We start from the raw sequence: 57,671 nt of genomic DNA, 5'->3' as shown, positions 1-57,671 counted from the left end.
CAGTGAGGGTCAAACGCTAAATGGTCGCGTTCAGTTTGATAAACCTGTCGATAGCGCAACCGTGATTGTTTACGACGATAAAGGCAAAGAAGTCGACAAGATCAAATTGGGCGCCCAAGGCAAAGGCATGGCCGAGTTTGAAATTGACGGTGATGACCTAGGTAAAGGGACGTATTCGTTCAAAGTGGTTGCTGAAAACGGTGGTAAGGCGTGGGAGCAAAACATCATGATTGCTGCCGAAGTGGAATCGGTCAACATCCCAGCCAATGGCGGCGCGGTGTTATTAAGTCTTGCGGGCGTGGGCAAAATGTCGATGTTCGATATGCGTGAAATTACGGCGTAAATAATAAAAATTAAGTAGATAGGAATCTTTTATGTCAATCAGTGTTGGCCTAAGTGGCTTGCGAGCAACATCCGAACAGATGAACTCAATCAGTCACAATATTGCGAATGTGGGTACTGTGGGTTTTAAATCATCACGTACCGAATTCCAAGACGTTTATGCACCCCAGTTTGGTGGCGGTGAAATGAACGGTGTTGAAGTCGCGCAAGTGCGCCAAAGTTTTACGTCAGGTGGTACCACAAGTACGGGTCGTAATAGTGACTTGGCGATCAACGGTGAAGGCTTCTTCATGGTGCAAAACAATGGCCAACAAATGTTTACCCGTAACGGCGTATTCAACCTAGATACCGAGGGTTACATGGTGTCGGGTGATGGTCACCGTCTACAGGGCTATGGTGTGACAGAGTCAGGCCAAATCCAAACGGGTACCGTAACTGATTTACGGGTTGATACTGGCGATATGGCGGCGAAAACCACCACTAAAGTTCACCAAGGTCTTAACCTTGATGCTAATGCTGCCATCGTGACAAATTCTGCTGATGATAAATTCGATCCAGAAGACCCATCAACTTTCACGTCGAGTGTAACCTCTACCGTTTATGACTCATTGGGTAGTGAGCACCAAGTGACTCAATACTACGTAAAAACGGCGAGTAATGAGTGGAAAGTGCATTACGCGTTAGATGGCGATGTGCTGAAAGGGCAAACCAACACCATGGGCTTTGACAGCGACGGTAAACTTAGCACCGTCAATGGCGCGGCGGCGATGGATAATTCAACCACACCACCAACGATGAAAATCGATACTTTGTCAGTTGATCTGGCGTTTAGTAACGGTGCTGCAAAGCAAAGCGTAGGTATGACGCTGGCTGACACAACCCAGTACGGCAGTGAATTCTCAATCAACAAAAATGCGCCAGATGGTCATGCGCCGGGTCAAATTGCAGGTTGGTATTTTGAAGGCGACGGTACTGTGTATGCACGTTATTCAAACGGTCAAACCAAGGCGCAAGGCCAAGTGTTGATGGCTCGCTTCCCTAACCAAGAAGGCTTGCAACAAGCAGGTGGTACTCGTTGGACCCAAAGTTTTGCATCTGGTGCCCCTCTACTTGGTACGCCAGGTACAGGTCAAATGGGTGCACTTCGTACCGGTATGTACGAGAACTCCAACGTTAACCTGACTAATGAAATGGTCTCTTTGATGTCAGCGCAGAGTAACTACCAAGCGAATGCGAAGACCATCAAAGTATCGCAAGAGATGACTCAAATCCTGTTCCAGAACTTATAAGTAGAGGCTGGGCATGGATAAATTATTGTTCACTGCAATGTCGGGTGCGAGCCGCGTCATGATGGCGCAGCAGGTGCACGCGAACAACCTTGCTAACGTGAATACCACGGGTTTTCGTACCGATATCGAACAGGCTGATAGCGTAAAAGTGAAAGGCCAAGGTTACGACACGCGTGCCTTAGTGGCGGCGCGTGCGGGTGGTTCTGATTTTTCTGCTGGTGCGATGCAGCATACGGATAACCCGTTAGATGTATCTATTCGTGGCGAAGGTTTCTTTGCCGTTGAAGCGGGCGAAAATGATGAAGCGTATACCCGAGCAGGTAACTTCACCTTAAACCCTAATGGTCAGTTAATGCTGGGTAACCGTCCCGTGATGGGAACGGGTGGCGCGATTACCATTCCTGAGTATGAACAGTTAAGCATTGGCTCTGATGGCACTATTTCAGTTGTGCCGCAGGGTGGCGGCTTGATCCAAGAGGTAGGCCAGCTCAAGTTGGTTAAACCTGAAAACAATCAATTACGCAAAAGCGAAGATGGTTTGTTTCGTGTGGTTGGCGGTGGTGGTCAAGCGGATGCTGACGACACGGTCACGGTGGCATCGGGTTACCTTGAAAGCAGTAACGTTAATGCCATCGATGCATTAGTGAATAACATTTCCCTTGCTCGTAATTTCGAACTTCAAGTCAAAATGATGAAAACCGCTGAACAGTTGGCAACAGCGGGTAACCGCTTAGTACGTGGTAGCTAAGGAAACCTCGCTGAGTTTGAGCTTTCGTTTCAGTTCTCGGTTTTTATCTTTCCAGCGCCTTGCCCGATAAGGCGCTGCATTTATTCAGGAGTAGTCACAATGCATCCAGCACTTTGGGTGAGTAAAACAGGTCTTGCTGCGCAAGATACGCAAATGCAGGTTATTTCTAATAACCTCGCCAACGTCAATACCGTCGGTTTTAAACAAGACCGTGCAGTTTTTGAAGATTTGTTTTACCAAATGAAAAAGCAACCAGGCTCAATGGTTGATCAGCAAAATGAAGCGCCAGGTGGTTTACAGTTGGGTAATGGTGTTCGCACGGTCGGCACTCAAAAACTGATGAAAACGGGGAGCTACCAAAATACCCAAGAAGCGACCGATATGGCGATCATGGGGGCGGGTTTTTTCCAAGTTGAATTAAGCGATGGCACCACGGCGTATACCCGTAACGGTCAATTCCACCGCAACTCGGAAGGGGCGCTGGTGAATGCTGCGGGCTTACCTATGATCCCGAACATTGAGATCCCTGAAAATGCGACAGGCATGAGTGTCGGTACCGACGGTATGGTGTCTATCAAAGTGCAAGGCGAGCCTGAGCCACAAGAAATTGGCCAAATTACCTTAGCTAACTTCACTAACCCATCTGGCCTTGAAGCCATGGGCGGTAACTTATTCCGTGAAAGTGGCGCATCAGGTGCACCGATTGAAGGTGTAGGTGGTGAAGATGGCATTGGTGCGATTAGCCAATTCACGCTAGAAGGCTCTAACGTGAGTGTGGTGGAAGAAATGGTGAACATGATCACCACCCAACGTGCTTACGAAATGAATGCCAAGGTGGTCTCTAGTGCAGATCAAATGTTGAAGTTTGTTAGCCAATCAATGTAAGGGTAAGGCGATGATGCGCATTATTTTTCTTTTGGCTGCATTGGTGATGACGGGGTGCGCCCCAGTCTCTAGTGTGGTTGATCGTCAGCCACCCGAAGAGGTGCCTTATACCAATTATCCAACGTTTACGCCCGACAAAGATGGCAGTTTATTCAATGCCAGCTATGGCATGGCGTTGTTCCAAGATCGCCGTGCATTTCGCACTGGCGATATTCTAACTGTGGTGTTGGATGAGCAAACGCGCTCAAGTAAAAAAGCAGGCACGTCATTTGGTAAGGAAAGTAATACAGGCATTAGTGTCCCTAAGATCGCTGGCACCGTTTATCCTGAAGGTGAGTTTTCACTGAAAGGTGACCGTGATTTTAAAGGCGCATCATCAAGTTCGCAGCAAAACTCATTAAGCGGCAGCATCACAGTTTTGGTATCCGAAGTGATGCCAAACGGCGTATTGCGGGTGCGTGGTGAAAAGTGGCTCAAGCTTAACCAAGGTGATGAATATATTCGTTTATCAGGGTTGGCTCGTGTCGATGACATCGACGGCTCTAACCGTATTTCTTCGCAGCGTTTAGGCGATGCGCGCATTACCTATTCAGGTCGAGGCACATTGGCCGATGCGAATGAAGCTGGCTGGCTTTCTCGATTCTTTAACAGCTCATGGTTCCCGATCTAATGACTTTAAAACATATTCTTTTTGCCGCAGGTTTAGTGTTGTGCCCCTTGTTGGCATCTGCGCGTCCACTGCTAAGCTTGGTCGATATCCAAGGGATCAGGGAAAACCAGTTAGTGGGCTATGGCTTGGTCGTTGGTTTAAGTGGTACGGGTGATAAAAACCAAACCAAATTCACCTCACAATCGGTTAAAAACATGCTGAGCCAATTTGGGGTGCAGCTGCCTGCCAACGTTGACCCTAAATTGAAAAACGTGGCCGCGGTTGCGGTGAATGCCTCTATTCCAGCATTGGCTGGTAAAGGTCAATCGCTGGATATCACCGTGTCGTCAATCGGTGATGCTAAAAGTTTGCGTGGCGGTACGTTATTGCTCACGCCGCTAAAAGGTGTCGATGGCCAAATCTATGCGATGGCACAAGGCAACTTAGTGGTGGGCGGTGTTAACGCGCAAGGCAATAGCGGTACAGGGATCACCATCAACATTCCAACGGCTGGATTAATTCCAAATGGCGGGATCATTGAGCGTGAAATTCCGTCGTCGTTCTTAACCTCGACCGATGTCATTTTGAACTTAAAAGTGCCGGGCTTTAATACCGCCCGTAACATCGAAAAAGAAATTAACCGCGTATTTGGCCCTGAAGTGGCAATGGCGGAAAGCCATGCTCGGATCCGTGTGCGTGCGCCACATAAAGCGAGCCAACGGGTGACTTTTTTAGCCATGCTAGAAAACCTCGACGTTGCTCAGCAGAAGAAATTGGATCGCGTGGTCTTTAATGCTCGCACAGGCACGATTGTGGTGGGTAAAGATGTGCGAGTGCATACCGCAGCTGTCAGTCACGGCAACTTAACGGTTAGCGTGGTGGAAAACTACAATGTCAGTCAGCCTAATGCATTCAGTAATGGTAATACGACTGTCACGCCATCATCGGATGTATCGATTGATCAAGAGCGCGGCAAAGTCTTTATTTGGCCTGAAGGTAACCAAGGGACATCGCTACAAAGTATTGTTGATGCAGTAAACAGTTTAGGTGCCTCTCCCAATGATCTGATGTCGATTCTTATCGCGCTGGATGAATCGGGAGCACTGGATGGTGAGTTGGTAATTCTGTAATGAAAGCGATTGATAACGAGCAACACTCAGCCTTGTATAACGACATGAGTGAACTAAATAAAATCACAACAAACCCCGATAAAACGCAAGCGCTACAGCAGGCTGCCAATCAGTTTGAAGCGGTGTTTTTGCAAACGGTATTACGCCACATGCGTAAAGCGTCGGAGTCGATGAATGATGGTGAAGATTCGCTGTTTAATAGCAAACAGCAGAAGTTTTACCGTGAAATGTACGACAGCCAAATTGCGGTCGAAATGAGCCAGCAACAGAGCATGGGCATTTCTGACATGCTGATCAAACAATTGGGCCAGCACGAAGCATTTAAGCCACAGCCACAGGCGGTCGCTGTTAATCAACAGACACCGATTGAATCGTTAGCGGGGAGCTTTAGCCCAGCGAATGACGGCACATTGCAATCCGGTAATCAGGTTAAGTTGCCACACTGGTGGGGAAATACTACTCCGCTGTCGCAGCATTTGAAAATCCAGATGGATGACGAAGAGTTATGAGTTTGATTAATATCGGCTTGTCCGGCATGAATGCTGCGAACGCAGGCCTTTCAGTGACAGCCCACAACGTTTCTAACGTGATGACCCCAGGTTATAGCCGCCAACGTGTAGGCTTTGGTGCGGTAACTGGCGCGAATAATAGTGGCGCAGGCGTTGGCGTGAGTAATGTTGAACGCATGGCGGATAATTACCTTAATCAGCAGATATACCGTCAGCGTGGCTCATGGGGCTACAACGCAATTAGCTCGCAGTACATGCAAAAAACGGAAACGGTATTAAACAATAAAAGTACTTCAATCAGTACTGGTTTAGACCGTTTCTACGCGAGCTTAAACGAAGCATCTTCCAAGCCTCAAGATATTGCTTATCGCCAGACGATTGTCAGTGAAAGCAAATCGATGGTGCAGCGCTTTAATAATTTAAGCACTCAACTTGATAGCCAAGAAAAGCAGGTTAAAGGTCAGTTAGATGCATCGCTTACCGATGCCAATACCTTGATGGCGAGCATTGCCAGCCTGAACAGCAGTATTCGCGATGTCGGTGGTAACAGCGAAGCGGCAAGCAGCCTGCTTGATGCGCGTGACGAAGCGATCCGCCAGTTATCATCAATGATGGATGTTAATCCAACCTACCATGATGATGGCACTGTGACTGTCACTATGGCCAAAGGGCAAACGCTGGTTAGCGGTACCACCGCGAGCCAATTGAGCCAAGATCACAATGGCGAGCTAGTGCTTAAACGTGGCGATACCAATTTGGCGCTCGATGACAACTTGGGCGGCACTATCGGCGGCTTAGTGGATTACCGTGACAACGAACTGGCAGGCTTACGCCGTGAGTTGGATGTCATGGCGTATAGCTTTGCCACTGAGTTTAACGAAAAGCATCAGCAAGGTTTTGACTTAAACGGCGAAGCGGGTAAAGCCGTTTTCGGCGGCGTGGATAGCGTAGAAGGCGCGGCGGCTAAATTAACCTTATTGGTGGATGATCCTAAGCAACTCGCGTTTTCCTCTGCGGCCGATGAACCGGGTAACAGTGACAACCTAAAGGGCTTAATTGAACTTAAAAATGCCCCAGTGGATGTTGATAAGAGCAAGCTGTCACCTGAAGCGCTGAAAAACTATGAACTGACGATTGATAAGCTGAATGGCAAGTCGATTTACAGCAACTACACGGGTTTAACCGGTGACTGGGCGATCAAAACAGCGCAGCTTGAAGCGGATACTAAAGCCTCTGAGGCCTTAGTGAAACAGGCACAAGGCGAACGTGATAGTAAAAGTGGCGTCAACCTCGATGAGGAAGCGGCCAGCATTATGACCTATACCCAAATGTACCAAGCGAATGCGCAAGTGATTTCAACCGCTCAACAGCTGTTTGATGTCACCTTGTCGATGTTCCGCTAATTAATAATACCCAAGCAGGATTGAATTATGCGGATAAGCACATCGCAAATGAACAACATCATGTTGAGCAGCATGCAGAGCTCGACAACAGGTGTAAACAAGACCTTTATTCAGCTTAACTCTGGCGAGCGGATGCTGAAGCCATCGGATGATCCGCTTGGTGCCGTACAGCTGATGATGCTGGATCGTGAGCAAGCGGATATTTCGCAGTTTAAAAAGAATATCTCGAACTTAAAGACCCAGCTTGGTCAGACTGAATCGCACCTTGACGCCTCAAATACTGCGGTATTGCGTGCCCAAGAATTGGTAACAGGCGTACTGAATGCCAGCAATAGCACCATGGAAGGCCGCGAAGCCATTGCAACCGAGTTGGATGGCATTTTGGGGCAGCTAACGGATATCGCGAACAGTAAGAACCCTAACGGTGATTATATTTTTGCTGGCACCAAAACCGATACTCAACCGATCGTGAAAGATCCTGCTACAGGTAAATATGTTTACCAAGGTAACAGCGATCAGCGTGAAGTACAGGTTGCCGAATCGATGTCGATTCCAGCGAACCAGACTGCTGATGTGATGTTCTCTAATGGCAGTGACAATATTTTCAATACCCTAGATAGCGTGATCAATGATCTGCGTAACCCTGCTGTTGATGGTAGTAACCTTACTAGCAGTGTGACGCAAGCGCAAACCGACATTAAAAGTACCTTGTCATCGCTCAATGGGGCGTTAACCGATGTCGGTGGTCAGCAAAATTCATTGACCATGATTTCAGGTTCGCATGATGATAATAAGCTCATCAATGATAAACTGATCGGCGATGTGAAAGATTTAGACTACAGCCAAGCGATTTTAGAGCTCAATACTCAAATGGCTGCGCTGCAAGCGACCCAAATGACGTACAGCAAAGTACAAAATTTATCGCTGTTTAAATTGATGTAATGCCTCTGTGGGTGAGTCTGTGATTTGCCTACATAGGTTTGATGTTTATTGCCCTGAATAACAGAAGAACGCTGTGATTCAGGGCGATGTAATGAGTTAAAGAGGCCGCCTTGGTTAACCAAATTTCTTCGAGTCCCAATACCCTTCGTAGTGGTGACAGTACCCAACCTGAACGCATTGCTCAGCAACAACCCGTCGCTGCGGTCAGTCGTGTATCCGAGAAAAAATCTCGCCAAGAGCAGCAGCAATCGAGCTTAACGGGTAAGCCCCGCAGTTTATTGACTCAAACTACCTTAGCGCATAACCAAGCTGCTCAAGCGCAAACTGCCCAAAAAGCCTTGCGTGATGCCAGCGAACTGTTAAATCAGCTGCGCCAAGTGGCGCGTCGTTCCTTGAGTAGCCAAGAAGGCAAGCGTGACCAGCTTCAGCAATCGCTGCACCAGTTAAAAGGTAAGTTGGCCAAGCTAACCCGTGAAGCGAAATACCAAGGTGACCCCGTCCTGCACCATGATTTGACCCCGCGATTAGACGGCGTACAACAAACGGAACAATTCGGGATCAAAGGCCTGCGCTTAAATACCTTGCGTAACCAAGATGAGATTGTGCGTTTTCAGTTTGAATCAGGTTCGCCATCTTCTGTGCGTGCCTTGATTGAATCCGATGAAAACAGCCATGAAATTGCCAATAAGTTGGATCGGGCGTTAGCGCCACGCGGTATTCAAGTCGGGGTTGATAAGTTTGGCGATATGGCTTTCACGGTTGATAAAGCCGAGTGGGTCAATATTCGCAAAGGGGTGTGGGTCTCTGGCGGCGGTCAAATCTTGCCATCGGGGAACCCGATTAAAGCACGGCTTGAGTCGCACGATAAGCAAGCAACAGAACCTGAAGCGCTAGAGTTTGCTAAACCGCAACAGTCACGAAAAGCGCTGGCCGATATCGAGCGCATGCTACAAAAAGTGCAGCAAGCACTGAGCCAAATTGATCAAGTTCAGCAGCAAGTGGGCGCCGATCTAGAACGTATCGTGCGGACCAACAGTTTGAAATCTGGCCTTGTTAATCAGCAAGGCGAAATCGAAGCCAGCTGGATGGAAGCGCCGCAAGATGTATCGCTTCAGCTCATAGAAAATGCGGTACCGACATTATTGGCGCAAGCCAATGCGACGCGTCATAACGTGGTGGCTTTGTTAGAACCTTAGTATTTGGTGATTTATCTTGGTTTTGAACTAAGATGATAAAGACACAGCAAGGCAAGCTGCAAGCCAATAGAAAGCGGGATTATCCCGCTTTTTTTGTGCCTGTGAGTTAGTAATAAGCATGTGAGTGAATACTGATTTGTGGGCAAAAATCAGTATTTCTTCGCAGTAAGGTCACACCGCGAAATAAAGTAAAAAAAATACTTAAGAAGCGTAAAAAGTGGGTCGCTCTGAAAAAGTAACAACCGAGCCCATTGCCGTATGGCGGCACTGTGGAACACTATTACATAGAGGACTGCTCTCATGGCAATGACCATCAACACTAACTTTGCATCAATGAATGCACAGCGTAACCTTACTAGCACTCAAGGTTCACTTAATTCTTCACTACAACGCCTATCTACAGGTCTTCGCATTAACAGTGCATCAGACGATGCTGCTGGCCTACAAATCGCAAACCGTATGGACTCTCAAGTTAACGGTCTTAAAGTAGCACAACGCAACGCGAACGATGGCATCTCTATGTCACAAACGGCTGAAGGTGCACTGCAAGAGTACACTAACATCCTACAACGTATGCGTGACCTGTCTGTGCAATCTAAAAACGGTACTAACTCAGATTCTGACCGTGCTGCACTGGACAAAGAATTCCAAGCGATGGGCAAAGAACTAAGCCGTATCCAAGACACAACCACTTACGGTAAAGGTGAGAGCCTGTTTGATAAGCTAAACAAAGGTGTTGACTTCCAAGTCGGTGCTGATGTTAATCCAGTTGGTGATGTAAAAGCAGCGACGAAAGATGGCGCTGAAAAGATGGTGGGTGAAGCACTGCGTTCAGCTGGTTTAGGTTCATTAGATACTGGTACTCCAGCTGATATGATGAAGCTGAAAGACATCTCTACCATGATGGGTTCAATGCATACTGAACTTGCTGGTTCGAAAGGCGCTGACAAAGAAGTAGCTATTCCTACAAGTTTGCAAGGTGCTAATGCAGCTGCAACGAAAAAGAATGTTGAAGACCTACTAAAAGATATGGGTCTGGACAGCGCTGCAGTAACTATTTCTGATGGTACTGATGGTACTAAAGTTAAAGTTAACATGGCGGATCTAGCGGATGCGGGTAGCAAAGATGAACGCGCATTTATGGCTAAATTTGAAGAGTCAAAAGCAATTGTTGATGCAACTGCGGCTCACTTCGATGCTGCTGGCCTTTCTACACTGGCTGATACAGGTAATGATGTATCAGCGTTGAACACTGCGCTACAAGCTGCTGGTAAAAATGTAACATTGTCAGACAGTAATGTAATCAGCGTTAAAGTCGACAGCGCAGCACTAGACACATCTAAACTAGGTAACGTTAACAGCGTTGCTGGTTCTGAAACGGCTATCCAAGAAATCGACAAAATGATCGAAAGCGTTGGTGCTGTACGTGCTGATCTTGGTGCGACTCAAAACCGTTTCCAATCAACTATCAACAACCTTGGCAACATCTCTGAGAACATGTCTGTGGCGAAAGGCCGCATCATGGATGCTGACATCGCGGCAGAATCTGCAAACATGACTAAGCAAAACACTATGATGCAAGCAGGTATCACAGTGCTTTCTCAAGCTAACCAAATGCCAAGCATGGTTTCTCAGCTACTACGTTAATCGTTTCCCACTCCAATGGGCGTTAACCAGCGCTGAATATATAAAGCGGAAGTTATACTTCCGCTTTATTTTTATCAGAACCCTGAAATTCACCCAAAATGAATAAAATCAACAACTTAAAGTTGGTATGAACTTTGCTTTATACGGCTATGTATAGGGCGCTTCCTACCACATTCCCCTTTTGAATGGAGATAGCACAGCATGATAATGACAGGTATTGGTTCCGGTATTGATTATGAATCAATGATTAAAGCAATCATTGCTGCCGAACGTGCACCCAAAGACAATCAGCTGAACCGTCAAGAGGGAATGAACAAAGCTGAAATGGAAGCGCTGAAAGAAATTCAGAACACCATTAACAACTTTCGCGACACAGTAGAAGATCTTGGCTCAAAACGAGAATTAGAAAAACTAAAAGCCATTTTAAGCAACGAAGATTTCTTAAGCGTGGCGGTGGATGCCAATGCAGTGGCTGGCGAATATGCGTTTGATGTGAAGCAGTTAGCGACTGCGCAGCGCGATCAACTGTTTAAAGCCAGTGCTGATGCCACATTCACCCAAGGGGTGATCAAGTTCGGTGAGCCGGGTAAAGAAATTACGGTTGATATTGCTAAGCTGCAAACCGATTTAATCGCCGCGCAAGACACCAAAACTAAAGAGTTAACCGACAGCCAGCTTGAAGCGGTGGCCAAAAAACATGGCTATGACTTAACCGTTCCAGCTGAAAAAGCCGAAGCGGAAAAGGCGCTGACCGATCCCACCCATGCTAATTACGACAAAGATCGTCACGACAGCTACCAAAGTCGTCTAGATGGTATAGCCAAAGAAAAAACACGTTTACAAACCGATGGCGTGAAGCTCGACGAAATCCAGAAAGCGATTAATAACGACCCGAAAAATGACAGCGTCAAAGCGACGTTGGTTCGCAGTGGTGACGGGGTCGGTATTGTACTTAATGCGATGGATACGGGGGTTGAAAATAAAATTGGCCCCGTATCTGTTACTGGACTCGCGGCTAAGAATAATACGGTCGATCTGACTAAGCCTGAAAATGGTCAACGTAATCTACAAGCTGCGCAAGATGCGGAAGTGATGTTTGGCTCGATGAAGCTGACATCGGCTAGCAACAAAATGGAAAATGCCATTGATGGTATGACCCTGAATTTAAAAGCGGTAGGTGCCGTTAACGTCAAGGTAGAAGCGGATCAGAGTGGTGTAAAAGACACCATTAAGAGCTTCGTTGACGAATATAACAAGATCATCGAAACCGTAAACACTTACACCAAGTCGAGCGAAGACGGTGCGGCAGCCCTATCGGGTAACGCTTCTGTTCGTAGCATGGTCAGCCGCTTACGTGGTGTGATCTCAGATGAATACGGTGCATCAACCTTTAGTACCTTGTCGCAGCTCGGGATTACCACCAGCCGTAAAGGTGTGCTGGAAATCGACAATAAAAAGCTCGATAAAGCCATCGAAGATGACTTTGAGCAAGTGGCTAACTTGTTCGTTGGTACCGATACTCAGCCAGGCATGATGGATAAGATGCTGGTGGTATTGGATGACTATCACAAAAATGGTGGTATCTACGATCAGCGTACCGATCAGCTGGAATACAACAATAAAACATTACAAGAAGATCGTGAAAAGCTTGATGAGCGCATGAAAGCCAAGACGATCACCTTACGTGATTACTACGCACGTATGGATAGCAAAATTGCCAATATGAACCAAACCCAAAGCATGTTGATTGGCATGCTTCGCTAATAACAAAAGAATTCAACCATGATGAACCCAGAAGGCCTAGGTGCCTACCAACAATCGCAAAACCACGCCCAAGCGGCATCAGCCAGCCCGCACCGTTTGATTCAAATGCTGCTTGAAGGTTTGCTGGATAATTTAAGCCGTGCTCGTGGCTTTATGGAGCGCGGCCAAGTGGCTGATAAAGGCATGATGATCACCAAATGCCTCGATATTCTAAACGGTTTGAGCTCAGTGCTTGATGAGCAAAAAGGGGGCGATGTCACCCAAGAGTTATTCCGTTTATATGATTACTGTGGCCGCCGTTTGTTTGAAGCGAATTTACAAAATGATGTGGTTGCTATTGATGAAGTGAGTCGCCTCATTCGTGACATCCTTGATGGTTGGGTAGTGCTAAAACCTGACCGCGTTCAGGTTGCCAATGAAGATTGAGCGACAGCTAGACAGCATTCTTCAGCATTTTAAACAAGCATTAGCAGCAGGCGATTGGGATAAGTTAGCGACTTTGGATACCAAGTTACAACAGGCGCTTCCCAAGCTGAAACAGTCGCCCTTAACCGCTGAAGTAAAAGTGAAACTGGCTCAGATAAACCAATTTTATAGCCTGATGATTGCACGCGGAGAGTCGGAAAAAGCCGAGATCCGCGAGCAAATACAACAGCAGCAAACCAATACTGAAGGGATGCAGGCCTACCTGCAAAACCGTTGAGAATCATTTAATGCAAGCAGTAGCAAATCAATCGATACGTCAAAGCTCAGCGTCAAGCTCATCGAATGCCAACCCCGTAGTTAAAGCTAACTCGGCGTTGGGTGAACCTATGGGTTTTCAGCAATTTGAGCAGAAACTCAACCAGGGTGAGCGAAACAAAAATGCGATGAAAGAGGTTGATGAAAAAGCGCGAGCAGAAAGTGAACAAGATAACGAAGTAAAAGCAGAAGATGCGGCCCAACCTGCGGCGGGTTTTGTGGTTTCTGATGCGTATTTGGCGCAGTTAAAACAAATGCTAGGGGGAAACCCGAAAGCTGAAGGAGCAGCAGCAAAAGGAGGTGAGGGAGAGGCGACAGCGCAACTGTTAACCTCGGCAGGGCTACCGCAGCGTCAGGTTAGCGTTAACTTACCAACAGAAATGAACGCGATGCCTTTTAAAGGGGCGCAAGTTGTCGATGCGCGTACTGCTCAACAAGTGAATCAGCAGCTTCAAGGTCAATTACCTCAAGATCTAGCGACTGTTTTAGCCGCTAAGAAAGAGGCCTCAAGTAACCAAGCCGAATTGCTGCAAGCGTTAAAGCATCAGTTGGCTGATGGGCCGAAATCGGACCTTAGTAGTCTGGCGCTAGATCGCCTTATCGCGGCCACGCAAACGCATAGTCAAAATTTACATGCTTCGGTGTCACCAACAATGCAATTGCAAAGTGCGGCAGCGGAGCAGGCGACCAAAATGGTGCCACAACAGTTCCAAGCCAGTGTTGATATTACCCAAGCCGACTGGGGTAAGGATCTGGTTGATCAACTGCGATCACGAATGCAGTTCAGTAAAACGGATCACTTGCAGCAAGCCCATGTTCGTCTTGACCCGCCAGAATTGGGTAAGTTGGACATTAATTTGCGCTTAGAGGGCGACAAGGTCTCGGTGCACTTCACTGCGGCGCACCCGCAACTGCGTGAAGCCCTATTGGCCAATGCTGAACGACTACGGTTTGATTTCGACGGCGGTCAATTACAGTTGGGGGATGTATCTGTTTCTAGTGGCAATCAACAACAAGGCCAACACTCGCACTCTTCATTAGAAGGGGAGGATGAATTGGTGGCGTCCAATAATCGTACTATCCAGCATGGTGGTGCGTTAGCGGGTTCAGAGCGCGATTCTAGTCGTTTTGAATCAATGATTTAATTTGTGGTGTTAGCAGAAGAATGACAGAAGAAGTAAAACAAAAATCAAAATTACCGCTAATGATCGCAGCTGGAGTACTGACACTTGCGATCGCTGGTGGCGGTGGTTGGTGGTACCTCCAGCAACAAAAAGCCGTGGCCGTGGAAACCGCCGCCATTCAGGCCTTACCTGCGACGGCTTTGGTTAAAAAACCGGTGTTTTTGCCGCTGAACAAATTTGTGATGAGCGTGAAAGGCGATGACCGTTTGCATTATTTAATGCTGGAGTTGTCGATCATGAGCTACAGCGAAGATCAGCTAAAAGTGTTGGAAGACTACATGCCAGTGATCCGTAACGCGGTGATCACGCAAGTCAGTAGCAAAAATTACGAATCACTCTCAGAGCAAGGTGTCATTGTTGTTCTGCAAACCGAGTTGAAAGAGCACTTGGGTAAAGTGATGAACGAGATGAATTCAAGCAATGGTATCGACAGAATTCTGATCACCAAAATGGTCATCCAATAGGAGCGCCCATGCAAAGTGCGGCTATGTATGATCCTCAAGGGGTGAACGCGTATCAACAGCATCAGCAGCTTGGTCAAAAAGCGCAGGAGCAGCGTTTAATTGCCAAATATGCTGGCTTGGTACGTCGGGTTGCTCGTCATATGACACCTCAGGTCAATGCTGTTATCTCGATGGAAGATATGGAGCAAATTGGCCTGATGGCGTTATTGGATGTGATCCGCCGTTATCCTGATGAAGACCACGAAGCGCTGGAGCGGCTTGCCGTGCAGCGTATTCGTGGTGCGATCCTAGATGAACTCCGTCGAATGGATTGGCGGTCACGTCGTTATCGTCAACGTAGTTATGAACTGCGCGATGCTGAAAGAGCATTAAGCCGTCAGCTGGGGCGTACCCCTAGTGATGTGGAACTGGCGAGCGAACTTGAGGTTGAACTCAGTGAAGTTCATCGTCGTAGAGTGGATGTTCAAGCGGAAAGCCTAGGCAGTTTCGAGTCTTTACAAGAAGATGGCGAACAATTTTTTGGTTTGAGTTTTCAATGCCAAGCCCATGAAAAAGCTGCGTTAAAACAAGCCATGCGCAATGCGCTATCCCGATTGAGTGAACGTGAACAAATCATGCTGAATTTTTACTACGAGCATGAAATGAACCTAAGAGAAATCGCGTTGGTGTTTGAGTTAACAGAAGCGCGAGTCAGTCAAATTCACAAAAAAGCCTTGAAGACGTTACAAGCAACGTTAGTGGATTGGCGAGAAGAAGTATAACGGAGTTATTACATGCAACTTATCATAGGTTTTGTCATCGTCTTTGGGTCCATTGTTTATGGCTATACCCATGCATCAGGACGAATGCTGGCCCTTTGGCAGCCTGCAGAGTTTGTTATTATTCTGGGTGCAGGTTTTGGTGCAATGGTGATTTCGAATCCCACATATGTACTCAAAAACATCTTAACGCGTTTAAAAATGATGTTTGGTAAAGGCTATGGGGAGCCCTTCTTTAGAGCGACCCTAGAGCTGATGTATGAATTGCTAGAAGTTATTCGTAAAGATGGCATCAAAAAGCTCGATGATCATATTGAAAATCCGCAAAATAGCGATATTTTCAGTAAATATCCAGATGTTGCTAAGTCGAATGTCTTGGTCAGTTTTATTACCGATAACTTACGTATGATGGCGATGGGTAAAATGAGCCCGCATGATTTAGAAGCGGTGTTAGAGCTTGAGTTGCATGCCCTCGAAGAAGATTTATTGCGTCCATCGAAAGCCTTGGGCAAGGTGGGTGAGGCAATGCCTGGTTTCGGTATTGTCGCGGCGGTATTGGGTATTGTGGTTACCATGCAGAGCATTGGTGGGGCACTGGCATTGATTGGGGTTAAAGTTGCGGCAGCGTTAGTGGGTACTTTCTTTGGTATCTTAATGTGTTATGGCGTATTTGAACCGATTGCAGCAAGCATAGCTAATCAAGTAAAAAAAGAAATGATGGCACTTAATATGGTATCGGCAATTTTAGTGACGCAAGCGCAAGGCAAACCAACATTGCTAGCACTCGACGCTGGACGTAAAGTCTTACATTCTGAATATAAACCATCATTCATTACGATGGAAAAATGGGTTTCTGGAGAATGATGGCGTGAGTAAAGAACCTCATATTATCATCGTTAAAAAGAAACGCCGCGGCCACCATGATGAGCATCATGGCGGGGCGTGGAAAGTTGCCTTTGCTGATTTCGCGATCGCGATGATGGCGTTTTTCATGGTGTTATGGATCATGGAAATTGCCTCGAAAGAGGAACGTGAAGAAATTCAATATCGGTTGCAGCACAGTAGCGTGTTCGACAATATGGAGAACGTGTTTGATGTAGCAAACAGCCCGTTCCCGATTGATTTTGGCGGTGAGGCATCACCGTTCGAGAACCCGGTACAGTCGAATTTAAGCGGCAATAATAAATTAGACTCTTCATTACACCAGCAGATCCCAGAAGGCAAAGTGGGGGCTAATGCGGGGCGAGGTTCTAAGCTTAATTCGATGTTAGCGGGTAAACATTTATCTACCGCACAGTTGATGATGCTGGCGAATGAACTGAAATCAGTGACTGACGCTCTGTCTGCCTCTGAAAATGTGGTGCTGGAAATTGTCCCGCAAGGGCTACGTATTTTGATCCAAGATAGTACCAAACATTTTATGTTTGAGCGGGGAAGCTCAAATATGACACCTTTCTTTGAAGATATGTTATATAACCTAGCGCCAATATTAGGTCAGATTAAAAATCGGATGGTGATCAGTGGCCATACTGATGTAACGCGGTTCCATCGTGATACATATTCTAACTGGGAGCTGTCGGGTGAGCGGGCATTGAAGGCTCGTCAAACATTAGTCAGTTCCGGTTTACCGCAAGGCAATGTCTTGCAGGTAGCGGCGATGGCAGAGCGAATGTTGGTTAATGAAAACGATCCGAAAAGCGGTAAAAACCGTCGAATCGAGATGATGATATTAACCAAAGAGGCGGATACCCAATTGGCCTTATTGTTTGGTCAAGGTCCTGCAGTGACGGATTCGCCTGCATTGCAGCAAGCGCGTAACTTTGCAGAATCGAATCAACCAGTAAGCCGTTTAGATGTGATGCTGAATTAATAGTTAAGTAGAAGAGCATGATGCCGATAATATTCATATCAATGAGTGTTTTGCTAAGTGTTTGATTGAATTGAAAGCCGGAGGTGGCGTGGCTACCTTCGGCTTCTCTGTTTGTTATTGATAATAAAAATTGCGAGTGAAAAATATGACAGTTTCTGCGTTTACCTTTGCGGTTGATGACGGTTCTACAAATGTAAAAGTAAGCTGGATTGAAAGTACGCAGCTTAAGACGATTATTTCGCCAAACTCTTTCCGTAAAGATTGGAAAAGTGCGGCACTGCGTCGTGATAAGAAGGTGTTTAACTACACTATCGGCACCACGAAGTACACGTACGATGCAACGTCAGATAAAGCTTTAGAAACAACGCATGTCGATTATCAATACGATGATTTAAACCTGCTTGGTGTTCACCATGCGCTGTTGCAAACTGGTGTAACACCTTGCCCAGTTCGTTTAGTGGTAACTCTGCCGATCACTGAGTTTTACAACGCAGAAGATTGTCAGCGTAACGAAGCGAATATAGAGAAAAAACGTCAGAACCTGATGCGTGAAATTTCATTGAACAAAGGTGATTTGTTTGAAGTGGTTGACGTGGTTGTGATGCCAGAAAGTGTACCTGCAGTGCTATCAACCTTGATGGACTCTAACTGTAACGAATTCACCCGTTCGTTAGTTGTCGATTGCGGCGGTACGACCCTAGACATGGGCGTGGTAGTGGGTGAATTTGATGATGTATCAGCAGTATACGGCAATAAAGAAATTGGTGTATCTATGGTGACTGATGCAGCACGTAAAGCATTAGCCGCAGCAGACAGCGATGCCAGCTACTTAGTGGCGAACGAGCTGATTAAACGTCGTTACGATATGGACTTCGTACGTGAAGTGGTAAACGACGAATCTCAAATTGATGTGATCCTGACGAAGATTGAAAACAAAATCCAAGAGTTAGGTACTTCTGTCGCTTACGAAGCGAAGAAATTTGCCAAGAACCCGAACCGTGTTTACCTAGTCGGTGGCGGCGCACCGTTAATTGCACCTGCACTAAAAGAAGCGTATGCAACCCTGGGTGATCGTGTTGTGCTTGTCAATGATGCTCAATCGGCATTGGCGCGTGAACTATGCATGTACCATAGCGATTTTGATGAGCTAGAGGTAGCGCCAGAATCATTGATTGAGGTTGAGGATGAGTAGCCAATTAAAACGGGTTAATTATTCGATCTACCTTGATTTAGTCAAATCTCAGTCCGACCGCTTTGCGGTCGGGGTGATGCAAAAATGGGTTGATGAACGTAAGCAGTTAGTCGAAAACCCATCGGATGCAGCGGCGCTGCATTCTAGTTTGCACATGCACAAGACCATCTATTTAGCGGGTATGTACATGTACCTGTTAAGCCCGGCGTTGAGTCAGGGCTTGGTGGATAATTTGGGTAAAGACACGGTCGATATTCCAACCTTACGTCGCCAGCTCGAAATCTGTGGTTTCCAATTGGATACCGCAGCGTCGACTGACATTTCAGGCATGCTGGATCAAATCAAAGGCGCTGTTGATTTTTCATCGGTCAATCAAGGATTGGCTGAGTTGCAACAGAGTGTGATGCATTTAAGTCACCTTGAGCGTGACGCCCAAGCCGAGAGTGCCGAGCAAACGGCAGAAGCAGATTTATCTGAAGCCAGTTTAATGGCTGTGACTCAGGCGATGCAGGTACAATTTCAGCCGCTTCAAGCACAATTGATGGAAGTTGAAGGTCGCTTATCAGGGCAGGATTCAACCTCGACAGAAAAAGCTGAAATTATTCGAGCGATGGCCGAGCAACAAGCGATTGCACTGGAACAGCAAAATCAGCAGTTAGCCGAGATCAAAGCGCTATTAGAAGCACAACGACAAGCCTCAGAGCTTGCTGCCGCGCAGGCTGCGAGTGCAGAGAAAGCGGCGCAAGAAATGACAGAACTGAAAGCCATGCTGAAAGCACAAACGCAGATGATCAGAAATTTGTCATTGAATGCACCAGCAGCAGAGTTGAAAGCGGCCCCGCAAGATAACGAACCCGATCTTTCACAACGTATTGCTAGCGTACAAAAAATCAAAAAGAAAGGGCTATTCTAGACTTGTCGCGGTCACGCCTTCTTGCTGAACTGTGATCCCCCTGATTGAGTGATATCTATCCAGTCGTTAACATGACGTAACGGGAAGTTAACACGGTTAGGGGTGTTCATGGCGCAAGGATGGGTCGTCGTACCGGTATCACTGATGTACCTTGGGGTACTTTTTTTTATTGCTTGGTATGGTGATAAAAAACTCACATGGCTTGCGCGCTGGCGTCCTTGGATTTATAGCCTATCGATTGCGGTATATTGTACCTCGTGGACCTTCTACGGCACGGTCGGGCAAGCGAGCCAAGATGCTTGGTCATTTTTGCCTATTTATCTCGCCCCTATACTCGTCTTTATCTTTGGCTGGCGCATTCTTGCCCGCCTGATCCTCATTGCAAAACGTGAACACATTACCTCGATTGCCGATTTTATTGCTGCGCGATACGGTAAATCGCAAGGCTTAGCGGTATTGGTGACTGTGATCGCCGTGATTGGTATTTTGCCCTATATTGCGCTGCAATTGCGGGGGATCACCATGGGACTGACGCAAATCGCCCCTGATTTAGGAAGGCAATCCAATACGGGGAGTGTTTTTGATACCGCTTTGGTGGTTACCTTGTGTATGGCAGTGTTCACTGTGTTATTCGGCACCCGTCATATTGATACTACCGAGCATCATCGCGGCATGATGATGGCAGTGGCGTTTGAATCGATTATTAAGCTTGGTGCATTTTTAATTGTCGGCGGTTTTTCTATTTGGTTACTACTGGAACAGCCTGACTGGTCAACAAAAGCGCAACAACATCTTGCTCATAGTTCGTTGAATATTGGCAGCTTTCTCATCCATACTTTATTTACCATGGCGGCAATTATTTGTTTGCCTCGTCAATTTCACACTATCGTGGTTGAAAATAATCGGGCGCAAGACTTACATAAAGCGCGCTGGATATTTCCTGGTTATTTAGTGCTGATGGGTATTTTTGTGCTGCCGCTTGCGTTAGCGGGGGAGGCATTGATCCCACAAGTGTCTGCCGATACCTATGTCATTAATCTCCCCTTATTACAGGGCGCCGACAGTATTGCGCTACTGGCCTTCTTAGGTGGGACCTCTGCAGCTAGCGGCATGGTTATTGTGTCGACAATTGCGTTAGCCATCATGGCTTCTAATGATCTGGTTTTGCCTCTATTACTGCGTCGCTTGCGTATTTCTGATCGCAAGTTCTCTGCATTTTCTGGTTTATTACTCAATATTCGCCGTGCCCTTATTTTGGTGTTGTTATTGGCGGCGTGGGGCTTTTATCAAGTACTCGATAATATTCCTTCCTTGTCGGCTATTGGACTCTTATCTTTTGCGGCGATAGCCCAGTTTTCACCAGCATTACTCGGCGGTATTTATTGGCGAGAAGGTAATCGTAACGGGGTATATGCGGGGTTAATTGGTGGTATCACCGTCTGGGCGATCACCATGATGACCCAAACCGGTATGTTAGCAGGAAGTGCTGAAACCAATGTGTTGTTATGGCTATTAACACCGCCATCTATTCCGGTATTGGAAGTACTTACTTCGGTTGATTGGGGGATGTTACTTAGCTTGCTGGTTAATGTGAGTTTGTATGTTGTGGTATCTGTTTTCACCCGTTCATCACTGACGGAGCGACTGCAAGCGGCCACATTTGTTGGTGCACCTTTGCCTGAAACTGAAGATGTAAGTTTGTACCAGAGTCGGGTAACCGTCGGTGAACTTGAAATGCTAGCAGCACGGTTTGTTGGGCGTAAGCGAGCCCGAAAAGCGTTTCGCCAATTTACCGAGCAACATCGAGGCCGTTTAATTTCAGATCAGCAAGCCAGTGCCGCATTGATCCGTCATACCGAGCGTGTATTAGCAGGGGTGTTTGGTGCGTCTTCTGCAAGGTTAGTGCTTACTTCCGCCCTGAAGGGTAGAAACATGCAGCTTGAAGAAGTCGCGACCATAGTTGATGAAGCGTCTGAGCTGTTCGATTTCAGCCGTGGTTTATTACAAGGGGCGATTGAGCATATTAACCAAGGTATTGCCGTGGTGGATAAGCAACTCAGGCTGGTTGCTTGGAATCAGCGCTATTTAGAATTGTTTACCTTCCCCACGGGGTTGATTCAAGTGGGTCGGCCGATTGCGGATGTGATTCGCCATAATGCTCAACAAGGTTTGTGTGGTTCGGGTGATCCCGAAGAGCATGTTGCGAAACGGGTCGAACATTTGAAGCGTGGTACAGCGCATACTTCATCTCGTATTCGCAGTGATGGTCAAGTTATTGAAGTGCAAGGTAACCCTATGCCAGGCGGGGGATTTGTGATGAGTTTTTCCGATATCACTGCATTTCGCCAAGCAGAGCAAGCGTTAAAAGAGGCCAATGAAAACCTTGAAGCGCGAGTGCAGCAGCGCACCCAAGAGCTGGAACTATTAAATCGAAAACTGGTGACGGCAACGCAGCAAGCAGAACTGCAGTCTCACTCGAAAGGGCGCTTTTTAGCGGCAGTTAGTCATGATTTGATGCAACCACTCAATGCGGCACGACTGTTTTCATCATCGCTAAGTGAAGTGACTAAAGACCAAGAGAGCCGCCAACTTGCGCATCATATTGAAAGTGCACTGGGTGCTGCAGAAGATCTTATTGGCGATTTACTGGATGTATCACGGTTAGAGGCAGGCAAACTTCAAGTTCATGTTCACGCCTTTCCGCTCAGCAATGTCTTTAATACTCTCCAAGCCGAGTTTGGTGCCTTGGCTAAACAACAAGGGATTCATTTCACCGTGATTAGCACGCAAGTTGTGATTCAATCCGACCCTAAATTGCTACGTCGCGCGTTACAAAACTTCTTAACCAATGCGTTTCGCTATAACCCCAAAGGTAAAGTGACCCTTGGTGGACGGCGTACCAATGGACATTTTCGAATTGAAGTTTGGGACGATGGTCCTGGCATTCCAGAAGCAAAGCAAGTGAATATTTTTGACGAATTCACGCGGCTGGATCGCGGGGATGTCGAGCATGGTTTAGGGTTGGGTTTGGCCATTGCTCGTGGTATTGGTCGAGTGTTAGACCATCCATTGTCGCTACGATCTTGGGTTGGCAAGGGAACTGTATTTGCGCTGACCACCAAAAGAGGTCTGTTAATGCCTGCGGAAGTAAAACCTCAAGGCGTGGTGATACCGAAACCGGCCTTTGATGGCATCAAAGTACTGTGTGTTGATAATGAACCAGAGATACTGTTGGGGATGGAAACTTTACTGTGTCGCTGGGGCTGTGATGTTCGGTTAGCGGAAAGTTTAACGGATGCGATGCAGCATCTAACGGATGATTGGCAACCAGCCTTTGTGCTGAGTGATTACCATTTAGCAAAAGAGCAAACGGGTTTACAGGTGCTGCAACAATGCCGTTTGCTTTTGGGGCCAACCTTTAAAGGCGCCATTATTAGTGCAGATAGAACCACTGAGACCCAGCAAATGATTAGAGGCCATGGTTTTAGCTTTATTAGTAAACCGATTAAACCCCTAAAGTTGCGTGCAGTTTTATCTTAATAATAAACATTTGGCATAAGGACGCTTTTTTGTGACGAATGATTTTAGATATCAAAGAGATGGTCGCTTTATATAATTTGTTAGACAAAATCATGATTAAAATAAATAACGCGACATATTCTCAGGGTGTATAAATGAATGGGTTTAGAGTCAAGAATGTATTAATATAATTATTACTATAGCGATAATTAAAACAAAAATGTGATCTTGAGGGAATAGCAGATGCAAATCATGCTGCCTATGATTACAACTCATTATATATTATTGATGACTTCTTCAATAAAGCCCTTTATAAGTACGATATGTTGTAAGTGAGAGCCAATGTTCCGTTCCTATGCTATTTTCTCCTCTAATTACCCTTGGGCGCATAGATTTATTCTGTCGCTTACCTTTTTGTTCACTATATTATGCGTATATATGACGTTGGAAGAAGAGAATATACTGTTTTTGCCTTTGTTATTACTGCCTTTATTGATGACGGTTTTATTTGGTAAAGCCTCGGATTACAAAAGAAAGTTCCTTCATAGCAACAAGTAGCATCCTTTATGGGTATTGTTGGGCACAAAATAGCTTATTCTGTCTTTTTAAATAGGCATGATATGAGTTGTAGATGTAATAAGTATGAATATTTACAGCGCTAAACGATTCGTTGTTAAAATAATACATAATAAAAACGGAGCATATACTCCGTTTTTATTTGGCTAATCTATTGTTTGCACTAATTATTAGTGATCGTGTGCTGCACCCGCGCCTTTCGGATAGCGAATCGACTCCACCATCTCTTGTACTTCGGTTGGTACTTCTGCAGTAAATTTGTTGACCACAATCGATACCACAAAGTTCAAGCACATTCCTAATGTGCCAATACCTTCAGGACTGATACCAAAGAACCAATTGTCAGGCGTGCTTGCAGCTGGGTTGATGAATTTAAAGTAAATGATGTATGACGCTGTGAACGTGATACCTGTTAGCATGCCAGCGATCGCCCCTTCTTTGTTCATCTGCTTATAGAAGATACCCAAAATAATGGCAGGGAAGAACGAGGCCGCAGCTAAACCAAATGAGAAGGCAACCACTTGAGCGACAAACCCTGGTGGATTTATCCCTAAGTAACCCGCTCCCACAATGGCAACTGCTGCACCAATACGCGCCGCCATCAATTCTTGCTTGTCGGTCATGTCTGGCTTAAAGCCTTTTTTCAGTAAGTCGTGCGAAATAGAAGTGGAGATCACCAGCAGTAAGCCCGCTGCGGTCGATAATGCGGCTGCTAAGCCACCCGCTGCGAGTAGAGCCACCACCCAGTTAGGCAATTTTGCCAGTTCAGGGCTCGCCAGTACGATAATGTCGCGGTTAATATCCATCTCGTTGCGCTCATCGCCCGAGTAGAACATTTTGCCATCGCCATTTTTATCTTCCCATTTGACCAAGCCTGTTTTTTCCCAGTTTGTCACCCAGCTCGGTGCTTGTTCAGCTGCGACACCCTGCATGTTAGGGCCATTGATTGTTTGGATCATATTTACACGAGCAAATGCAGCAACAGATGGCGCAGTGGTGTACAGCAAAGAGATAAACAACAGTGCCCAACCAGCAGAAATACGCGCATCTTTGACACGTGGGACAGTGAAGAAACGAATAATAACGTGTGGCAAGCCTGCGGTACCGACCATAAGCGCAGCACAGATAAAGAATACATCCACCATGCTTTTCGAGCCATCGGTATAGGCGGTAAAGCCGAGCTCTGTGGTTAAGCCATCGAGTTTATCGAGTACATAAGTTTCAGAGCCTGTGAGGGTTGAACCTAGGCCGATTTGTGGAATTGGTGTACCTGTCATCATGATGGAGGTGAAGATAGCGGGTACTAAGAAGGCAAAAATTAACACGCAGAACTGGGCAACTTGGGTATAGGTAATGCCTTTCATGCCACCTAAAACGGCATAGAAAAATACGATGCCCATCCCGATGATGATGCCCATATTGATATCAACTTCGAGGAAACGGGCGAAGACGACGCCGACTCCTCGCATTTGACCTGCTACGTAGGTAAATGAAACGAAAATGGCACAGAAGACGGCAACCATACGTGCAGTTTTGGAATAGTAACGCTCGCCAATGAAATCGGGCACAGTAAACTGACCAAATTTACGCAGGTAAGGCGCTAAGCAAAGGGCAAGCAACACGTAGCCGCCCGTCCAGCCCATCAGGTATACACCACCGTCGTAACCCACAAAAGAGATAATACCCGCCATTGAAATGAAGGAGGCGGCTGACATCCAGTCTGCTGCGGTTGCCATACCATTAGCAACAGGGTGAACACCGCCTCCAGCGACATAGAATTCACTGGTTGATCCAGCGCGCGCCCATATCGCGATACCGATGTAAACCGCGAAGGTGAGACCCACTAAAATAAACGTCCAAGTTTGAATATCCATGAAATAACCCCTTAGTCTTCCTGTACGTTGAACTTACGATCCAGTGCGTTCATACGCATCACGTAGACAAAAATCAGGGCAACAAAGGTGTAGATAGCCCCTTGCTGTGAAAACCAAAACCCCAGCTTAAAGCCCCCGATTTGAATGTTGTTGAGGGCATCCACAAATAAGATCCCTGCGCCGTATGAGACTAAAAACCAGATGGCCAGTAGCGATCCCATTGTCGCGAGGTTTTCTCGCCAGTAGGCTTGTGCATGTTCCTTGGATTCAAACGCCATTGTTATCTCCTTACACGTTACGGAAGTAAAAACGCCAAATTTAACGTTAATAAAATGTTACGTAACGACAATAGCAATGAATAATGAAAGGCACAGTGCAACTTTAGTCGAGGCTGAAACGACAAAATCGCCACGAATGCGGCGATTTTGTGAGGTTTATGAATATTTGACAGTGTTGATCAAATGTTGCGTTAGCCTAAGGTCTAAGCCATGGTGTAGAAATCTTTGATCCCCATGAGCAGGTTATTAACCGCCACGGCAGCAAGTATTAAACCCATTACGCGGCTGATAATCGCAGCGCCGACATTGCCGATGTATTTTTGAATTTTATTGGCCCCCAGTAGCAATATTAGCGTAATGATTAACACGGCTAGCATGACCAGGGTTGTGATGATTTGATCTCCCATGGCATAGCGGTTGTTATCCGTTAGCATGACTACCGCCATCATAGCGCCCGGTGAGGCGATGGAAGGAATGGCTAGCGGGTATACGGCAAGATTACTTAGATCTGAGTGTGGGACCTCTTCTTGGCTAAGCTTACATTCTTGATCGACTTTGCTTTCACCAAAAATCATTGTTAGCGCAAAGAGCAGCAAGACTAAGCCACCTGCCGCTTGAAAGGCTGGCAGTGGGATTTGCATCGCCTCTAATAGGATCTGCCCGACAATGACAAAAAAGAGTAAGACACCTGTCGCGATGCCTACGGCTTTTAAGGCCACTAAGCGACGTTGGTGCGCGGTGAGGTGGTTGGTTTGAGCAAGGTAGACAGGTACGGAGCCGATAGGATCAACTACCGCCCAAATAAGAACAAATTGAGTAACTAAGGCACTAAGCAAATTAACCTCCAAAGATGTGCGAGAGGAATTGTGTGTAATTTGAGGGTTTAATCTTTATTTATTGCTAAGGATAGCAAAACAACATGTACATTTATGAATTTATTGCGCTTTTTTACGGTTTTAGTTGTTACAAAAAAATATGGTGATTTTTTGTTGCTCGTTGAGGTGGTAACAATATATATTATTAATACGCTATCCCTTTAAATATAAAGGGATAATTAAGAGCGGTATAGGTGAGGAATGCCGCTGTAGGAATGCACAAATGCTTATTGTCATAAATCCATTTGCTGCAATAGGATAACGGCCTGAGTCCTGTTTTTAACACCAAGTTTGCGAAAAATAGCCGTCATGTGGGCCTTTATTGTCGCTTCAGATACATTTAAATCATAGGCAATTTGCTTGTTGAGCAAACCATCCGAAAGCATGCAAAGTACTTTGTATTGCTGAGGCGTTAAGGTCGCAATTTTCTCGGCCAGTTCTGGATGAGTCTCATCATCGGCTTCACTCATTCCTTCTGGGTAAAAGGGGTCACCGGCTAAAACTTGACTAAGTGCCGACACTAAAGCACGCATATCACTCGATTTAGGAATGAAACCAAAGGCTCCGTGATTACGAACTTGTTTAACGACACTGTGTTCTTCGCTGGCAGAAATGACCACGATAGGTAATTCAGGGTGCTGGTTACGCAATTGAATCAGCCCTGACATGCCATTGGCGCCTGGCATTTTTAAATCAAGCAGCAGTAAATCGACTTCCGCTTCTTCTTTATCGAGTAGGGTTAACAGTGAGTCGAGCGAGTCTGCTTCCAGTAGGTTAGCGCCACTGAAGGCCATGTGTACCGATTGAAATAAGGCATTGCGAAACAGCGGGTGATCATCTGCAATGACAATCGTGTATTGGGCTTCCATATCCATCTCATTATTTGTCTTTTTATCTACGCTATCACTGCCTTATGTTGAGATCAATTTGTTAACACTCAAGATCTGCGTTAGATCAGAGCAAGTCTACATGGACTAAGGGGCGGCTATCGTTGGGCGTTATAACCACCTAGCCAATTCGCCAGTAGAGTGACTATGACGCCTCTGGTTTAGCCAGTGCATTTCGCATGAAATCAATGAAGTGACTAATGTGCAAAGGGACATAACCTAGACGCTGATAAAGCATATAAATAGGGCGTGGTGGTGAGTACCAGTCGGGCATCATCGTCGTGAGTTGCTGGGTATTGATGGCGTCGGCAACCACATAATTCGGTAAACAAGCGATGCCTAAACCATTAATGGCGGCTTGCTTAATACTGTTCAGATCCGCAATAGCCATTCGTACGGGGGAGTTAAGCCATACCGTTTGCTTATCTTGAGTTGAAGTAAGTGCCCACTCAAACTCTGGCACACTAGCAAGACGAGCATGAAGGGCTAATTCTTCAGGATTGTGAGGCATGCCTTGCTGTGCTAAATAGCAGGGGGAAGCAACCAATATTCGTTGAGACTCTCCGATGGTTGCCGCGGCAAAACTGGAGTCAGGTTGGTGGCCAACCCTAAACACCACATCGTATTGTTCAGGGTTGTAGTCGTGTTGCTGATTCGATAAGTGATTGAGTGATAGCGTGACTTCAGGATACTGGGCTAAGAACTGATTAAACAGTGGCATCAGCTGATAGGTAAGCAAACCCACAGGGGCTGAAATACGTAACGCGCCGCGTGGGGTATTTTGGCTACTGTCTTGAATTTCGCTGGTGGCCGCTTCTAAATCATCGATTAATGGCTGGCAGCGTTCGAAATAATTTTGGCCAAGCGGGGTCAGTGACACATTACGGCTGTCACGGATCACCAGTTGGCTACCTAAGGTATCTTCTAGTCGTTGTAATCGACGACTGAGGGTCGCAGGGGGGATATCCAGTGCACTGGCTGCGGCTCTGAAACTTCCATGCTGAGCAATCGCAATTAGGGTGCGTAGGTCATCTAACTTCATACCATTTTTGCATCGCTGCATCACGCTTTTACCTCTATCGCATTAGGCGTGCTGTGACTACTATAAGGGCTCAGGTTGTCCTGTCTTCAACCTGAATCTGTAGCAAAACACTGAGACATATCGAATAAGACACTGGGATTGGTGAATTATTCGAGTAGAACACGAACGATGGGAATCCGTTGGTGTTCGGGTCTTCGCCCTAGGATGGGGCGGAGACAATAATTACCTTTATTTTACCGCGTTTCTCTCCTGCTTTACTCCTTTCTTAACGCATTAAAAACGTAACACTATTTTTCATTCTCTTTGATTATTCACCCTCGATAAAATAATGCACAAAACGATAGTAAGCAAATACTAACCAAGTTGAGTATGTTGTCGCGATTCAGCAGATTGACCTGCACGGCCTATTCTTATGCTATTTGTCTTTACGGCATAAAAAAGGCCACCCGAAGGTGACCTTATTCTGTCTTAGTACTTATATTATTAAGCGATTACAGAATCATACCGCCGAATAGGAAGCCTAGTGCAACCGAGGTTGAAATGGTTACCACACCTGGAATAAAGAACGGGTGGTTAAAGACCAAGTTACCAATACGGGTAGAGCCTGTGTCATCCATCTCAACCGCCGCTAGAAGCGTTGGGTAAGTCGGCAGTACGAATAGCGCACTTACTGCTGCAAACGATGCGATAGCCGTTAGTGGTGCGACACCGATAGCCAATGCTGCTGGCATGAGGGCTGTTGTTGTTGCCCCTTGAGAGTAAAGCAGCATAGAGGCTAGGAACAATACTAGAGCCAGCATCCATGGGTAATCACTCAGTAGTGAACCTGCCACTTCTTTGATGCCATCAACGTGAGAGTTAACGAACGTTGAACCTAACCATGCCACACCCAGAACACACACACATGCTGTCATACCAGAACGGAACGTTGGTGCCGCTGCGATTTTTGATGCGTCGATTTTTGTGAATGTCACGATAGCCGCTGCTGCTGCCAGCATTACTGTCATGATCGCTTCGTTACGACCCAGTGCCGGGTTTTCGATAAGGCCGACAGAGCTTGAGATAGCGGCTGCGTAGCACACTACGAAGGCGATAGCCGCTAGGAAGATGTAAGTCGCTGTTTTTGCTGTTGGCAAAATTTCGCGTTTCTCAGTACCCTTCAGCTTAATCAGACCTTTCTCAAGGCGTTCTTGGTAGATAGGGTCGTCTTTTAGTTCACAGCCAAGGAAGTTAGCCACAAACGCACCAGCCATACATGCTAGGAACGTGGTTGGAATACAAATCGCAAGTAGGGTTAAGTAACCCACGCCTAGAGGCTCAAGAATACCTGAGAAAAACACAACCGCTGCTGAGATAGGCGATGCTGTGATAGCGATTTGTGACGCTACAACGGCAATAGAAAGTGGGCGAGAAGGACGAACACCTTGCTCTTTAGCTACTTCTGCAATAACAGGAAGGGTTGAGAAAGCCGTGTGGCCAGTACCCGCCATCAGTGTCATTAGGTATGTCACGATAGGCGCGTAGAAAGTGATGCGTTTCGGGTTTTTACGAAGGAAGTTTTCTGCTATTTCAACTAGCCAGTCCATACCACCTGCTACTTGCATCGCGGCGATAGCGGTAATGACCGACATGATGATAAGGATTACATCTACCGGGATAAAAGATTGACTTGTTGGTACGCCTAAAAAGAGCGATAACACAATGACACCAGCGCCACCTGCCAAACCAATACCAATACCACCGATACGTGCGCCTAAATAAATAAACGCGAGAACAACAAAGAGTTCTACACCAATCATAGGGATCTATCCTGTCTTAAAGTTAATCAAAAAAATAAAAGGGGGGAATCTGTAGCAAAGAAGGGCGGACACTCGTCCTGAATATCCGCCAAATTTTATATTGCGAGGGTCGTTACTATTAGTTGTAACGTTTCGCTTTGTATTCTGGGTGCATTAGGTTTTGTACTGAGAAGATGTCGTCTAGTTGTTCTTCAGTTAGAAGACCACGCTCTAATACAACTTCACGTACACTCTTACCTGTTTCCGCACAAATCTTACCAACGATGTCGCCTTCGTGGTGGCCGATGAATGGGTTTAGGTAAGTAACGATACCGATAGAGTTAAACACGAAGCTTTCACATACTTCTTTGTTCACTGTGATACCAACAATACACTTGTCTGTTAGGTTGATAGCGGCATTTTTCAGTAGGTCGATAGACTCAAACAGTGCCTGACCGATAACTGGTTCCATAACGTTCAACTGAAGCTGACCTGCTTCTGCTGCGAATGTTAGGGTAGTGTCGTTACCAATTACTTTGAAACACACTTGGTTAACCACTTCTGGGATTACTGGGTTAACTTTAGCTGGCATGATAGAAGAACCAGCTTGCATTTCAGGTAGGTTTAGTTCGTTTAGACCTGTACGTGGGCCTGAAGATAGTAGACGTAAGTCGTTACAAATCTTAGACAGTTTCACCGCGGTACGCTTAAGTGCGCCGTGAATCATTACGTAAGCACCACAGTCTGATGTTGCTTCGATAAGGTCTTCAGCAGGTGTACAAGGTAGACCTGTGATTTCTGCTAGACGTTGAACAGCTAGCTCTTGGTAGCCAGTTGCCGCGTTCAAGCCAGTACCGATAGCTGTTGCACCTAGGTTAACTTCAAGTAGAAGTTCAGCGGTGTGCTTCAGGTTTTTGATTTCTTCTTTAATTAGAACACCAAACGCGTGGAATTCTTGACCTACAGTCATAGGTACTGCGTCTTGAAGTTGGGTACGGCCCATTTTCAAGATGTGTGAAAATTCTTTATTTTTTGCATCGAAAGCAGCTTTTAGGTGCTCAAGTGCTTCAAGCATGTTGATGATGCTGTTGTATACAGCAACACGGAAGCCCGTTGGGTAAGCACAGTTAGTAGACTGAGACTTGTTTACGTGATCGTTAGGGTTAACGATGTCGTATTCGCCTTTTTCTTTGCCCATTAGCTCAAGTGCTAGGTTAGCAACTACTTCGTTAGCGTTCATGTTAACAGAAGTACCAGCACCACCTTGATATACATCAGATGGGAACTGATCCATGCACTTGCCTGTATCTAGGATCAAGTCACATGCTTTGATGATGTACTCACCAACTTCAGAAGGAATAGCACCTAGTTCTTTGTTTGCCATAGCAGCAGCTTTCTTAGTGAAAACCATACCACGAACAAATTCAGGAACATCTGAGATAGTAGTTTTAGAGATGTTGAAGTTTTCAACAGCGCGAAGAGTGTGAATACCCCAGTAAGCGTCAGCTGGAACGTGACGATCACCAAGTAGATCTTCTTCAATGCGGGTTGCAACGTTAAGAGTTGCTTCGTTTTTTTCTAGATCAATCATCTGAGACATATTGTAGCCTTATGGGGAATCTGCTAAGAAAATTCAAATGTTGAGCCAGTTCTGAATAAGAATCCATTCTGCAGAAGTGTTGGCTAGATGATCGTACCTGACACCTTATTTGCAGACGATAATACTCCCCTTTAGGGGTAAAAACATAACCCAGATCACTTTTTTGAATGGCCTGGTTTTATTTGCATAAAAACGAGAGTTGGCTCACATTTGCTGTTAACAATAGAGGCGATGAATAAGATGAAAAATGACCGAATATAATAGAATGTGAAAAGTTTGTTTGTTTTATCTTGTCACAAATAATGCAGGCTTGGTCTACGCCTCAGCGCTTGAAAAATGCCACAATGCCCGCATAGTTTAGATATACCCTAATTTTTATGTTGGCCAGCGATCGTGAATGCGCTGGGCGGCAATTATCACAGACCACCAAGAGGTAAGTCGTGTTTCCTATTTTAATGTTTCTTTTTATTGTTGTGCCGATTGTTGAGATCGCCTTATTTGTTCAAGTCGGCGGTTTTATTGGTATGTGGCCAACTATTGGCCTGGTGCTGATTACAGCCATTGTTGGGGCATCGTTGGTACGTAGCCAAGGCATTGCCACCTTAATGTCGGTGCAAGGCAAATTGGCGCAAGGTGAGCTGCCAGCCCAACAAATTGTAGAAGGTGTGATGCTCGCGGTTGCTGGTGTTCTCTTACTGACACCGGGTTTTATGACCGACTTTCTTGGTATGGCAGTACTTTTGCCAGTGCCACGAGCGTACTTAGCTAAGCAGCTAATGAGCCGAGTGAAAGTGAGTGGTATGGGCGCAGGGGCTGGCTTTAGCGCTGGTTTTGGTGGTGGACAAGGGTTTAACGGCCAAGGGCCATTTGATCAACAAGGCCCGTTCGATCCGCAAGACCCCTATAATACTCAGCGTCGCGATCAAAACGGTGATGTGTTTGATGGTGAGTTTGAACGCAAAGATGGTGAGAAAAAAGAGGATGATTCTCCACGCTTACCTTAATACCGCAATGATATTGAGAGAGTCATGACAAGATATGAATAACAAAAAAGCAGCCTCGGCTGCTTTTTTTGTTCATATCTTTTTTTATTTGGCTCGAGACGTCACTTATCCCCATCGAGCTTTATGACGATTACAGGGCGGTTTGAGCAAGGTGGCGGCGTTGCACTCGTAACGCATAACAGTAAGCGCCAATACCACTTAAAATGTTGGCAACGGCAATCCCGATAAAGAGCCCTTCTGTGCCATCAATCTGGCTGCCTAGCCATGCTGCTGGCAATAAAAAAGCAAACAACCGAAGCAGATTCCAAATTAATGCATTCATCGGTTTATGCATCGCGTTGAGTCCACTAATTAGCAGCATACAAACCGCTTGTAAGCCATAGCTGATCGGCACCACCATCAAGTAATGCCACAGTAAATCTTGGACTTGGGTATCTTGGCTAAAAATGGCTGACAGTGGCCAGCTAAGCGGTACCATCATCACAAAGACCAAGAGTTGGAACATAATGGCAAAACGCATCGCTAGAAAGAGGGCTTTAAACGCGCGCTGTGGATTATTGGCCCCCAGATTTTGCGCCATAAATGGCATCAAAGCGGAGCCTAAAGACATCATCACAATAACAAGTATCGATTCAATTCGCATCGCAGCGCCATAGGCCGCGACAGAGGTTGTCCCTTGCGCGGCTAACATGGACATCAAGAATGCGCCTGACAGTGGTGTGAGCGCGTTAGACAAGCCGGCGGGGGTGCCAACTTCTAACACTTGGCGCCAATCTTGCGTCAATTTATTCAATTGAGGCCACGCCAATAGCTTTTCGCGTTTGGTGAGCACATACAAAGATCCGATCAAAGCAACCGCCCAGCTCACACCACTGGCAATGGCTGCTCCCTTTACGCCCCATTCAGGGAAAGGGCCGTAACCAAAGATCAACAGTGGATCTAAAATCCCGTTGATCAAGCCCGCTAGCATCATGATCTTGGCGGGGGTTTTGGTATCGCCCGTGGCACGTATCGCACTGTTCCCTGCCATTGGGATCACTAATAGTGGAATAGCCATGTACCACACTGACATGTATTCATGAATGATAGGTAACAGGCTTGGCGATGCGCCTAATAAAGAAAATAAGGGATCGATTGTGACTAAGCCAAGGCTTGAAGCCGCAATCATTAAGATGACAGCAAGTAATAAGCCATGGCTGGAAAAGCGTGCAGCAGATGCGGTATCCCCTTGGCCTAATAAGCGACCAATAGAGGTGGATAAGCCTACGCCAACACCCATGGTGATACAGTTCAATGCAAAGGTTACCGGAAAGGTAAAGCTGACAGCAGCCAGCGCGTCGGTGCCGAGCAAAGAAATAAAGAAAGTATCAACCAGATTGAACATCAAGATCGCTACCATACCAAACACCATCGGGATGGTTAGGCGGCGCAAAACGTCATCAATGGGAGCCGTAAGAAGCCCATGTTTATCTGGGGTAGTAGTTCGCGTCATAGTTGTCTCGACGTAAAGATGCTCGCTCACCCTAAAGCAAAGAATGTGACGGGGCAAAAGTTCTCGAAGAAATTTTTAAATTATTTAAGCTATAAGGCTTGGGTTACAGAAAATCGACCCAACATGCTATGTATCGAAGGAGTAAGCGCCTTACATTATCTTACTCACTTATTTTATTGGACATAACCAAATTAGGAGAGACGACCGATGAATATTCGTCCATTACACGACCGAGTTATCGTTGAACGCCAAGAAGTTGAATCAAAGTCTGCTGGTGGCATCGTTCTTACTGGTTCTGCCGCTGAAAAATCAACGCGTGGTGTGATCCTTGCTGTAGGTAAAGGTCGCATTCTAGAGAACGGTACTGTACAAGCGCTGGACGTAAAAGTTGGTGACACAGTTATCTTCGCTGAAGGCTACGGCACTAAATCAGAAAAAATCGACGGTAAAGAAGTGCTAATCATGTCTGAAAACGACATCATGGCAATCGTTGAATAATCCATTCACCAATATTAAGAATTAAGAAAGGAAACTGACATGGCTGCTAAAGACGTAAAATTTGGTAATGACGCACGCGTACGCATGCTAGAAGGTGTGAACGTTCTAGCTGACGCGGTAAAAGTAACGCTAGGCCCTAAAGGTCGTAACGTTGTACTAGACAAATCTTTCGGTGCACCAACCATTACTAAAGATGGTGTATCTGTAGCGCGTGAAATTGAACTGGAAGACAAATTCCAGAACATGGGCGCACAAATGGTTAAAGAAGTCGCGTCTCAAGCTAACGACGCTGCGGGTGACGGTACAACAACGGCAACGGTACTAGCACAAGCAATTATCACTGAAGGTCTTAAAGCGGTAGCTGCGGGTATGAACCCAATGGATCTTAAGCGTGGTATCGACAAAGCCGTTATTGCTGCGGTTGAAGAGCTAAAAGCACTGTCTGTACCTTGTGAAGATACTAAAGCTATCGCACAAGTAGGTACTATCTCTGCAAACTCTGACGAGACTGTAGGTAACCTTATTGCAGAAGCAATGGAAAAAGTAGGCCGTGACGGTGTTATCACGGTTGAAGAAGGTCAAGCACTTCAAGACGAGTTAGACGTTGTTGAAGGTATGCAGTTCGACCGCGGTTACCTATCACCTTACTTCATCAACAACCAAGAAGCGGGTTCTGTTGATCTAGAAAGCCCATTCATTCTACTTGTAGACAAGAAAGTATCGAACATTCGTGAACTACTTCCTGCTCTAGAAGGTGTAGCAAAAGCATCTCGTCCACTACTGATTGTTGCTGAAGACGTAGAAGGCGAAGCGCTAGCAACACTTGTTGTGAACAACATGCGCGGTATCGTGAAAGTAGCAGCTGTTAAAGCGCCTGGCTTCGGTGACCGTCGTAAGTCAATGCTACAAGACATCGCAGTACTAACTGCAGGTACAGTGATCTCTGAAGAGATTGGTCTTGAGCTAGAAAAAGTACAACTAGAAGATCTAGGCCAAGCGAAACGCATCACTATCACCAAAGAAGCAACCACTATCATTGATGGTGCTGGTGAAGAAGCGATGATTCAAAGCCGTGTTGTGCAAATTCGTCAACAAATCGAAGACGCAACATCAGATTACGATAAAGAAAAACTTCAAGAGCGCGTAGCGAAACTGGCTGGCGGCGTAGCAGTTATCAAAGTAGGTGCTGCAACAGAAGTTGAAATGAAAGAGAAAAAAGACCGCGTAGAAGATGCACTACACGCAACTCGCGCAGCGGTTGAAGAAGGTGTGGTTGCTGGTGGTGGTGTCGCACTAATCCGCGCAGCATCAAAAGTTGCCAACCTAGAAGGTAGCAACGAAGAACAAAACGTAGGTATCCGCGTTGCACTTCGTGCAATGGAAGCGCCTATCCGTCAAATCACTAAAAACGCAGGTGATGAAGAGTCAGTTGTGGCGAACAACGTTCGTGCAGGCGAAGGTAACTACGGTTACAACGCAGCAACAGGTGAATACGGCGATATGATCGCAATGGGTATCCTAGATCCAACTAAAGTAACGCGTTCTGCACTACAGTTCGCAGCATCAGTTGCTGGTCTAATGATCACAACAGAAGCGATGGTTACAGACCTACCAGCGAAAGATGCACCAGCAATGCCTGATATGGGCGGTATGGGTGGCATGGGTGGTATGGGCGGCATGATGTGATAGCCAGCCTATCTCTTTGCTGTAAGGCTTAATTACTGTGTCGAGCATGCTCATTTACTAGCGTAAACTCCGCGTGCTCTCCTTGTACTAAAGCCATACAGCGTTGAGTTAGACCACCTATTTATCCAGTAGGTTTAGAAAGCCGAAGTATAAGCATACTTCGGCTTTTTTACGCCTGTAGAAAGCGTACGGGCCTGAAAGGGAAGACATACACTTTGTGCCAGTTTGGTGTGAATGGGGTTGGAGTGTTGGCGTACGATTTATGACTAAAGGTATGTCGTATTCTGGCTGAATATCGCTTATATCTTTAGTTCCTCATGCTCATTTCCACCTGTACAGTTCACCCATGAAAAAGCTCAATAAGCTGTACGTGTTTTTTGTCCTTTTAAATCAGTGGTTTAGTGTGTTTTTGATGTTTTGGGAGTGTGGGTGTTAATTTGATCACCATTTTCTAGTACATTTATGGTAAAGCTGTACGTGTTGGTGTGTGAGGGGAGAGAATCTTTTATCTGACTTGAATATCAGCAGTATCAACTTCACCAACCACCTCAGTTTCGGTTCTAAGTCTCTGGCTTTGCTGCTTAGCCTTGGAACATCTGCTCCTTATTTTGCTTTTCTGCTTGCTCAGATATCCACTATGCACTGTTGTTTTCATCATTATCGCAGGGCAATCTCACCGTCATTTGAGCTGTTATTGATGAATAAAAAAGATGGCACCCTTTACGCGGTAAAAATCCAGAAAAGCTGTACGTAATTTTAAATCATTTAAAATCAAGCGCTTATATGTGGTGAGTGTTGTGTTTAGGTAGTGGTGTTATTTATGCTTCCCTTTTCGCTGTTTTTAGCTTGAAAAGCTGTACAGATAGCATGGTGAGAAAAGATGCTGGAATTGAAAAGACAGTTATAGGCTTAAAAGTATGATGTGTAGTTCACTTTGGAAAAAGCCAGAAAAGCTGCACATAATTTAAAGTGATTAAAATCAGTAACTTAGCGTTAGCCTCGGTGTTTTTAATTCACACTCTGAAAACGCACACCATTTTGCTGTCATATGTTAGTTAAGCTGTACGTGCGTGGCCTGGCTGAGTGGCTTGATATTTGAAGGACTATTTGTAATAAGACGATTAGCGCTATGTCTTTACATCTTGGGCTGAAAAAGAAAGGGGAAATAGCAGGCTGATAAAGTGGGTGTACTTATACCCATTTTCGAAATGGCTGTAAAAATACAATCAGAATAATGAGTAGCGATTGTTTAAGGTTATGATTTGTAGGTCTTATTTTTGTTTTATGCTTTTGGCCAAATTCGGTGTGTAATCTGAAGATAAAGATAAAGATAAAGATAAAGATAAAGATAAAGATAAAGATAAAGATAAAGAAAAAGCAGCTGAAAATTCAGCTGCTTTTGATTAAAGCGAATTAAAAATTCGCAGAGAGGTTTTGTGGCTAAAACACGTTACCGTTGTTTTATCTATCGTACTTGCTGCTGTTTATTACTGATCTTGCAACAAGCGACGACTTTTTTTCTGTGCGTTTTTTTCGATATAGTCGATAATCATGCCAGCAATATCTTTGCCTGTAGCCGCTTCAATGCCTTCTAGGCCTGGTGATGAGTTGACTTCCATCACTAGCGGACCACGTTCAGAGCGAAGTAGGTCAACACCTGCTACGCTTAAGCCCATTGCTTTTGCGGCTGCAACCGCTGTTTTACGTTCTTCTGGCGTGATCTTAATTAACGATGCACTACCACCACGGTGAAGGTTGGAGCGGAACTCGCCTTCTGCCGCTTGGCGCTTCATTGCCGCAATCACTTTATCACCAATCACGAAACAACGAATATCAGCACCACCCGCTTCTTTAATGTATTCCTGCACCATGATATTGGCTTTTAAGCCCATGAATGCTTCGATGACACTTTCAGCCGCTTTTTGAGTTTCGGCAAGTACAACGCCGATGCCTTGAGTACCCTCTAGCAATTTAATCACTAGCGGTGCGCCGCCAACCATTTTAATGAGGTCTGGCACATCATCAGGTTTGCTTGCGAAGCCTGTGATTGGCATGCCAACGCCTTTACGGCTTAGCAATTGTAATGAACGCAATTTGTCACGAGAGCGAGAAATCGCAATCGATGGGTTAATCGAAAACACATTCATCATTTCGAATTGGCGTAATACCGAACATCCATAAAAAGTGATGTCAGCACCAATGCGCGGAATAATGGCGTCGAAGCCTGTTAAGTCATTACCTTCAAAATGAATAGAAGGCTGAACCGAGTTGATATTCATATAACAGCGCAATGCGTTAATGATCACGGGTTCATGACCGCGTGCTTCACACGCTTCACGTAGACGACGGGTAGAGTATAAGTTTTCGTTTTGGGAAAGAATGCCAATTTTCATTGCGTTACTCGCGACAAATAGAAATTTAATGACCAGCAGAGGGAAGTTTGGCGAACTTCCTTAGAGCCTTGTGCCCGTTGCTGAATGGATGGCGACTATGCACGCAAATTGAGCGGAAATCGAGAGTTATGACGATGATATTTTTTTATCGATAAGATATGAAATATCGATGATGCGATGAGCCCAGTCAGCTGGCTGCTGACTGGACGAGGTACGCTGAATTAGCGATTTAATATGTGCAGAGTTATTGCCAATTAACGGTAGATACGAGGGTTAGTTGCACCCCAAATGGTGTAATGCTCTGGCAAAATTCGCCCACTGCGCTGTTCTGTTTCATCGCTTGTAATCGCATCTTTGCCTTGCGGGCCAAACACAACAACTTCACTGTTCGCTTCAACGCCAACAAGGTCTGTCACATCGACCATCGTCGTGTTCATTGATGCCATGCCAACCACTTTCGCACGCTGGCCATTAATAAGTACTTCGGCTTTATTGCTGAGCGAGCGTGCAAAACCATCAGAATAACCAATGGGTAAGTTAGCTAAGACTGAATCGCGCTCTAGTACAGCGGTGCTGCCGTAACCGACGGTGCTACCTGCTGGAAAGTGATGCAGCGATGCAATACGTGTTTTAAATGACACGATACGTTGAAAGGGTGGTTTAGCCGGTGCATCGCCGTAAAGCAGGCCACCAGGGCGTACCATATCGAGATGGGCTTCAGGCACATTCATGGTGGTGTAAGAGTTAGCAACGTGAAGGGTAATGTCTTCACGCTGTAGCTCGGTGCTATCGATTAGCCACTGAGTTTCAGCTTTAAATTGCACCACTTTTTGTTTGATTTCATCAATTCCTTCATTCGGGAAGTGGGTCATCATGCCGACAATCTTTAAATGTGGGTTACTCGCAATTTGGATGCCTTCGTCTTTACCCTCTTTAGTGGTTAGATCCAGGCCATTACGGCCCATACCAGAGGTGTTTAGCGCGAGGTGAACAGGGATGCTTGTATCATGTTGCTTGGCAATCGCAATGATTTGATCAGCTTGTGCTTTGGTGCCGATCAATTCTTCGATCTGGTAAGCAATACCAGCTTCAATTTCATTGCGGCTAGCGGCACGTACACGGGCGAGTTCACCTTTGAAACCATGTTCGCGTACTACGCGTGCTTCTTCATTACTGGTAATGCCCACACAAGGGACATTGTTGGCAATAATGGTCGGCATTAGCCCTGCAATACCGTTACCGTAAGCGTCTGCTTTCATGATGGCACAGATTTTTGTGTCGGCTTTTAATTTCGCTTGCAACAGTTTGATATTGTTGTCGAATGCTTGAGTATCCACTTCTAGCCATGCATTGCTAGCTTGAATGCGCTGTTCAACGTCAGGTTTATCGACATCGACCAGTAGGGGAGCGGCAATGGCATTTTGGCCCATAAGAGCAAGGGCGATCAGGCTTAGTTTTAGTTTCAACGGAATGTCTCTTTGTTGGTTGATGATAAAAGGGTGAATGACAAGGCGAACGGTCGCACTACATCATGTAGAGCGGTGGAATGAATGGCATACCTGACACTGTGTTACTTAGTGTATCGACAGTGTTGATGAGTCTTGTTCAAAGCCGGTTATCGCTTTTTGACGTTATGATTCTAATTCCATAGGTTTACTTATGGAATTAGCGGCATAAAGATCCAGAAGATTAAGTATTTAAAGCTGATTGGATGCTTATTGAGCATGTAGGGCGGTGTGCTGGGTGAAGTGAGTTTGCGCCATGTCTGACGCAAACGGAGTAAAGCGAGAATGATTAAAGCTATAACGATAACGGTTTAAGGTGGTAAACCTGCTATTCAAGATGTAAGTCGAGAGGGGTTTTACTGCTTCGCCCGCCAATCTCTCGCGTTAGTTTTGGAACTAAATAGCCAGACACTTCTTGCATTAATCCCGCCATGAGCTTCTTGGCTGCTACATCATCGACCATGAAGTGGGCTGCGCCTTGTACTTTGTCTAAGACATGCAGGTAATAAGGCTGGATCCCAGCATCGAACAGGGATTCGCTTAAATTAACCAAGGCCTCGACAGTGTCATTCACACCTTGGAGTAATACACCTTGGTTTAATAAGGTGACATTGGCTTGTTTCAGCTTTTTCATTGCGATGGACAAGGCGGAATTGATCTCATTAGCATGGTTGATGTGGGTTACAACAATGCATTGGAGATGTGTCTTATCCAACAATTGGCACAGTTCATCGGTAATTCGATTGGGCATAACCACAGGCAGACGAGTGTGGATCCGTAATCGCTTAATGTGCGGGATTGTTTCGATCTTTTCGATCAACCAAGCCAGCTCATGATCTTTCGCCATTAAAGGATCGCCACCTGACAAAATCACTTCATTGAGTTCTGGGTGAGCGGCAATATAATCGAGGTTCACTTGCCACTGGCGTTTACCGCCTTTGTTGTCTTCATAGGGGAAATGACGACGGAAACAGTAACGGCAGTTCACCGCACAGCCGCCTTTTAAGATCATGAGTACGCGGTTTTTATACTTGTGCAGTAACCCCGGTGTTTCGTTATCTTGTTCTTCGAGAGGATCTAACGAGTACCCTGAATGCACATCAAATTCTTGCGCTAATGGCAGTACCTGACGCAAGAGAGGATCGTGTGGGTTGCCTATTTCCATTCTTTCAACAAAACTCATTGGTACCCGCAGCGCAAACAACTTTCGGGCTTCTAACCCTTGTTGCCACGGTTCAGGATCGATATTTAGCGTTTTAAGCAAAAGAAAGGGGTCAGAAATCGCATTAGTCAGTTCTTTGAGCCAGTTTTGCTCAACAGATGATGCGTTTCGGGTTACTATATGCGGCATTAAATACAACTCGAAGATGTTAAGAGGATAGAAATGGCGTCTTTCAGCACCAATGAATTCCGCAGCGGAATGAAAATTATGCTAGATAATGAACCATGTGTCATTATCGAAAACGAATTTGTTAAGCCAGGTAAAGGCCAAGCATTTAACCGTGTTAAGATCCGTAAGCTACTATCAGGCAAAGTGCTTGAGAAAACTTTTAAATCTGGCGAGTCAGTTGAAGCTGCAGACGTAGTCGACATCGAGCTTGATTACCTATACAACGATGGCGAATTCTACCACTTCATGGACAATACTTCATTTGAGCAGCTTGCTGCTGACGTGAAGTCTGTTGGTGATAGCGCGAAATGGTTGGTAGAAAACAACACCTGTACGCTAACGCTGTGGAATGGTAACCCAATCACAGTAACGCCACCAAACTTCGTAGAACTTGAAGTAACTGAAACAGATCCAGGTCTGAAAGGTGATACTCAAGGTACGGGTGGTAAGCCAGCGACACTATCAACAGGTGCCGTAGTACGTGTACCACTGTTCATCGCTATCGGTGAAGTGATCAAAGTTGATACGCGTTCAGCTGAATACGTAGGCCGTGTGAAGTAATCACACCGCATACAGTCAAAAAGGTCGCTTAGGCGGCCTTTTTTGTATCTGGCGATCGTGGATTTAGGTGGTTGATTAAAATCGCAGTGAGTAGGCATAAAAAAACACCGCCGAAGCGGTGTTTTTTGAGGCTGGGTTATCTTGATGATTAGATCATGAAGACAAAGATAACAGCCAGCGCAGACACTAGGAATGCTGTTGCGTAACACGCAATTTTACCAGCAACGCCTGTGTGGAATTTCAGGTCATGCATACCGTGGTGTAAACGGTGCATTGCATGCCACATTGGCAGTGCTAATGTCGCGATAGTGAATAGCGCACCAATGATGCTAGTTACAAAGCCTGTGACGCGCTCGTAGCTCATTGCTTCTGCATCGATCATGCCTAGCGGCACCATGATACCCAGAACAAGCACTGTTACTGGTGTTAGCATTGCGAACCAAGTACCACCAGCACCGAACAGACCCCACCATACTGGCTCGTCAGAACGTTTAGGATTTAGATTGACCACGTGGTTCTCCTTAAACTAGTACTAGAACGAATAGTGAGATAGCTGCAACAGCGGCCCACTGTGCTAGCACAACAATTTTCTTATCAAGTGTTTTGCCTTTGATTTTAATCGGCATTACTTGAGGCATCATGCTGAAGAATGTTTGTGCGTGGAACAAGCTGCCCGCAAGAGCGAGGATGTTCAGCACAACAACAACAGGGTTAGACATAAAGCTTAACCAGGTTGCCCATGCTTCAGGGCCTTTCACTAGGCTACCTAGACCAAAAGTCAGGCAGATAGTGAAGAAGATTAACGGTAAAATTGTTGCTTCACGAACCATGTAGAAGCGGTAGAAAGGGTGATCTTTCCACCATGTACGTGTCATTTCACGAACGTAAGGTTTACGGTTGCTCATCCTTATGCCTCCTGAGGCTTAATCATGGCAATAACGAAATCTTTAGAAGATTCTACTTTGCCTTGGTTAACTGCTGCCGCTGGATCAACGCTCTTCGGACAAACTTCAGAACAGTAACCCACAAACGTACAACCCCATGCGCCATTTTCGCCGTTGATAAGCTTCATACGCTCATCAGCGCCGTTATCACGGCTATCTAGGTTGTAACGGTGTGCCAGTGTTAGCGCCGCAGGACCAATGAACTCTGGGTTCAAACCAAACTGAGGACATGCTGCGTAGCAAAGACCACAGTTGATACAGCCAGCAAATTGCTTGTATTTCGCCATTTGCTCTGGTGTTTGGTTGTTCGGGCCATCTTCTGGTGTACGATCGTTACCAATGATGTAAGGCTTGATTGCTTCTAGACGCTCGATGAACGGTGTCATATCAACAATTAAGTCTTTCTCGATAGCAAAGTTAGACAGTGCTTCGATTTTTAGACCATTTGGGTAATCACGTAAGAAGGTTTTACAAGCCAGTTTTGGTACCTTGTTAACCATCATGCCGCAAGAACCACAGATCGCCATACGGCAAGACCAACGGTAAGCCAGATCTTTGTCTAGGTTATCTTTGATGTAACCTAGCGCATCAAGTACTGACATAGTTTCGTTAAACGGTACTTCAAACATTTCAAAGTACGGTTCTGCGTCTTTTGCTGGGTCATAACGCAGGATTTCAACTTTTTGGATACGATTGCCTGACATTATGCCTGCTCCTCTGCTTTCTTCGCTTCAGCTGCTGCTTCCGCCGCCGCTGCTTCTTCTGCCGCTGCACCGTATAGACGCGCTTTAGGCTGAGACTTAGTGATTTTCACGTCGCTGTATTCGATACGAGGTGCTTTATCACCGTTGTAGAATGCTAGCGAGTGTTTCAGGAAGTTCACGTCATCACGTTCTGTGCAGTTGTCGTCTAGACGTTGGTGTGCACCACGTGATTCGCGACGAAGAATTGCTGAGTGAGCCATTGCTTCTGCAACTTCAAGGCCGTAACCCACTTCAATTGCGTATAGCAGATCAGTGTTGAATACTTTGCCTTTGTCTTTAATGCTGATTTTTTTGTAACGCTCACGAAGCTCGGCAAGTTTGTCGACAGTCGCTTGCATCAGATCTTCTTGGCGGTAGATACCACAACCTGCTTCCATGGAGTGACCCATTTCAGTACGGATATCAGCCCAGTTCTCGTCACCTTCTTGAGAAAGAAGCGTATCGATACGCGCTTGAACCGCAGCAACTTGTTGTGCGATAGCCTCGTCGTTCCAACCTTTGAATTCTTCTGCACGTTTTGCTGCGCCTTCACCCGCTAAGCGGCCGAATACAACAAGTTCTGCCAGTGAGTTAGAACCCAGACGGTTTGCACCGTGAAGACCAACAGATGAACATTCACCAACAGCGTATAGGCCTTTGATGCGTGTTTCATTGTTCTTGTCTGTTTCGATACCACCCATGGTGTAGTGAACGGTTGGACGAATTGGAATTGGCTCTTCCGCAGGGTCAACGTTTACGTATGCTTTTGAAAGCTCACAGATGAATGGTAGACGTTCGTGTAGGTATTCTTTACCTAGGTGGCGCAAGTCAAGGTGAACAACATCGCCCAGTGGGTGTTTGATGGTGTTGCCTTTTTGCATCTCGTGCCAGAACGCTTGAGAAACTTTGTCACGTGGACCCAGTTCCATGTATTTGTTTTTAGGCTGGCCGATTGGAGTTTCAGGGCCCATGCCGTAGTCTTGCAGGTAACGGTAGCCGTTTTTGTTCAGCATGATACCGCCTTCACCACGACAACCTTCGGTCATCAGGATACCTGTGCCTGGTAGGCCAGTTGGGTGGTACTGAACGAATTCCATATCACGTAGTGGTACACCGTGGCGGAACGCCATCGCCATGCCATCACCTGTTACGATACCGCCATTGGTATTACAGTTGTAAACGCGGCCTGCACCACCTGTTGCTAGTACAACAGATTTTGCTTTAATACAGATCAGTTCGCCTTCAGCCATGTGAATAGCAACAAGACCCTGTACTTCACCGTCTTCTACCAGTAGATCAACCACGAAGTATTCGTCGAAGCGGTTGATTTGCGTGTACTTGATAGACGTTTGGAATAGCGTGTGTAGCATGTGGAAGCCAGTTTTGTCGGCTGCGAACCATGTACGCTCAACTTTCATACCACCAAAACGACGAACATTCACGTCACCGTTTTCTTTACGGCTCCAAGGACAACCCCATTGTTCTAGTTGGGTCATCTCGCGAGTCGCGTTTTCTACGAAATATTCAACAACGTCCTGTTCACATAGCCAGTCACCACCACCAACGGTATCGTTGAAGTGATTGTCTAAGCTATCCTCATCCTTGATGACGGCAGCGGAGCCACCTTCTGCAGCTACTGTGTGTGAGCGCATTGGGTAAACTTTAGAAATCAGTGCGATCTCTAAGTTTGGGTTTGCTTCTGCAGCAGCGATGGCAGCACGTAGGCCTGCGCCACCTGCACCGATTACAGCGATATCTGTGGTAATAGTCTTCACAGCTATCCTCCGAAGGTAAGACGATAAAATTAAAAAAAGTGCGTAGTACGCACTTATCCTTGAAATCCTGATGACTATTCTATGAAACAAATCTTCATGAAAATTTGATTTAGACGCAGCTTTTTCACCGAAATAGCCCAAAAGTATAGGTTGATTACATTTTTTGTGATTATTGTCACAACTTGTCATTACTTATAAATATTAATTAACTGTTTTAAATTGTTTTAGTTGTTTGTGGCGTGTTGCTAGTGTGTTTCATATATTGCAGCCAAGTATTTAAAAATAAAAAGTTTATCAATGCTTCCGCTACGGTTACTAAGTGGTAATGTGCATATAATGATAATTTGGTTGCTAAGTTGTGTTTAATGACGTTGTGTTGATGTATTGGTTATGTAACGATGATGATCGTCAGCTTAACTTTTTATTCATGATTTTTCATAACTCCTCGTGGTTTTTTAATCGGAAAAATAAAATAACGCTCTGATAAACACGGTGGTGTTCTGGTGAGTTACGCTAGGTTTCAATCCAATAGGTTTGGTAAACTGACAACTCTTTATCAATTCCTTTCAACGGTGATCCCCCATGACTTGGCAACCGACAGCCTCTATCAGCAAGTTAAAGCAGCGTGCGGCTCTTCTTAAAACCATACGAGATTTCTTTGCAGGGCGTGATGTATTAGAAGTTGATACGCCAGCAATGAGTCAAGCAACTGTCACGGATGTACACCTGCACACTTTTAAGACTGAGTTTGTGGGGCCGGGGTACGCGCAAGGGCAGATGTTATATTTAATGACTAGCCCTGAGTTTCATATGAAGCGTTTACTTGCTGCTGGAAGTGGTGCTATCTATCAGATTTGTAAGTCATTTCGTAACGAAGAGTCAGGACGCTACCATAACCCTGAATTCTCCATGTTAGAGTGGTATCGTCCTGATTTTGATCACCACCAACTGATGGATGAGATGGATGAGTTGTTGCAGTTGATTTTGCAATGTTCGGCCGCAACCCGCATGACCTACCAAGCTGCATTTTTGTCGGTGCTGAATGTATGTCCTCTTGAAGGGTCGATGGCTGAATTAAAAGCGGCGGCGCGAGAACTAGGTTTAGCCGATATTGCTGATCCTGAACAGGACCGCGATACGCTATTACAGCTGCTATTTAGTGTGGGTGTTGAAGCTAAGATTGGCTTAAATGCGCCCGCTTTTGTCTATGATTTTCCAGCATCACAAGCGGCGTTAGCGCAGATAAACCCCAATGATGTGCGTGTTGCAGAGCGCTTTGAGGTGTATTTCAAAGGTATTGAGCTCGCCAATGGTTTTCATGAGCTGTCGAATGGTGATGAACAATTGGCGCGATTTGAAGAAGATAACGCCAAGCGTGTCACTATGGGGCTTAAACCACAGCCAATTGACATGCATTTGGTCAACGCGCTACGGGCGGGCTTCCCTGATTGTGCTGGTGTTGCCTTAGGCATCGATCGGTTGATCATGCTGGCAATAGGTGAGGATCATATTGATCAAGTAACGGCGTTTCCGATCGATATTGCTTAATTGATCAAACTATACCGCCCAAAGTGATCCAACGACAAAAGCGCGATACGAATATCGCGCTTTTTTATCGTATGAGGGCGACCAAGCACCATACTAATACTGCTTTTTTGATAATACGATGTCATCGAGGTGAGTGACCCGATTACCAAACGGCTAAATAGCTTCACTTTCACTCATCAGAAAGTGGGGGAACAGCTAGTTGTTGGTTTAGGTAGCTTCTTCACAAAATGATTCATGAAGATGAAGCGGATAAGGGCAAGTTAGGATTTCAAGGCATCTTATTCGTCAAGCTGAAGAAACTATAAGCAATTCAGGTGTTAAATGCAAGTGGTTATCATTTGCGTTGTTAGGTGGGTAGTGTCAGATGAGTTGGTATCAGAGAGGCTAGCTGAGAGCTTAAAAAAAACGCCGAAGCAAGGCTTCGGCGTTTGATGAGCGTAACAGCAATATGTTTTATTGGCTATTGCGCATTACACTTTGAAGCGCGACACATCACTGCGCATAGCTTCCGCTGAGGCGTTCATGTCACGGGCGCTGCTGCTCACTTCTGCGGTTTGTACAGACAGATGATCCGAGACATCTTTGATTGCTTGGGTATTACGGCTGATATCTTCGCTTACAGCACGTTGCTCTTCGGCTGCGCTGGCAATTTGTGAGGCCATGTCCGAGATCTCTGTGATGGTTTGAGTGATTTGATTCAAGCTATCACTTGCTGCTCCTGCATAATCGACACTTTGTCCTGCCAATTCTGTACTTGATTGCATGCTATCGACTGCTTGGCGAGTGTTTTGCTGCAAGGTATCAATCATGCTACGGATTTCTTCAGTCGAATCATGAGTACGTTTGCTTAATACCCGTACTTCATCGGCAACCACGGCAAAGCCACGACCTTGTTCACCAGCTCGCGCAGCTTCGATAGCGGCATTCAATGCCAGTAAGTTGGTTTGCTCTGCAATGCCCTGAATAGTGGAGAGGATTTGGTTGATATTTTGTGCGTTGCTTTCTAGTTCATGAATAACGTTTGCCGCATCTTGCACTTGGTTGGCTAGCGAGGTGATTGCTTCACGGTTTTGGCTGATCACGTGCTTACCAGATTCACAGGCTTCAGTAGAGGCCTGTGCTGCTGATGCGGTCATTTCTGCATGACTGGCCACTTCGGCTGAGGTCGCTGACATTTCATGAATCGCAGTTGCAATCTGATTTACATCATTTTGTTGGTCAGACACTTTCAATGATGCTTGTTCAGCTTGTTCTGCCGATTGTTCAGCATATTGGCTTAGGTTCATTGACTGGCTGACGATGCCTTTGATCATCATTTGTAGCTGACCAAGGAAACTATTCATGTTCTCGGCTAATTCACCAATCTCATCCATGCGCTTGATTTCAATGCGTTGGGTCAGATCACCGCTGCCTTGTGCTAATTGCTCAACCGATTTGCTTAACTCTGTAAGTGGGCGTAATAGGCTGGTAATGATGTAAGTCGCGATAGCGGCAATGACAATATATAGAATGATTGATGCAATCAGAACAAACTTCATTTGCTGGCTAATTGACGCAAAAGCTAAACCTTCGTCTTGCACAATACCCAGAGCCCAGGTTGTCCCTGCAATCGGGGTGACGAAAATCAACTTACTGAGCCCTTCGCTATCTTGGTAGATAGTTTCAACTTTCTGCTCGTTGGCAAGTTTGCGGATCATATCTGCGGTTAATTCATTATCGAGTTGAGTCAGTGGTTGCTGACTTAAACTTTCATCGCGGTAAGCCACAATGCGATTTTCACCATCCACTAAGAATGCGTAGCCAGCGTTATCAATATTTAGGTTAAGCACTTCTTTAATAATGTTGGTAATGGTTAAGTCGGCAGCTAAAACACCGCTGTATTGGCCTTGGAATGATTTAGCAAGGCTGACCACTATGCTGCCATCGAAATCTTGGTAAGGTTCCGTTATTACCGTTTTACCTGCGTTAATCGCATCACGGTACCAAGGGCGAGTGCGAGGGTCGTAATCGGCTGGCCAATCTTCAGTCTTATCACCAAAAGCGATACGGCCATCGGTGAACCCCGCGTATACCGACAGGAAGTTACCCGCGCGTTTAGTAACTAATAGTTCACGGTCAACATCACTATTGGTATTAATGAGGCTTTCATTTGCTAGTAGCATATCACCACGAGTTTCTAGCCAATCAGCGATGTAGCTGCTGGTGGCTTGGCCGATATCCATCATCTGACCGTAGACCTGTTTGGTGGTTTCAGTTTTTAGTTGGCTAATGGAGATCCAAGCTTGAACGGCGCTTACCGAGGCTATAATGATGGCGATAGCCACCTGAATTTTAAACTTGATCGTATGTTTCATCGCAGACTCTCTGGTTATTTTCGCTATTCCATTGCGTCAACCGCAAAAGAGTAGAATTATTTTTGTTTGTTAAGGTTATCGACTGATATCTCATTTCATTAATGATAAAGCGCATAAAAGGTACAAAGTGCCGATGTTTGATTCGATAATTGTGATCGTTATCTATAAATGCAAGCACTTAATTGCTAATCACATATTCTCATATATGATGGCGCAGCCATGGCTCGGTGAGTTCAATCGGTAAACTTGCCTATCTCGCTACAACTCGCTGTTCAACGGAAATGAACCTTTGCTATGTTTCCTTCGAGTGTTATTTCAGCACCTTTAACCGTGGTGCGTATTCGGAGAGAATGAGGTTGAGATAAAACGCATGTGGAAAATTTATAAAAAGTGCTTAAAGGCATCTTATTTACAATGAGTTCATGTATATCTAAATATAAATCCAACTCATTTTTTATTAAATAAATCTCTATTTATTGCGGCTTGGTATTAACACGTCGCTTTAATTATTGATGACGTTACTCTCTTATTAAAAAAATAATCAGGACATTTTCATGAAATTAAATGCGTTATTATTCGCAGCATTAAGCCTTTCTGCTGTTTCAGTTGCTCAGGCAGACGTTAAAACAAGTGGCTTCTATGTTGGTGGTGCTATTGGTTCAACAGGGGTTGATGCCAGTAGTGATATTAGTATTAACGCTGATGGTTCAAGTTATAAGTTTATTGGCGGTTATCAGTTTAACCGTATTGTAGGTATCGAAGCGCAGTACACGCGTTACGGTGATATTACTCTCCCTGCAGACAAGAATACATGGTCAGCGTCATCAACGGCGGTAACAGCTAACCTTGGATATACGTTTGATAACGGTTTACGTCCCTACGGTTTGATTGGTTTATCATCGATTAATCTTAATGAGTCAAAGGAAACGTTAGTTGATGATCAAGGCATTGCTTTACGTGCCGGTGTTGGCCTTGAATATGCTCCAGCTATGCTTAATGGTTTAGCTTTTCGTTTAGGGTATGAAATGGATTATTTTGGCATCCAAACACAATATAGTCTTTTCGGTTCAACGGTTACCGAAGATGTCACCTACGGTATTAGCTCGTTGAACTTAGGTGTAACGTATAAGTTTTAATCAATAGATATATTAAAAAGAGGCTGTTAGACAGCCTCTTTTTATATTCAATGCATAGTGAAATTTGCATTTAGGTCAAAATGAGTGCGCCTATATAAACAATCACTAGACCGAGTAAGCCAACAATAAGACCTGTTTTTGCCATATCTTTACTTTCAATAAGGCCTGTGGAATACGCCAAGGAGTTGGGTGGTGTTGAGACGGGTAAGATCATCCCAAGTGAAGCTGAGAAAGCGACAACGACCAAGACACCTTGCAAGCCTCCCATTGACGCCAAGCTTTCCATGGAAGTGGCAACCGCGGCAGCGATAGGCATTAATAAGTTTGCGGTAGCAGTATTCGACATAAAGTTAGCCATTAGCCAACAAAGTATGGAAAGGGTAAACACGACGGCAACAGGTGAGAGCGCATCATAATCAATCGCATGGGCTAAAGCAGCGGCAAGCCCTGTTTTATCCAGTGCTAAGCCAATAGCGATCCCCCCAGCGACTAACCAGAGCACATCCCAGTTAATTAACTTCAATTCGTCTTTGCCCATAATGCCGGTAAGGGTGAAGACTGCCAGTGGAATAATCGATACAACATAGGTATTCATGCCATGTAACGAGGTAGTCATCCACATAATGATGGTTAAAGCGAATGTGATATACACCACGATAGCTTGCCAGCTTTTTTGAAATTTACCGTCGAGCTTTAAAATCATTTCTTGCTGGCTTGATGGGAACATTTTTTGTAATAGCCACCATGCAAATGCTAGTTGAACGATCACAAAAGGCAAACCCATCATCATCCAACCAAGAAAGCTAATACTGTGCTCTCCTGTTAAATATTGCAGGGCGATAGCATTGGGTGGTGTGCCTATTGGCGTGGCAATACCGCCGGTGTTGGCGGCAATGGGAATACATAAAACTAACGCTTTAATGCCTATATCCCCCTTAGGCACCGACGCAACAATAGGGGCTAGTAATGCCAACATCATGACTGTGGTGGCGGTGTTAGACATGAACATGGAAAACACCGCGGTGATAAGCATTAACCCAAGCATGATGAACTTAGGTTGATGGCCGAAAGGCTTGAGGAGCACTCTAGCTAAATTATTATCGAGTTCATATTTCGATGCGGCGATTGCGAGGGCAAATCCCCCCATAAAAAGAATGATGATCGGTGAAGAGAAAGCGCCAAAAATATCGGTGTATTTCATCATCTCGCCCATTTCATGCCCAGCTGGTGGCGTACGAAATAAATGCAAACCTTTATCTGAGATCATGATCAATTCAAGGGCGATGATAAGAATGGATGTAGCGAAAACGGGAACGGGTTCTAAAACCCAAAGGAGTGCAGCGAGAGCGAAAATAGCAAGAAGACGGTGTTGGACTAGGGTTAAATCATCAATGGGGATGGCATCGATGGGCATCATTAAAATACCGAGCGGGATACCAAATGCAATAAATAGCCGTATGAGCTGTGAGACTGATAAATTTTTCATAGTAATGTTGGTTTGCTTTTTATAATGAGATTACAAATCAGCATACTATTTGACCAAAAAAAATCCGTTGGTAAGGTCAATTTTTGGTACGAAAAAAGGAACGCGCTGCGTTCCTTTTGTTCAGAAATGTTAACTGGTTAGTCGTTTAAGACTTTTTCAGTTCAGCATAAGGTTGGCCCATGCGCGTGCTCTGAAGTGGCTTCATATCTTCGACAAAATGGATCATGTCTTTCGGGAACAAGTTGATTACCGTTGAGCCCAGTTTAAAGCGGCCCATCTCTTCACCTTTTTTCAGAACAACAGCATTATCGCCTGTTGCTGGGTAATCCCAACGACGAACAGCAGGGCCTGTAGGCGGTGTGACTGTTCCAGCCCATACCGTTTCGATGCTACCGACGATAGTTGCACCAACTAGCACCTGTGCAACTGGGCCGTGCTCGGTATCAAAGATACATACAACACGTTCGTTACGGGCAAATAGGTTAGGTACGTTCTCGGCCGTTAATGGATTAACTGAGAATAAATCACCGGGTACGTAAATCATCTGACGTAAGGTGCCATCACATGGCATGTGCACACGGTGGTAATCACGCGGTGAGAGATACAGGGTGGCAAACTCACCATCGATGAACTCTTCGGCCAGTGCTTTATCACCGCCTAGCAGTTCGCACGCATCAAAGTAATGACCTTTAGCTTGGAATAGGCGACCTTCTTTAATCGGACCTAACTGGCTCACACAAGCATCTGCTGGGTGTGAAATGATGTTGTCGTCACCATTAATTGGACGAGCGCCATCTTTAAGTTCGCGAACAAAGAACTGATTGAATGTCGGGTAGGCTGCTGGATCTGGATTACGCGCTTCAGACATATCAATTTTGTATTGGTTGATGAACCAACGAATAATTGCAGTGGTGAATTTACCACCTTCAAAAGCTGCAATTTTGCCAACTAAGCGGGTTAACGCATGTTTCGGTGTGCAGTATTGCAGGCCGATTTTGAGGTTATCTAGCACAGTATATTTTCCAGAAAGTGTCAATTAATCAACAGTCTAGTTACTTGTCTTAACAAACAAATAATAACTCGAACCGATAATAATACCGAAAGTATTTTCTAAAGTCAGTTAAATCAGTCAGCAATTAAATGCGATGAAGTGAAAAGTAAGGTAAGCATGTCATTGGGATGAAGCTAGGAAATGCCTCTGTATAAAGCAGAGGCATTGGATGTTAATCAACTTTATTACGAGAGAACTGACGGTTAGCGACATTCTCAGACATGCTTTCAATGATCTTATGATAGCTATCGTAGCGCTCACGGGTGATTTTTCCGTCTTGCATTGCTTCACGGATCAAACAACCAGGATCGTTTCCATGTTTACAGTCACGGAATTTACACCCGCCAAGGTACTCTCTAAATTCAACAAAAGCATTTGTGACTTGCTCTGGCTCTAGGTGCCATAAACCAAATTCACGTACCCCTGGTGAATCGATTAAATCACCGCCTTCTGGGAAGTGGTATAAACGTGCCGCGGTTGTGGTGTGTTGGCCTAGCCCTGAGTTTTCCGAGACATCACCGATTTCTGCGTCGACTTCTGGCATTAGGGTATTCACCATACTGGATTTCCCTACACCTGATTGACCGGCAAAGATGTTAATGTGGTCTTTCAGATCAAGCTTGAGCGATTCCATACCTTCACCGGTTGTAGAGCTGACATAACGCAACTCATAACCAATGTCTTGGTAAAGCGATAAGGTTTCTTCGACTTGTTTACGTTCTTCGTCACTCAATAAATCGACTTTATTCAGGACAATTAAAGGCTCGATACCGACAGTCTCGGCTGCAATTAAGTAGCGGTCGATGATATTAAGTGATAGCTCAGGTAAAACGGCTGAAACGATGATAATACGGTTAACGTTAGCCGCTACCGCTTTTACACCATCATAGTAATCTGGCCGAGTCAGCATAGACTTTCGTTCATGCACGGCTTCAACAACGCCGGAAATCCCATGCAGAGTTTCAACGCCTGGGCGCCAAACAACACGGTCACCAGAAACTAGGCTTTGGATGCTTCGACGTAAATTACAGCGATGGATCGTACCTGTTTCAGGATCTTCAACATCAGCATGTTGGCCGAAACGCGTGATCACAAGCCCTTCACGAGCGGATTCCAGCAGGGCTTCGTCCCACTGGACATCATTTTTTTCGCGTTTCAGTCGTTTGTCTTGGTTTGAGCGAACACGTCGGCTCTGTCCTTTAGTCAGCTTTTTCTTTTTGGCCACAAGATTATCGTTCTGTATTGGTTGGCTTTCGGTATAAGCCAAGTATGATACATGGTTTAGTCACAAAATAGGCAATAATCCAATGACAATCAGCGATCAGAATTTAATTTGGATCGATCTTGAAATGACAGGTCTGGATCCAGAAACGCATAAAATCATTGAAATCGCGACCATAGTGACGGATGCCCAGTTAAATATTTTAGCAGAAGGCCCAACACTTGCGATTCATCAACCAGAATCTGAACTTGATAAAATGGATGATTGGTGTACCAACACGCACACAGGAAGTGGCCTTGTGGAGCGTATTCGCCAGAGTAAATTGACTGAAGAAGATGCCATCCGCGAAACCATTGCCTTTTTGGAGCAATGGGTACCGAAAGGTGTATCCCCAATCTGTGGTAACAGCATTGGTCAAGACCGTCGCTTTTTGTATAAGCATATGCCTGAGTTAGAGCAGTATTTTCATTACCGTTATCTTGATGTGAGCACGTTAAAAGAGCTGACTCGCCGTTGGCAACCAGAGTTACTTGATGGTTTTTCTAAGAAAGGTAGCCACCTAGCGCTTGATGACATCCGTGACTCGATTGCTGAACTGCGCTATTATCGTGAGCATATTTTCAATATCTGATTGTAAAATAATCACTTGGCGTGATGAAGACAGTTTTTTTGTGAGAAGTGTTGCATCCGCCAATTTTCCTCGTATAATGCGCAGCCTCGAAGACAATAACGTGTTTATTTTCTTTCGATAAAATCGGACGCGGGATGGAGCAGCATGGTAGCTCGTCGGGCTCATAACCCGAAGGTCGTAGGTTCAAATCCTGCTCCCGCAACCAATCACTTGTTGAAATACAAGTATGCGACACTAGCTCAGCTGGTAGAGCGCAACCTTGCCAAGGTTGAGGTCACGAGTTCGAACCTCGTGTGTCGCTCCAATTTGTAGATAATGGCTTTAGCGGTTATCGAAAGGTGAAAGACCTTTCCATTCTCGATAGAGAATATGCGACACTAGCTCAGCTGGTAGAGCGCAACCTTGCCAAGGTTGAGGTCACGAGTTCGAACCTCGTGTGTCGCTCCAATTTGTAGGTAATTGCTTTAGCAGTTATCGAAAGGTGAAAGGCCTTTCCATTCTCGATAGAGAATATGCGACACTAGCTCAGCTGGTAGAGCGCAACCTTGCCAAGGTTGAGGTCACGAGTTCGAACCTCGTGTGTCGCTCCAAATTGAATCTCATGACGAAAGTGGTGAGAAAGTGAAGCACAGGTAAAGCTGGTAGAACGCAACCTTACCAAGGTTGAGGTCACGCCTAGCTCCTCGAAGATCGGGAACCTCGTGTGTCGCTCCAATTTAATAAGCTCTCATTATGCTTTGAATAATGACATCCGGACGCGGGATGGAGCAGCATGGTAGCTCGTCGGGCTCATAACCCGAAGGTCGTAGGTTCAAATCCTGCTCCCGCAACCACATTACGATTAAACGCTTTAGCGATTAATCATGCGACACTAGCTCAGCTGGTAGAGCGCAACCTTGCCAAGGTTGAGGTCACGAGTTCGAACCTCGTGTGTCGCTCCAAATTGAATCTCATGGCGAAAGTGGTGAGAAAGTGAAACACAGGTAAAGCTGGTAGAACGCAACCTTACCAAGGTTGAGGTCACGCCTAGCTCCTCGAAGATCGGGAACCTCGTGTGTCGCTCCAATTTTATAAGCTCTCATTATGCTTGAATAATGACATCCGGACGCGGGATGGAGCAGCATGGTAGCTCGTCGGGCTCATAACCCGAAGGTCGTAGGTTCAAATCCTGCTCCCGCAACCACATTACGATTAAACGCTTTAGCGATTAATCATGCGACACTAGCTCAGCTGGTAGAGCGCAACCTTGCCAAGGTTGAGGTCACGAGTTCGAACCTCGTGTGTCGCTCCAATTTGAATCTCATGACGAAAGTGGTGAGAAAGTGAAACACAGGTAAAGCTGGTAGAGCGCAACCTTACCAAGGTTGAGGTCACGCCTAGCTCCTCGAAGATCGGGAACCTCGTGTGTCGCTCCAAATTGGTTTTATAGTCACTGACTGTAAGACAATAGTTGTTACCGTACTTAACGGTGAATATAAATCGGACGCGGGATGGAGCAGCATGGTAGCTCGTCGGGCTCATAACCCGAAGGTCGTAGGTTCAAATCCTGCTCCCGCAACCAATTTACTTGTTGAAATACAAGCATGCGACACTAGCTCAGCTGGTAGAGCGCAACCTTGCCAAGGTTGAGGTCACGAGTTCGAACCTCGTGTGTCGCTCCAATTTGAATCTCATGACGAAAGTGGTGAGAAAGTGAAACACAGGTAAAGYTGGTAGAGCGCAACCTTACCAAGGTTGAGGTCACGCTTAGCTCCTCGAAGATCGGGAACCTCGTGTGTCGCTCCAAATTGGTTTTATAGTCACTGACTGTAAGACAATAGTTGTTACCGTACTTAACGGTGAATATAAATCGGACGCGGGATGGAGCAGCATGGTAGCTCGTCGGGCTCATAACCCGAAGGTCGTAGGTTCAAATCCTGCTCCCGCAACCAATTTACTTGTTGCAATACAAGCATGCGACACTAGCTCAGCTGGTAGAGCGCAACCTTGCCAAGGTTGAGGTCACGAGTTCGAACCTCGTGTGTCGCTCCAATTTAATAAGCTCTCATTATGCTTTGAATAATGACATCCGGACGCGGGATGGAGCAGCATGGTAGCTCGTCGGGCTCATAACCCGAAGGTCGTAGGTTCAAATCCTGCTCCCGCAACCACATTACGATTAAACGCTTTAGCGATTAATCATGCGACACTAGCTCAG

48 protein-coding genes and 13 tRNA genes (1 of these 61 running past the window's edge) are annotated in these 57,671 nt (G+C 45.6%); 42 read left to right on the top strand and 19 right to left on the bottom strand.

The window, feature by feature from the left end; all coding sequences use genetic code 11:
• The 22 genes from L4C35_RS09625 to L4C35_RS09520 all read left to right on the top strand — a co-directional run.
• Window positions 1-343: the 3' portion of a flagellar hook assembly protein FlgD gene (locus L4C35_RS09625; protein WP_428462666.1), read on the top strand. Its footprint begins 344 nt before the window's first position; only the last 343 of its 687 coding nucleotides appear in the window; its start codon lies beyond the left edge, outside the window; its stop codon occupies window positions 341-343.
• Between the two features lie 31 nt (window positions 344-374).
• Complete coding sequence (gene flgE, locus L4C35_RS09620; protein ID WP_428462665.1) at window positions 375-1,631, top strand: flagellar hook protein FlgE; 1,257 nt, start codon at window positions 375-377, stop codon at window positions 1,629-1,631.
• 13 nt (window positions 1,632-1,644) lie between these two features.
• Window positions 1,645-2,379, top strand: a complete 735-nt coding sequence (gene flgF / locus L4C35_RS09615; RefSeq protein WP_428462664.1) for a flagellar basal-body rod protein FlgF — start codon at window positions 1,645-1,647, stop codon at window positions 2,377-2,379.
• 99 nt (window positions 2,380-2,478) lie between these two features.
• The gene (flgG, locus tag L4C35_RS09610) at window positions 2,479-3,264 is read left to right on the top strand and encodes a flagellar basal-body rod protein FlgG (protein WP_094956667.1); all 786 of its coding nucleotides are present in this window, start codon (window positions 2,479-2,481) and stop codon (window positions 3,262-3,264) included.
• 10 nt (window positions 3,265-3,274) lie between these two features.
• On the top strand, window positions 3,275-3,934 hold the full coding sequence (flgH, locus tag L4C35_RS09605; protein ID WP_428462663.1) for a flagellar basal body L-ring protein FlgH: 660 nt from the start codon (window positions 3,275-3,277) through the stop codon (window positions 3,932-3,934).
• The gene (locus L4C35_RS09600) at window positions 3,934-5,043 is read left to right on the top strand and encodes a flagellar basal body P-ring protein FlgI (protein WP_428462662.1); all 1,110 of its coding nucleotides are present in this window, start codon (window positions 3,934-3,936) and stop codon (window positions 5,041-5,043) included. Before flgH ends, L4C35_RS09600 begins: the two co-directional genes overlap by 1 nt.
• Window positions 5,043-5,552: a rod-binding protein gene (locus L4C35_RS09595; RefSeq protein ID WP_428462661.1), complete on the top strand. Its 510-nt coding sequence runs from the start codon at window positions 5,043-5,045 to the stop codon at window positions 5,550-5,552. The genes L4C35_RS09600 and L4C35_RS09595 overlap by 1 nt, the downstream gene beginning before the upstream one ends.
• Complete coding sequence (gene flgK, locus L4C35_RS09590) at window positions 5,549-6,955, top strand: flagellar hook-associated protein FlgK (protein WP_428462660.1); 1,407 nt, start codon at window positions 5,549-5,551, stop codon at window positions 6,953-6,955. The genes L4C35_RS09595 and flgK overlap by 4 nt, the downstream gene beginning before the upstream one ends.
• A gap of 27 nt (window positions 6,956-6,982) precedes the next feature.
• On the top strand, window positions 6,983-7,897 hold the full coding sequence (gene flgL, locus L4C35_RS09585; protein ID WP_428462659.1) for a flagellar hook-associated protein FlgL: 915 nt from the start codon (window positions 6,983-6,985) through the stop codon (window positions 7,895-7,897).
• A gap of 110 nt (window positions 7,898-8,007) precedes the next feature.
• Window positions 8,008-9,093: a hypothetical protein gene (locus tag L4C35_RS09580; RefSeq protein ID WP_428462658.1), complete on the top strand. Its 1,086-nt coding sequence runs from the start codon at window positions 8,008-8,010 to the stop codon at window positions 9,091-9,093.
• A 300-nt stretch (window positions 9,094-9,393) separates the two neighbouring features.
• The gene (locus tag L4C35_RS09575; RefSeq protein WP_428462657.1) at window positions 9,394-10,740 is read left to right on the top strand and encodes a flagellin N-terminal helical domain-containing protein; all 1,347 of its coding nucleotides are present in this window, start codon (window positions 9,394-9,396) and stop codon (window positions 10,738-10,740) included.
• Window positions 10,741-10,941: 201 nt separating this feature from the next.
• Window positions 10,942-12,504: a flagellar filament capping protein FliD gene (gene fliD, locus L4C35_RS09570; RefSeq protein ID WP_428462656.1), complete on the top strand. Its 1,563-nt coding sequence runs from the start codon at window positions 10,942-10,944 to the stop codon at window positions 12,502-12,504.
• A gap of 18 nt (window positions 12,505-12,522) precedes the next feature.
• Window positions 12,523-12,930, top strand: coding sequence for a flagellar export chaperone FliS (gene fliS, locus L4C35_RS09565; RefSeq protein ID WP_428462655.1), 408 nt, complete (start codon window positions 12,523-12,525; stop codon window positions 12,928-12,930).
• A complete protein-coding gene (locus tag L4C35_RS09560; protein WP_428462654.1) occupies window positions 12,920-13,207 on the top strand; it encodes a hypothetical protein in 288 nt (95 codons plus the stop codon). The genes fliS and L4C35_RS09560 overlap by 11 nt, the downstream gene beginning before the upstream one ends.
• Before the next feature lie 10 nt (window positions 13,208-13,217).
• Window positions 13,218-14,390 carry a flagellar hook-length control protein FliK gene (locus L4C35_RS09555; protein ID WP_428462653.1) on the top strand — a complete coding sequence of 391 codons (1,173 nt, stop codon included), beginning with the start codon at window positions 13,218-13,220 and terminating at the stop codon, window positions 14,388-14,390.
• Window positions 14,391-14,410: 20 nt separating this feature from the next.
• On the top strand, window positions 14,411-14,893 hold the full coding sequence (locus L4C35_RS09550) for a flagellar basal body-associated FliL family protein (RefSeq protein WP_428462652.1): 483 nt from the start codon (window positions 14,411-14,413) through the stop codon (window positions 14,891-14,893).
• Between the two features lie 8 nt (window positions 14,894-14,901).
• Window positions 14,902-15,654 carry a FliA/WhiG family RNA polymerase sigma factor gene (locus tag L4C35_RS09545; RefSeq protein ID WP_428462651.1) on the top strand — a complete coding sequence of 251 codons (753 nt, stop codon included), beginning with the start codon at window positions 14,902-14,904 and terminating at the stop codon, window positions 15,652-15,654.
• Window positions 15,655-15,666: 12 nt separating this feature from the next.
• On the top strand, window positions 15,667-16,515 hold the full coding sequence (motA, locus tag L4C35_RS09540) for a flagellar motor stator protein MotA (RefSeq protein ID WP_428462650.1): 849 nt from the start codon (window positions 15,667-15,669) through the stop codon (window positions 16,513-16,515).
• A gap of 4 nt (window positions 16,516-16,519) precedes the next feature.
• Window positions 16,520-17,521 carry a flagellar motor protein MotB gene (locus L4C35_RS09535; RefSeq protein ID WP_428462649.1) on the top strand — a complete coding sequence of 334 codons (1,002 nt, stop codon included), beginning with the start codon at window positions 16,520-16,522 and terminating at the stop codon, window positions 17,519-17,521.
• Between the two features lie 145 nt (window positions 17,522-17,666).
• Window positions 17,667-18,713, top strand: a complete 1,047-nt coding sequence (gene parM / locus L4C35_RS09530) for a plasmid segregation protein ParM domain-containing protein (protein WP_428462648.1) — start codon at window positions 17,667-17,669, stop codon at window positions 18,711-18,713.
• Window positions 18,706-19,626, top strand: coding sequence for a hypothetical protein (locus tag L4C35_RS09525; protein ID WP_428462647.1), 921 nt, complete (start codon window positions 18,706-18,708; stop codon window positions 19,624-19,626). The genes parM and L4C35_RS09525 overlap by 8 nt, the downstream gene beginning before the upstream one ends.
• Before the next feature lie 108 nt (window positions 19,627-19,734).
• Window positions 19,735-23,166 carry a PAS domain-containing hybrid sensor histidine kinase/response regulator gene (locus L4C35_RS09520; RefSeq protein ID WP_428462646.1) on the top strand — a complete coding sequence of 1,144 codons (3,432 nt, stop codon included), beginning with the start codon at window positions 19,735-19,737 and terminating at the stop codon, window positions 23,164-23,166.
• A gap of 725 nt (window positions 23,167-23,891) precedes the next feature.
• On the opposite strand, the gene L4C35_RS09515 is transcribed toward L4C35_RS09520, so the two are convergent.
• From L4C35_RS09515 to aspA, 7 genes are all read right to left on the bottom strand, one after another.
• Entirely contained in the window at window positions 23,892-25,595 is a 1,704-nt protein-coding gene (locus tag L4C35_RS09515) for a sodium:solute symporter family protein (RefSeq protein ID WP_428462645.1), read from the bottom strand.
• Between the two features lie 11 nt (window positions 25,596-25,606).
• Complete coding sequence (locus L4C35_RS09510; protein WP_371703907.1) at window positions 25,607-25,873, bottom strand: DUF4212 domain-containing protein; 267 nt, start codon at window positions 25,871-25,873, stop codon at window positions 25,607-25,609.
• Between the two features lie 203 nt (window positions 25,874-26,076).
• Window positions 26,077-26,709 (bottom strand): MarC family protein, encoded by a 633-nt coding sequence (locus tag L4C35_RS09505; protein ID WP_428462644.1) that lies wholly within the window; start codon window positions 26,707-26,709, stop codon window positions 26,077-26,079.
• Between the two features lie 272 nt (window positions 26,710-26,981).
• A complete protein-coding gene (locus L4C35_RS09500; RefSeq protein WP_428462643.1) occupies window positions 26,982-27,617 on the bottom strand; it encodes a response regulator in 636 nt (211 codons plus the stop codon).
• Window positions 27,618-27,780: 163 nt separating this feature from the next.
• The gene (locus L4C35_RS09495; RefSeq protein WP_428462642.1) at window positions 27,781-28,698 is read right to left on the bottom strand and encodes a LysR family transcriptional regulator; all 918 of its coding nucleotides are present in this window, start codon (window positions 28,696-28,698) and stop codon (window positions 27,781-27,783) included.
• Between the two features lie 470 nt (window positions 28,699-29,168).
• Window positions 29,169-30,476 carry an anaerobic C4-dicarboxylate transporter gene (locus L4C35_RS09490; RefSeq protein ID WP_428462641.1) on the bottom strand — a complete coding sequence of 436 codons (1,308 nt, stop codon included), beginning with the start codon at window positions 30,474-30,476 and terminating at the stop codon, window positions 29,169-29,171.
• 118 nt (window positions 30,477-30,594) lie between these two features.
• Window positions 30,595-32,055 carry an aspartate ammonia-lyase gene (aspA, locus tag L4C35_RS09485; protein WP_428462640.1) on the bottom strand — a complete coding sequence of 487 codons (1,461 nt, stop codon included), beginning with the start codon at window positions 32,053-32,055 and terminating at the stop codon, window positions 30,595-30,597.
• 440 nt (window positions 32,056-32,495) lie between these two features.
• Between aspA and L4C35_RS09480 the strand changes: the two genes are divergently transcribed.
• Window positions 32,496-33,059, top strand: coding sequence for an FxsA family protein (locus tag L4C35_RS09480; protein ID WP_428462639.1), 564 nt, complete (start codon window positions 32,496-32,498; stop codon window positions 33,057-33,059).
• A 130-nt stretch (window positions 33,060-33,189) separates the two neighbouring features.
• Here the strand turns inward: L4C35_RS09480 and L4C35_RS09475 are convergent, their stop codons facing one another.
• Window positions 33,190-34,551 (bottom strand): MATE family efflux transporter, encoded by a 1,362-nt coding sequence (locus L4C35_RS09475; protein WP_428462638.1) that lies wholly within the window; start codon window positions 34,549-34,551, stop codon window positions 33,190-33,192.
• Window positions 34,552-34,758: 207 nt separating this feature from the next.
• Between L4C35_RS09475 and L4C35_RS09470 the strand changes: the two genes are divergently transcribed.
• Window positions 34,759-35,049, top strand: a complete 291-nt coding sequence (locus tag L4C35_RS09470; RefSeq protein ID WP_048899867.1) for a co-chaperone GroES — start codon at window positions 34,759-34,761, stop codon at window positions 35,047-35,049.
• Window positions 35,050-35,088: 39 nt separating this feature from the next.
• Complete coding sequence (gene groL, locus L4C35_RS09465) at window positions 35,089-36,735, top strand: chaperonin GroEL (protein WP_428462637.1); 1,647 nt, start codon at window positions 35,089-35,091, stop codon at window positions 36,733-36,735.
• A 1,487-nt stretch (window positions 36,736-38,222) separates the two neighbouring features.
• Here the strand turns inward: groL and rimK are convergent.
• The 3 genes from rimK to epmB all read right to left on the bottom strand — a co-directional run bounded on the left by rimK (window position 38,223) and on the right by epmB (window position 41,984).
• Window positions 38,223-39,128, bottom strand: coding sequence for a 30S ribosomal protein S6--L-glutamate ligase (gene rimK, locus L4C35_RS09460; RefSeq protein WP_048899871.1), 906 nt, complete (start codon window positions 39,126-39,128; stop codon window positions 38,223-38,225).
• A 254-nt stretch (window positions 39,129-39,382) separates the two neighbouring features.
• Window positions 39,383-40,594, bottom strand: a complete 1,212-nt coding sequence (gene alr, locus L4C35_RS09455) for an alanine racemase (protein ID WP_428462636.1) — start codon at window positions 40,592-40,594, stop codon at window positions 39,383-39,385.
• Between the two features lie 367 nt (window positions 40,595-40,961).
• A complete protein-coding gene (gene epmB, locus L4C35_RS09450; RefSeq protein WP_428462635.1) occupies window positions 40,962-41,984 on the bottom strand; it encodes an EF-P beta-lysylation protein EpmB in 1,023 nt (340 codons plus the stop codon).
• 33 nt (window positions 41,985-42,017) lie between these two features.
• On the opposite strand from epmB, the gene efp reads away from it, so the two are divergent.
• Window positions 42,018-42,584: an elongation factor P gene (gene efp / locus L4C35_RS09445; protein ID WP_048899874.1), complete on the top strand. Its 567-nt coding sequence runs from the start codon at window positions 42,018-42,020 to the stop codon at window positions 42,582-42,584.
• A 148-nt stretch (window positions 42,585-42,732) separates the two neighbouring features.
• Here the strand turns inward: efp and frdD are convergent, their stop codons facing one another.
• From frdD to frdA, 4 genes are read right to left on the bottom strand one after another with little or no spacing between them, the layout of a single operon-like run.
• Window positions 42,733-43,095, bottom strand: coding sequence for a fumarate reductase subunit FrdD (frdD, locus tag L4C35_RS09440; protein WP_048899877.1), 363 nt, complete (start codon window positions 43,093-43,095; stop codon window positions 42,733-42,735).
• Window positions 43,096-43,105: 10 nt separating this feature from the next.
• Window positions 43,106-43,489, bottom strand: coding sequence for a fumarate reductase subunit FrdC (gene frdC / locus L4C35_RS09435; protein ID WP_048899878.1), 384 nt, complete (start codon window positions 43,487-43,489; stop codon window positions 43,106-43,108).
• 2 nt (window positions 43,490-43,491) lie between these two features.
• Window positions 43,492-44,232 carry a succinate dehydrogenase/fumarate reductase iron-sulfur subunit gene (locus tag L4C35_RS09430; RefSeq protein WP_094958446.1) on the bottom strand — a complete coding sequence of 247 codons (741 nt, stop codon included), beginning with the start codon at window positions 44,230-44,232 and terminating at the stop codon, window positions 43,492-43,494.
• The gene (gene frdA / locus L4C35_RS09425; protein WP_428462634.1) at window positions 44,232-46,046 is read right to left on the bottom strand and encodes a fumarate reductase (quinol) flavoprotein subunit; all 1,815 of its coding nucleotides are present in this window, start codon (window positions 46,044-46,046) and stop codon (window positions 44,232-44,234) included. The genes L4C35_RS09430 and frdA overlap by 1 nt, the downstream gene beginning before the upstream one ends.
• A gap of 582 nt (window positions 46,047-46,628) precedes the next feature.
• On the opposite strand from frdA, the gene epmA reads away from it, so the two are divergent.
• Window positions 46,629-47,594 carry an elongation factor P--(R)-beta-lysine ligase gene (gene epmA / locus L4C35_RS09420; protein WP_428462633.1) on the top strand — a complete coding sequence of 322 codons (966 nt, stop codon included), beginning with the start codon at window positions 46,629-46,631 and terminating at the stop codon, window positions 47,592-47,594.
• Between the two features lie 470 nt (window positions 47,595-48,064).
• Here epmA and L4C35_RS09415 read toward each other — a convergent pair whose 3' ends face one another.
• Entirely contained in the window at window positions 48,065-49,948 is a 1,884-nt protein-coding gene (locus tag L4C35_RS09415; RefSeq protein ID WP_428462632.1) for a methyl-accepting chemotaxis protein, read from the bottom strand.
• A gap of 554 nt (window positions 49,949-50,502) precedes the next feature.
• Here L4C35_RS09415 and L4C35_RS09410 point away from each other — a divergent pair.
• A complete protein-coding gene (locus L4C35_RS09410; RefSeq protein ID WP_048899883.1) occupies window positions 50,503-51,084 on the top strand; it encodes a porin family protein in 582 nt (193 codons plus the stop codon).
• A 70-nt stretch (window positions 51,085-51,154) separates the two neighbouring features.
• On the opposite strand, the gene L4C35_RS09405 is transcribed toward L4C35_RS09410, so the two are convergent.
• The 3 genes from L4C35_RS09405 to rsgA all read right to left on the bottom strand — a co-directional run bounded on the left by L4C35_RS09405 (window position 51,155) and on the right by rsgA (window position 54,846).
• Entirely contained in the window at window positions 51,155-52,570 is a 1,416-nt protein-coding gene (locus tag L4C35_RS09405; protein WP_428462631.1) for an SLC13 family permease, read from the bottom strand.
• Between the two features lie 145 nt (window positions 52,571-52,715).
• Window positions 52,716-53,582 carry an archaetidylserine decarboxylase gene (gene asd / locus L4C35_RS09400; RefSeq protein WP_428462630.1) on the bottom strand — a complete coding sequence of 289 codons (867 nt, stop codon included), beginning with the start codon at window positions 53,580-53,582 and terminating at the stop codon, window positions 52,716-52,718.
• Window positions 53,583-53,793: 211 nt separating this feature from the next.
• Window positions 53,794-54,846: a small ribosomal subunit biogenesis GTPase RsgA gene (gene rsgA / locus L4C35_RS09395; protein WP_048899886.1), complete on the bottom strand. Its 1,053-nt coding sequence runs from the start codon at window positions 54,844-54,846 to the stop codon at window positions 53,794-53,796.
• A gap of 82 nt (window positions 54,847-54,928) precedes the next feature.
• Here rsgA and orn point away from each other — a divergent pair, with 82 nt between their 5' ends.
• The 14 genes from orn (at window position 54,929) to L4C35_RS09325 (ending at window position 57,624) form a co-directional block, all read left to right on the top strand.
• Entirely contained in the window at window positions 54,929-55,474 is a 546-nt protein-coding gene (orn, locus tag L4C35_RS09390; RefSeq protein ID WP_048899887.1) for an oligoribonuclease, read from the top strand.
• Between the two features lie 128 nt (window positions 55,475-55,602).
• Window positions 55,603-55,679: transfer RNA gene (locus L4C35_RS09385), tRNA-Met, on the top strand.
• A gap of 23 nt (window positions 55,680-55,702) precedes the next feature.
• Window positions 55,703-55,778: transfer RNA gene (locus L4C35_RS09380), tRNA-Gly, on the top strand.
• A 67-nt stretch (window positions 55,779-55,845) separates the two neighbouring features.
• Window positions 55,846-55,921: transfer RNA gene (locus tag L4C35_RS09375), tRNA-Gly, on the top strand.
• Between the two features lie 67 nt (window positions 55,922-55,988).
• Window positions 55,989-56,064: transfer RNA gene (locus L4C35_RS09370), tRNA-Gly, on the top strand.
• A gap of 166 nt (window positions 56,065-56,230) precedes the next feature.
• Window positions 56,231-56,307 (top strand) — tRNA-Met (locus L4C35_RS09365).
• Between the two features lie 32 nt (window positions 56,308-56,339).
• Window positions 56,340-56,415 (top strand) — tRNA-Gly (locus L4C35_RS09360).
• A 165-nt stretch (window positions 56,416-56,580) separates the two neighbouring features.
• A tRNA-Met gene (locus L4C35_RS09355) sits at window positions 56,581-56,657 on the top strand.
• A 32-nt stretch (window positions 56,658-56,689) separates the two neighbouring features.
• Window positions 56,690-56,765: transfer RNA gene (locus L4C35_RS09350), tRNA-Gly, on the top strand.
• A 193-nt stretch (window positions 56,766-56,958) separates the two neighbouring features.
• Window positions 56,959-57,035 (top strand) — tRNA-Met (locus L4C35_RS09345).
• 24 nt (window positions 57,036-57,059) lie between these two features.
• A tRNA-Gly gene (locus tag L4C35_RS09340) sits at window positions 57,060-57,135 on the top strand.
• A gap of 193 nt (window positions 57,136-57,328) precedes the next feature.
• A tRNA-Met gene (locus tag L4C35_RS09335) sits at window positions 57,329-57,405 on the top strand.
• 24 nt (window positions 57,406-57,429) lie between these two features.
• Window positions 57,430-57,505, top strand: a tRNA-Gly gene (locus L4C35_RS09330).
• A 42-nt stretch (window positions 57,506-57,547) separates the two neighbouring features.
• Window positions 57,548-57,624 (top strand) — tRNA-Met (locus L4C35_RS09325).
• Window positions 57,625-57,671: the final 47 nt, after the last annotated feature.

Origin of the sequence: Photobacterium kagoshimensis, assembly GCF_050337045.1 — a bacterium.
Lineage (GTDB): Bacteria > Pseudomonadota > Gammaproteobacteria > Enterobacterales > Vibrionaceae > Photobacterium > Photobacterium kagoshimensis.
This window is presented reverse-complemented; position numbering and strand designations above follow the sequence as displayed.

What these genes read in the sequence shown, in the direction of transcription:
- L4C35_RS09545 (WP_428462651.1), top strand. Translation starts at nt 14,902, where the DNA reads ATGCAAAGTGCGGCTATGTATGATCCTCAAGGGGTGAACGCGTATCAA.
- flgE (WP_428462665.1), top strand. Translation starts at nt 375, where the DNA reads ATGTCAATCAGTGTTGGCCTAAGTGGCTTGCGAGCAACATCCGAACAG.
- L4C35_RS09575 (WP_428462657.1), top strand. Translation starts at nt 9,394, where the DNA reads ATGGCAATGACCATCAACACTAACTTTGCATCAATGAATGCACAGCGT.
- L4C35_RS09515 (WP_428462645.1), bottom strand. Translation starts at nt 25,595, where the DNA reads ATGGATATTCAAACTTGGACGTTTATTTTAGTGGGTCTCACCTTCGCG.
- L4C35_RS09525 (WP_428462647.1), top strand. Translation starts at nt 18,706, where the DNA reads ATGAGTAGCCAATTAAAACGGGTTAATTATTCGATCTACCTTGATTTA.
- flgK (WP_428462660.1), top strand. Translation starts at nt 5,549, where the DNA reads ATGAGTTTGATTAATATCGGCTTGTCCGGCATGAATGCTGCGAACGCA.
- L4C35_RS09595 (WP_428462661.1), top strand. Translation starts at nt 5,043, where the DNA reads ATGAAAGCGATTGATAACGAGCAACACTCAGCCTTGTATAACGACATG.
- orn (WP_048899887.1), top strand. Translation starts at nt 54,929, where the DNA reads ATGACAATCAGCGATCAGAATTTAATTTGGATCGATCTTGAAATGACA.
- epmA (WP_428462633.1), top strand. Translation starts at nt 46,629, where the DNA reads ATGACTTGGCAACCGACAGCCTCTATCAGCAAGTTAAAGCAGCGTGCG.
- L4C35_RS09600 (WP_428462662.1), top strand. Translation starts at nt 3,934, where the DNA reads ATGACTTTAAAACATATTCTTTTTGCCGCAGGTTTAGTGTTGTGCCCC.
- L4C35_RS09550 (WP_428462652.1), top strand. Translation starts at nt 14,411, where the DNA reads ATGACAGAAGAAGTAAAACAAAAATCAAAATTACCGCTAATGATCGCA.
- L4C35_RS09520 (WP_428462646.1), top strand. Translation starts at nt 19,735, where the DNA reads ATGGCGCAAGGATGGGTCGTCGTACCGGTATCACTGATGTACCTTGGG.
- flgL (WP_428462659.1), top strand. Translation starts at nt 6,983, where the DNA reads ATGCGGATAAGCACATCGCAAATGAACAACATCATGTTGAGCAGCATG.
- groL (WP_428462637.1), top strand. Translation starts at nt 35,089, where the DNA reads ATGGCTGCTAAAGACGTAAAATTTGGTAATGACGCACGCGTACGCATG.
- L4C35_RS09410 (WP_048899883.1), top strand. Translation starts at nt 50,503, where the DNA reads ATGAAATTAAATGCGTTATTATTCGCAGCATTAAGCCTTTCTGCTGTT.
- L4C35_RS09430 (WP_094958446.1), bottom strand. Translation starts at nt 44,232, where the DNA reads ATGTCAGGCAATCGTATCCAAAAAGTTGAAATCCTGCGTTATGACCCA.
- L4C35_RS09475 (WP_428462638.1), bottom strand. Translation starts at nt 34,551, where the DNA reads ATGACGCGAACTACTACCCCAGATAAACATGGGCTTCTTACGGCTCCC.
- flgH (WP_428462663.1), top strand. Translation starts at nt 3,275, where the DNA reads ATGATGCGCATTATTTTTCTTTTGGCTGCATTGGTGATGACGGGGTGC.
- motA (WP_428462650.1), top strand. Translation starts at nt 15,667, where the DNA reads ATGCAACTTATCATAGGTTTTGTCATCGTCTTTGGGTCCATTGTTTAT.
- L4C35_RS09555 (WP_428462653.1), top strand. Translation starts at nt 13,218, where the DNA reads ATGCAAGCAGTAGCAAATCAATCGATACGTCAAAGCTCAGCGTCAAGC.
- L4C35_RS09470 (WP_048899867.1), top strand. Translation starts at nt 34,759, where the DNA reads ATGAATATTCGTCCATTACACGACCGAGTTATCGTTGAACGCCAAGAA.
- L4C35_RS09415 (WP_428462632.1), bottom strand. Translation starts at nt 49,948, where the DNA reads ATGAAACATACGATCAAGTTTAAAATTCAGGTGGCTATCGCCATCATT.
- aspA (WP_428462640.1), bottom strand. Translation starts at nt 32,055, where the DNA reads ATGTCTCAGATGATTGATCTAGAAAAAAACGAAGCAACTCTTAACGTT.
- flgF (WP_428462664.1), top strand. Translation starts at nt 1,645, where the DNA reads ATGGATAAATTATTGTTCACTGCAATGTCGGGTGCGAGCCGCGTCATG.
- rimK (WP_048899871.1), bottom strand. Translation starts at nt 39,128, where the DNA reads ATGAAAATTGGCATTCTTTCCCAAAACGAAAACTTATACTCTACCCGT.
- L4C35_RS09495 (WP_428462642.1), bottom strand. Translation starts at nt 28,698, where the DNA reads ATGCAGCGATGCAAAAATGGTATGAAGTTAGATGACCTACGCACCCTA.
- fliD (WP_428462656.1), top strand. Translation starts at nt 10,942, where the DNA reads ATGATAATGACAGGTATTGGTTCCGGTATTGATTATGAATCAATGATT.
- fliS (WP_428462655.1), top strand. Translation starts at nt 12,523, where the DNA reads ATGATGAACCCAGAAGGCCTAGGTGCCTACCAACAATCGCAAAACCAC.
- L4C35_RS09510 (WP_371703907.1), bottom strand. Translation starts at nt 25,873, where the DNA reads ATGGCGTTTGAATCCAAGGAACATGCACAAGCCTACTGGCGAGAAAAC.
- L4C35_RS09500 (WP_428462643.1), bottom strand. Translation starts at nt 27,617, where the DNA reads ATGGAAGCCCAATACACGATTGTCATTGCAGATGATCACCCGCTGTTT.
- L4C35_RS09490 (WP_428462641.1), bottom strand. Translation starts at nt 30,476, where the DNA reads ATGATTGGTGTAGAACTCTTTGTTGTTCTCGCGTTTATTTATTTAGGC.
- frdC (WP_048899878.1), bottom strand. Translation starts at nt 43,489, where the DNA reads ATGAGCAACCGTAAACCTTACGTTCGTGAAATGACACGTACATGGTGG.
- parM (WP_428462648.1), top strand. Translation starts at nt 17,667, where the DNA reads ATGACAGTTTCTGCGTTTACCTTTGCGGTTGATGACGGTTCTACAAAT.
- L4C35_RS09405 (WP_428462631.1), bottom strand. Translation starts at nt 52,570, where the DNA reads ATGAAAAATTTATCAGTCTCACAGCTCATACGGCTATTTATTGCATTT.
- flgG (WP_094956667.1), top strand. Translation starts at nt 2,479, where the DNA reads ATGCATCCAGCACTTTGGGTGAGTAAAACAGGTCTTGCTGCGCAAGAT.
- efp (WP_048899874.1), top strand. Translation starts at nt 42,018, where the DNA reads ATGGCGTCTTTCAGCACCAATGAATTCCGCAGCGGAATGAAAATTATG.
- L4C35_RS09560 (WP_428462654.1), top strand. Translation starts at nt 12,920, where the DNA reads ATGAAGATTGAGCGACAGCTAGACAGCATTCTTCAGCATTTTAAACAA.
- epmB (WP_428462635.1), bottom strand. Translation starts at nt 41,984, where the DNA reads ATGCCGCATATAGTAACCCGAAACGCATCATCTGTTGAGCAAAACTGG.